The 43500-nt window shown below is 71.6% G+C and carries 34 protein-coding genes and 1 pseudogene (1 of these 35 running past the window's edge); 17 read left to right on the top strand and 18 right to left on the bottom strand.

The genetic code is table 11. The annotated features are described in order from the left end of the window. Positions 1-450: pseudogene (locus AB0B14_RS26595) on the top strand (hypothetical protein); the annotation flags it as partial. A gap of 1 nt (position 451) precedes the next feature. Further along, entirely contained in the window at positions 452-1171 is a 720-nt protein-coding gene (locus AB0B14_RS26590; RefSeq protein ID WP_357066963.1) for a class F sortase, read from the top strand. A 72-nt stretch (positions 1172-1243) separates the two neighbouring features. Here the strand turns inward: AB0B14_RS26590 and AB0B14_RS26585 are convergent, their stop codons facing one another. Continuing rightward, a complete protein-coding gene (locus tag AB0B14_RS26585) occupies positions 1244-6325 on the bottom strand; it encodes an NAD-glutamate dehydrogenase (protein ID WP_357066961.1) in 5082 nt (1693 codons plus the stop codon). Positions 6326-6614: 289 nt separating this feature from the next. On the opposite strand from AB0B14_RS26585, the gene AB0B14_RS26580 reads away from it, so the two are divergent. Further along, positions 6615-8579 carry a penicillin-binding transpeptidase domain-containing protein gene (locus AB0B14_RS26580; RefSeq protein ID WP_357066959.1) on the top strand — a complete coding sequence of 655 codons (1965 nt, stop codon included), beginning with the start codon at positions 6615-6617 and terminating at the stop codon, positions 8577-8579. 274 nt (positions 8580-8853) lie between these two features. On the opposite strand, the gene AB0B14_RS26575 is transcribed toward AB0B14_RS26580, so the two are convergent. From AB0B14_RS26575 to AB0B14_RS26560, 4 genes are all read right to left on the bottom strand, one after another. Next, a complete protein-coding gene (locus AB0B14_RS26575; RefSeq protein WP_357066957.1) occupies positions 8854-10215 on the bottom strand; it encodes an arginase family protein in 1362 nt (453 codons plus the stop codon). Between the two features lie 66 nt (positions 10216-10281). Then, positions 10282-11208 carry a tetratricopeptide repeat protein gene (locus AB0B14_RS26570; protein ID WP_357066955.1) on the bottom strand — a complete coding sequence of 309 codons (927 nt, stop codon included), beginning with the start codon at positions 11206-11208 and terminating at the stop codon, positions 10282-10284. Between the two features lie 150 nt (positions 11209-11358). Next, the gene (locus tag AB0B14_RS26565) at positions 11359-13047 is read right to left on the bottom strand and encodes a methylmalonyl-CoA mutase family protein (protein ID WP_357066953.1); all 1689 of its coding nucleotides are present in this window, start codon (positions 13045-13047) and stop codon (positions 11359-11361) included. A 109-nt stretch (positions 13048-13156) separates the two neighbouring features. Continuing rightward, positions 13157-15025 (bottom strand): PDR/VanB family oxidoreductase, encoded by a 1869-nt coding sequence (locus AB0B14_RS26560; protein ID WP_357524756.1) that lies wholly within the window; start codon positions 15023-15025, stop codon positions 13157-13159. A gap of 194 nt (positions 15026-15219) precedes the next feature. On the opposite strand from AB0B14_RS26560, the gene AB0B14_RS26555 reads away from it, so the two are divergent. Next, positions 15220-16530, top strand: a complete 1311-nt coding sequence (locus AB0B14_RS26555) for a sensor domain-containing protein (protein WP_357066949.1) — start codon at positions 15220-15222, stop codon at positions 16528-16530. Then, complete coding sequence (locus AB0B14_RS26550) at positions 16518-17177, top strand: response regulator transcription factor (RefSeq protein WP_357066947.1); 660 nt, start codon at positions 16518-16520, stop codon at positions 17175-17177. Before AB0B14_RS26555 ends, AB0B14_RS26550 begins: the two co-directional genes overlap by 13 nt. 34 nt (positions 17178-17211) lie before the next feature. Here AB0B14_RS26550 and AB0B14_RS26545 read toward each other — a convergent pair whose 3' ends face one another. The 3 genes from AB0B14_RS26545 to AB0B14_RS26535 all read right to left on the bottom strand — a co-directional run bounded on the left by AB0B14_RS26545 (position 17212) and on the right by AB0B14_RS26535 (position 20257). Continuing rightward, a complete protein-coding gene (locus tag AB0B14_RS26545; RefSeq protein ID WP_357066945.1) occupies positions 17212-17631 on the bottom strand; it encodes an Asp23/Gls24 family envelope stress response protein in 420 nt (139 codons plus the stop codon). A gap of 366 nt (positions 17632-17997) precedes the next feature. Further along, positions 17998-18933, bottom strand: coding sequence for a methylmalonyl Co-A mutase-associated GTPase MeaB (gene meaB / locus AB0B14_RS26540; RefSeq protein WP_357067222.1), 936 nt, complete (start codon positions 18931-18933; stop codon positions 17998-18000). Between the two features lie 124 nt (positions 18934-19057). Then, positions 19058-20257: an acetyl-CoA C-acetyltransferase gene (locus AB0B14_RS26535; RefSeq protein WP_357066943.1), complete on the bottom strand. Its 1200-nt coding sequence runs from the start codon at positions 20255-20257 to the stop codon at positions 19058-19060. 62 nt (positions 20258-20319) lie between these two features. Here AB0B14_RS26535 and mce point away from each other — a divergent pair, with 62 nt between their 5' ends. The 4 genes from mce to AB0B14_RS26515 all read left to right on the top strand — a co-directional run bounded on the left by mce (position 20320) and on the right by AB0B14_RS26515 (position 26498). Further along, on the top strand, positions 20320-20796 hold the full coding sequence (gene mce / locus AB0B14_RS26530; protein WP_357066941.1) for a methylmalonyl-CoA epimerase: 477 nt from the start codon (positions 20320-20322) through the stop codon (positions 20794-20796). A 377-nt stretch (positions 20797-21173) separates the two neighbouring features. Further along, entirely contained in the window at positions 21174-22529 is a 1356-nt protein-coding gene (ccrA, locus tag AB0B14_RS26525; protein WP_357524800.1) for a crotonyl-CoA carboxylase/reductase, read from the top strand. Between the two features lie 336 nt (positions 22530-22865). Further along, complete coding sequence (locus AB0B14_RS26520) at positions 22866-24128, top strand: DivIVA domain-containing protein (protein WP_357066939.1); 1263 nt, start codon at positions 22866-22868, stop codon at positions 24126-24128. 177 nt (positions 24129-24305) lie between these two features. Continuing rightward, positions 24306-26498 carry a hypothetical protein gene (locus tag AB0B14_RS26515; RefSeq protein WP_357524754.1) on the top strand — a complete coding sequence of 731 codons (2193 nt, stop codon included), beginning with the start codon at positions 24306-24308 and terminating at the stop codon, positions 26496-26498. Positions 26499-26724: 226 nt separating this feature from the next. On the opposite strand, the gene AB0B14_RS26510 is transcribed toward AB0B14_RS26515, so the two are convergent. Next, the gene (locus AB0B14_RS26510; RefSeq protein ID WP_357524753.1) at positions 26725-27558 is read right to left on the bottom strand and encodes a hypothetical protein; all 834 of its coding nucleotides are present in this window, start codon (positions 27556-27558) and stop codon (positions 26725-26727) included. 102 nt (positions 27559-27660) lie between these two features. Between AB0B14_RS26510 and AB0B14_RS26505 the strand changes: the two genes are divergently transcribed. Both AB0B14_RS26505 and AB0B14_RS26500 read left to right on the top strand, forming a co-directional pair. Next, positions 27661-27906, top strand: a complete 246-nt coding sequence (locus AB0B14_RS26505; protein WP_357524751.1) for a Scr1 family TA system antitoxin-like transcriptional regulator — start codon at positions 27661-27663, stop codon at positions 27904-27906. Positions 27907-27962: 56 nt separating this feature from the next. Continuing rightward, positions 27963-29156, top strand: a complete 1194-nt coding sequence (locus tag AB0B14_RS26500; RefSeq protein WP_357066931.1) for an AI-2E family transporter — start codon at positions 27963-27965, stop codon at positions 29154-29156. Positions 29157-29159: 3 nt separating this feature from the next. Here the strand turns inward: AB0B14_RS26500 and AB0B14_RS26495 are convergent, their stop codons facing one another. The 7 genes from AB0B14_RS26495 to AB0B14_RS26465 form a co-directional block, all read right to left on the bottom strand. Beyond that, a complete protein-coding gene (locus AB0B14_RS26495) occupies positions 29160-29969 on the bottom strand; it encodes an alpha/beta hydrolase (protein WP_357066929.1) in 810 nt (269 codons plus the stop codon). Positions 29970-30104: 135 nt separating this feature from the next. After that, the gene (locus tag AB0B14_RS26490) at positions 30105-30434 is read right to left on the bottom strand and encodes a hypothetical protein (RefSeq protein WP_357066927.1); all 330 of its coding nucleotides are present in this window, start codon (positions 30432-30434) and stop codon (positions 30105-30107) included. Positions 30435-30471: 37 nt separating this feature from the next. Beyond that, entirely contained in the window at positions 30472-31533 is a 1062-nt protein-coding gene (locus AB0B14_RS26485) for a hypothetical protein (protein WP_357524749.1), read from the bottom strand. After that, positions 31530-32024: a SigE family RNA polymerase sigma factor gene (locus AB0B14_RS26480; protein WP_357066923.1), complete on the bottom strand. Its 495-nt coding sequence runs from the start codon at positions 32022-32024 to the stop codon at positions 31530-31532. The genes AB0B14_RS26485 and AB0B14_RS26480 overlap by 4 nt, the downstream gene beginning before the upstream one ends. Positions 32025-32064: 40 nt before the next feature. Continuing rightward, positions 32065-33855, bottom strand: coding sequence for a 3-hydroxybutyryl-CoA dehydrogenase (locus tag AB0B14_RS26475; protein ID WP_357524747.1), 1791 nt, complete (start codon positions 33853-33855; stop codon positions 32065-32067). A gap of 151 nt (positions 33856-34006) precedes the next feature. After that, the gene (locus tag AB0B14_RS26470) at positions 34007-35080 is read right to left on the bottom strand and encodes an alpha/beta hydrolase (protein WP_357524745.1); all 1074 of its coding nucleotides are present in this window, start codon (positions 35078-35080) and stop codon (positions 34007-34009) included. A gap of 84 nt (positions 35081-35164) precedes the next feature. Further along, entirely contained in the window at positions 35165-35581 is a 417-nt protein-coding gene (locus AB0B14_RS26465; RefSeq protein WP_357524743.1) for an FHA domain-containing protein, read from the bottom strand. Positions 35582-35836: 255 nt separating this feature from the next. Here AB0B14_RS26465 and AB0B14_RS26460 point away from each other — a divergent pair, with 255 nt between their 5' ends. Further along, positions 35837-37333 (top strand): aldehyde dehydrogenase family protein, encoded by a 1497-nt coding sequence (locus tag AB0B14_RS26460; RefSeq protein ID WP_357066915.1) that lies wholly within the window; start codon positions 35837-35839, stop codon positions 37331-37333. Between the two features lie 79 nt (positions 37334-37412). Beyond that, positions 37413-38072 carry a class I SAM-dependent methyltransferase gene (locus AB0B14_RS26455; protein WP_357066913.1) on the top strand — a complete coding sequence of 220 codons (660 nt, stop codon included), beginning with the start codon at positions 37413-37415 and terminating at the stop codon, positions 38070-38072. A gap of 5 nt (positions 38073-38077) precedes the next feature. Here AB0B14_RS26455 and nucS read toward each other — a convergent pair whose 3' ends face one another. Then, entirely contained in the window at positions 38078-38737 is a 660-nt protein-coding gene (nucS, locus tag AB0B14_RS26450; protein ID WP_357066911.1) for an endonuclease NucS, read from the bottom strand. A gap of 71 nt (positions 38738-38808) precedes the next feature. Between nucS and AB0B14_RS26445 the strand changes: the two genes are divergently transcribed. Beyond that, complete coding sequence (locus AB0B14_RS26445) at positions 38809-39426, top strand: DUF4126 domain-containing protein (RefSeq protein ID WP_357066909.1); 618 nt, start codon at positions 38809-38811, stop codon at positions 39424-39426. A gap of 163 nt (positions 39427-39589) precedes the next feature. Continuing rightward, complete coding sequence (locus AB0B14_RS26440; protein WP_357066907.1) at positions 39590-39886, top strand: DUF1540 domain-containing protein; 297 nt, start codon at positions 39590-39592, stop codon at positions 39884-39886. Positions 39887-39901: 15 nt separating this feature from the next. Here AB0B14_RS26440 and AB0B14_RS26435 read toward each other — a convergent pair whose 3' ends face one another. Next, a complete protein-coding gene (locus AB0B14_RS26435) occupies positions 39902-41908 on the bottom strand; it encodes a protein meaA (RefSeq protein ID WP_357066905.1) in 2007 nt (668 codons plus the stop codon). 150 nt (positions 41909-42058) lie between these two features. On the opposite strand from AB0B14_RS26435, the gene AB0B14_RS26430 reads away from it, so the two are divergent. Then, positions 42059-42910: an ABC transporter ATP-binding protein gene (locus AB0B14_RS26430; RefSeq protein ID WP_357066903.1), complete on the top strand. Its 852-nt coding sequence runs from the start codon at positions 42059-42061 to the stop codon at positions 42908-42910. Then, a protein-coding gene (locus tag AB0B14_RS26425; protein ID WP_357066901.1) for an ABC transporter permease crosses the window boundary here: on the top strand, positions 42907-43500 show its 5' portion. It continues 252 nt past the right edge of the window; 594 of the gene's 846 nt are visible here — the first part of the coding sequence; its start codon is at positions 42907-42909; its stop codon lies off the right edge, out of view. Before AB0B14_RS26430 ends, AB0B14_RS26425 begins: the two co-directional genes overlap by 4 nt.

The following is a 43500-nucleotide window of genomic DNA, read 5'->3' as shown; positions in this document are numbered from 1 at the left end:
AGCTGGGAGTCCAAGGACAAGGACGAGTACGGCTCCGACGAAGGCCGCGACGAGCACGGCTCCGACAAGAGCTGGGAGTCCAAGGACAAGGACGAGTACGGCTCCGACGAAGGCCGCGACGAGCACGGCTCCGACAAGAGCTGGGAGTCCAAGGACAAGGACGAGCGCGGCTCGGACGAGGACAGCTGGGAGAAGGAGCGGGAGTTCGTCTACTACGGCGAGGCCAAGATCGACAAGGACGCCAAGCCGGGTCGCTACGAGCTCAAGGGCTCGTGCGGCGAGGGCGAGCTCGTCGTGCTGCCGCACGGCGGTGTCGACGGTGGTGACGGTGGCGCCAGCACCGGTACCGACCGTGGCCTGGCCACCGGCGGGGCGGGCCTGCTCGGCGCTGCCGCGCTGGGCGGGATCGTGCTGATGCGTCGCCGGCGGACCGATGGTTCGCTCGTCTGACGTGACGACGACACGGGCCGGCGGCCGTCACGGGAGACCGTGGCGTGCCGCCGGCGCGGCCGTCGTCGTCACCATGGCCATGATCGGCGCCGGCATGATCGGTGCCGCCCTGAAGACCACGACCCCGGCCCGGCCGCCGCAGCCGCTGGCCCAGGCCGGTCCCACGGTGAGCGGGCCGGCCGGCACCGCCACCGCCATCCCACCGGCGGACGGACAGCCAGCCGACGGACAGCCGGCCGGCCGAGGGGACGTGCCGGCCGGGCTGGCGCGTTCCGTGCCGACCAGCATCGAGATCCCCCGGATCGGCGTCCAGGCGACGATCATGTCGCTCGGCACCAACCCGGACGGCACCGTCCAGGTCCCCCCGTTGGAGCAGGCCGACCAGGCCGGCTGGTACGAGCCGGGCGCGAGCCCCGGCGAGACCGGTAACGCGGTCATCGTGGGGCACGTGGACTCGGCGAAGCTCGGCCCGGCGGTCTTCTTCGACCTCGGCGCTCTCGTTCCCGGCGACACCATGACGGTGCGGCGGGCGGACGGCCGGCCGGCCACGTTCCGGGTCGACTCGGTGGCGTCGTACCCGAAGACGGCCTTCCCCACCGAGTTGGTGTACGGGCCCGCTGACCGGCCCGGCCTGCGGGTGGTCACCTGCGGTGGTCAGTTCGACCAGGCCGCCAAGAGCTACCCGGACAACATCGTCGTGTTCGCCACCCTGGCGGGGTGACCCGCGGCGAACGACAGCGGTCCGGCCGGTCGGGGTGACCCGACCGGCCGGACCGCGTCCGGCGTACCTGACTCAGGCGGCTGCGGAGGTCCGCACCAGGGTGCGGATCTGGCGCAGCAGCACCGACAGGGCGGCGAGGTCCGCCCGCGACTCGTCGAACTCCCCCATCGCCCGCCGGGCGCGGTGGATCGAGGTGGCGTTCGACTGCTCCCACTGCTGCACCCGCTCGTGCGGCGGCAGGTCCTCCGGGGTGGAGCCGAACACCTCCGCGGTGAGCGCGGCCAGCGCGGCGTACAGGTCGTAGCGCAGCGCCATCCGGGCCAACGTCTGCCAGCGGTCCTCCCGGGGCAGCAGGGAGATCTTCGACAGTAGCGAGTCCACCCGGAACAGGTCGGACAGCACGAAGTAGACCGAGGCCACCTCGCTGACGTCCCGCCCGCTGGCGTTCGCGGTCTCCACCACGTCCATCAGGCCGAAGCTGTACATCAGCCGGGTCGCCCGCTCCGCCAGCTCGCGGGGCAGCCCACGATCGGTCATCGCGTCCATGTGGGCGGCGATGCCCTGCCGCTCGTTGCCGTAGAACAGCTCCTCCAGCCCCGGCAACAGCCGGGTGACGCCGTCGCGCAGCCGGGCGATCTCCGCCGGCACGTCGATCGGCGAGCGCCGGTTGGACACCAGCCACCGCACCGCCCGGTCGAGCAACCGGCGGGTGTCCAGGTAGACGCTCGTCTGCAACTCGGGCGCGACCTTGTTGTCCAGCGCCTCGACCGCGTCCCACAGCTCACGCAGCCCGAAGACCTCGCTGACCACCACGTACGCCCGGATCACGTCCGCGGCGCTGGCCGCGGTCTCCTCGACCACCCGGAAGATGAACGAGATGCCACCCCGGTTGATCGCCTCGTTGACCAACACGGTGGTGACGATGTCGCGGCGCAGGCGGTGTCGGCCCATCCGGTCGGCGAACCGCTCGCGCATCGGCGTCGGGAAGTAGTTGACCAGAACCTCGGTCGTCCACTCCTCGTCCGCCAACCCCTCGGTGAGGATCTCCCGTTCCAGGACGATCTTCACGTACGCGAGCAGCACCGCGAACTCCGGCGCGGTCAGCCCGGACTCGCTGCGGACCGCCAGCTCCTCGTCCGGCGGCAGCGCCTCCAGTGCCCGGTCCAACGCGCCGGACCGCTCCAGCTCGTTGATCATCCGACGGTGCACCGGGAGCAGCGAGGCGGCCTGGGCCTGGGCGTTGTTGATCGCCCGAGCCTGGTCGTAGTTGTCCCGCAGCACCAACTCCGCGACCTCGTCGGTCATCCCGGCCAGCAGCTCGTCCCGCTCGGCCGTGGTCAACTCCCCGTCGGCCACCGCCGTGTTCAGCAGGATCTTGATGTTCACCTCGTGGTCGGAGGTGTCCACCCCGGCCGCGTTGTCGATGAAGTCGGAGAAGATCCGGCCGCCGGTCAACGCGTACTCGATCCGGCCGAGCTGGGTCCAGCCCAGGTTGCCGCCCTCGCCCGCGACCCGGCACCGCAGGTTGCGCCCGTCCACCCGGATCGCGTCGTTGGACTTGTCGCCCACCTCGGCGTTGGTCTGGGTGGACGCCTTGACGTAGGTGCCGATGCCGCCGTTCCAGAACAGGTCCACCGGAGCGGTGACGATCGCCTTCATCAGCTCCTGCGGTGACAGGTGCGTGACGTCGCCGTCCAGGCCGATCGCCGCCCGGACCTGCGGCGTGATCGGGATGGACTTCGCGGTACGCGGGAAGATGCCGCCGCCGGCCGAGATCAGCTCCGGGTTGTAGTCCTCCCACGAGGACCGGGGCAGGTCGAACAGCCGCCGCCGCTCCGCGTACGAGGTGGCCGCGTCCGGCTCCGGGTCGAGGAAGATGTGCCGGTGGTCGAAGGCGGCCACCAGGCGGATGTGCTCGGACAGCAGCATCCCGTTACCGAACACGTCGCCGGACATGTCACCGACGCCGACCACCGTGAAGTCCTGGGTCTGGGTGTCCAGGCCCAACTCCCGGAAGTGGCGCTTGACCGACTCCCAGGCGCCCCGGGCGGTGATGCCCATCTTCTTGTGGTCGTAGCCGGCGGAACCGCCGGAGGCGAACGCGTCGCCCAGCCAGAAGTTGTGCGCCGTGGAGATCTCGTTGGCGATGTCGGAGAACGTGGCGGTGCCCTTGTCCGCCGCCACCACCAGGTACGGGTCGTCGCCGTCGTGCCGGACCACGTCCTCGGGCGGCACGATCTGCCCGCTGACGATGTTGTCGGTGACGTCCAGCATCGCGCCGACGAACTCCTGGTAGCAGGCCACCGCCTCGTCCCGGTCACCCGGCTTCTGCTTCAGCACGAAGCCGCCCTTGGCGCCCACCGGCACGATCACGGTGTTCTTCACCATCTGCGCCTTGACCAGACCCAGCACCTCGGTCCGGAAGTCCTCCCGACGGTCCGACCAGCGCAGCCCGCCCCGGGCCACCGGCCCGAACCGCAGGTGTACGCCCTCGAACCGGGGCGAGTAGACGAAGATCTCGAACTTCGGGCGCGGCGCGGGCAGGTCCGGAATGGCCTGCGGGTCGAGCTTGAACGCCACGTACGCCTTCGGCCGCCCGTCGGCGCGCTTCTGGTAGAAGCTGGTCCGCAGGGTCGCCTCGATCAACGTCAGGTACGACCGCAGGATCCGGTCCTGGTCCAGGCTGGCCACGTCGTCCAGCGCACCCCGGATCGTCTCCACCAGCTCACCGCTGCGCTGCTGCCGCTGCTCGGCGCTCAGCTCGCCCGGCGCGAACCGGGTCTCGAACAGCTCCACCAGCAGGCTCGCGAGCTTCGGGTACGCAATGAAGGTCTGCTCCATGTAGTCCTGCGAGAAGACCGTGCCGGCCTGCCGCAGATACTTCGCGTACGCCCGCAGCACCACCACCTGCCGCCAGGTCAGCCCGCCGCGCAGCACCAGCTCGTTGAACCGGTCCACCTCGGCCTCGCCACGCCAGGCCGCCGCGAAGGCGTTCTCCACGTGCGGGCGCACCTCGGCCAGCTCGTGGTGCCCCTCGGGCAGCATGAGGCCGAAGTCGTACAGGTAGACCCGCCCGTCGATCCGGTCCACCTCGTACGGGTGCTCGTCGACCACCCGCACACCGAGGGAGTGCAGCACCGGCAGCACGGCGGAGAGCATCATCGGTTCGCCGTACCGGTAGACCTTGAACCGGACGTCCATGGCCTCGGCCAGGTCCGCACCGGGCACCCGGGTGCCGGGGCGGGGTGCGAGCTGCTTGCGGAACAGGTGCATCTCCAGCTGGCCGGGCTCCTCCAGCAGCTCCAGCTTCGCCAGGTCCTTCATCGCCTCGTACGGCGTGTGCCCGTCCTTGTAGCCCTCCGGGAACGCGTCGGCGTACCTGGTGAACAGGTGTTTGGCCTGCTCGTCGCCGAGCTTGCGTTCCAACACCAGCCGGTAGTCGTCGTCCCAGAGCCGGGTCGCGTCGGCCAACTCCTCGGCCAACAGGTCGGCGTCGATGTCGCCGGGCGGCCGGGTCGGGTCGGTACGCACGATGAAGTGCACCCGGGCCAGCATCGACTCGGTGACGCGGGTGGTGTAGTCCACCCCGACACCGTTGAGCTCACGCAGCAGGATGTCCTGCATCCGGAGGCGGTTCTGGGTGGTGAACCGGTCCCGGGGGAGGTAGATCAGGCAGGAGATGAACCGCCCGTACGCGTCCCGGCGCAGGAAGACCCGCAGCTGCCGGCGACCGGCCATCCGCAGCACGCCGATCACCGCGTGGTAGAGGTCGTCGGTCTTGATCTGGAACAGCTCGTCACGCGGGTAGGTCTCCAGGATCTGGATCAGATCCTTGCCGGAGTGGCTGCGCCGGCTCAGACCGGAGCGGTCCAGCACCTCGGCCACCTTGCGGCGCACCACCGGCAGCTCGCGGACGCTGGTCCGGTACGCGGCGGTGGAGAACAGGCCGAGGAAGCGCCGCTCGCCGATCACCTCGCCGGCCTCGTTGAAGATCTTGAAGCCGATGTAGTCCAGGTACGCCGAGCGGTGCACGGTGGCCCGCGAGTTGGCCTTGGTGATGATGAGCAGGCGCTTCTCCAGCACCTTCTCGTGCGCCTCGGGCGTCATCGACGCCAGCGGTCGGGCCTCGGGCGCGTCGGAGCGCAGGATGCCCAGGCCGGTGCCGAGCACCGCTTCGAGGGCCTTGCCGTCGACCGGGTCCGCCGCGTCACCGCCCGGGGCGTCCACCAGCCGGTACTCGCGGTAGCCGAGGAAGGTGAAGTGGTCGTGGGCGAGCCACCGCAGCAACTCCACCGAGTCGGTGATGTCCTTCTCCGGCACCGGCGGGCGGTTGTCGGAGGTACGCGCGGAGGCCAACTCGTCGGCGAGCGCGAGGGAACGCTGACGCATCTTCGGCCAGTCTTCCACCGCCTCCCGCACGTCGGTGAGCACCCGCTGCAACTCGCGGCGCAGCCGGTCCCGCTCGGCCGCGTCCCGGACCGGGTCGATCTCGATCCGCATCCAGCTCTCGATGATGTCGCCGGAGATCGCGTCGTCCGGCTCCACGTCCGCGGAGACCTCGGTGAGGCGGCCCAACGGCTCACGCCGGACCACCACCAGCGGGTGCACCAGCAGGTGCACGTCCAGGTGGTACGAGTTGAGCAGCGCGGTCACCGAGTCCACCAGGAACGGCATGTCGTCGGTGACGATCTCGACGACCGTGTGGTGCTGGTCGGCGTGCGGTTCGTGGATCCGCAGCTTCAACTCGCCCGGCACCCGCTGTTGGGCGAGGTCCCGGTGTGCCCGGGCCGCGTCGAGCATCTCTTCCGCCGTGAAGCCGACCAGCTCCTCGTCCGGTGCGAACCGCCAGAAACGGCCGACAAGTGTCGCCGCGTCGTGGTCGTCCCCGGCGAGCGCGACAGCCTGGGCCACCAGGCGCTCCGCGTTGGGAACGGGTTCGTCGAGCTCGGCGTCCTCCACGTCGTCGGCCAACGCCTCGGTGGGCAGGCCCAGATCGTAGATGGTGTCGATGCTCGACCCGGTCAGCCCGGTGACTCCCGTGTCGAGCCGGCCGTAGCCGTCCCCGTCGGTCGCCGAATCGAAGCTGTCGTCGTCCCGGCCGGAGTCATCCTGCCGGAGGTCGGGTTCCGGTTTGATCGCCGGACGCCGGTCCATCGGTGCCACTCCCCTCGACCCACCGCGTTGTGGGTCACTCTGCCGCTCAGCCTAGGCCCTGCCGTTGTGCGCCTTCGTCGGCGGACCATTGGCCAGACGTCCGGATCGGGACTTTGTCCTTTCACCCGTTGCGGGTCCGAGGTTGGCCGGCTGCGGGATACCCCGCCACGCGATGTTCATCACACTGGCTCGGCCCGTCTTTGAGCGCGCCCACCGTCGTGGGGGACGTTGGGGACGCCCTCGGCGTACTACCGTGCGAAGGCGCTCCGAGATCGGAAGGACCAGCTTCATGCCCTCGTCGTACCCTCGGCCCCACCGGCCGAACCCCGCCCGCCGCGCGCTCGCCGGCCTCACCGCGGCGCTGCTCGCGGCCGGCGTTCTGGCTGGCTGCTCGGGTGACGACGGGCCGGAGCGCACCGTGGACGCCTTCCTCTCCGGCTGGCGCAGCGGCGATCTTCAGGCGGTCGGCCTGATCGACCCGACCGGCGGCAAACTGCCCTCGGCTGAGGTGAGTCGCGAGATCAAGGAACTCTCCGGTGAGCTGGCGGCCACCCCGCCCACGCTGACGCGACGCGGCGAGCCGAAGGTCACGGCGGACATCGCCACCACAACCGTGCAGGTGGAGTGGAACCTCCCCGGCCAGACCCGGTGGACGTACGACCGGGAGGTGCGTCTCGCTCAGGGCGACGACGACCAGTGGCAGGTGATCTGGGAGCCGAAGGTGGTGCAGGAGCAGCTCAGCAAGGGTGACCGGCTGGCGTTGCGCCGCGACGCCAGCGCCCGTGCCGGGGTGCTGGACGCCGCCGGGCAACCGATCGTGGCTCCCCGCCCGGTGGTGCGGGTCGGGGTGCAGCCCGACGGGGTGACCGACATCAAGAAGCTCGTGAAGGATCTCGACGCGGCGTTCAAGGCGATCCGCCCGGCACTGGTCCCCGCTGTCGACCTGGCCGACCTGCCCGAGCGCGTCGCGAAGGCCGAGCCGGGAGCGTTCGTCGAGGTGGTGTCGCTTCGCGAGGAGGCGTACCGCCAGATCAAGACCCGGATCTACGACCTGCCCGGCACCAAGTTCACCTCCGACAAGGTCGACCTGGCACCGACCCGGGAATTCGCCCGTGCGCTGCTCGGCACGGTCGACCCGGCGCAGGCCGACGACCTCGCCGCACACCCCGACCGGTACGTCGTCGGCGACCTGGTCGGGCACGGCGGGTTGCAGGGCCGTTACGACGAGCGGCTGCGCGGCGGCCCCGGGCTGACCGTGGTGGTCGAGCGTCCCACCGAGGGCGGCAAACTCGAACCCACCGGCACCGAGTTGTTCCGCCGTGAGCCGCAGCCCGGTCAGGCGCTCAAGACCACGCTGGACGTCGCCGTCCAGAACGCCGCCGACGGGGCACTGCGCGCCGAGCCACTGCGATCCGCGCTGGTGGCGCTCCGGATCAGCGACGGTGCGGTGCTCGCCGCCGCGAACGGCCCCGGTCCGGCCGGGGAGAATCTGGCCTTCGACGCTCAGGTGCCGCCCGGCTCCACGTTCAAGATGGTCAGCACGCTGGGCCTACTGGACCGGGGCGCGGTCACCCTGGACGGGCCGGTGGCCTGCCCGAAGACCTTCACCGTGGACGGTCGGTCCTTCAAGAACTCCGACAACTTCGAGCTCGGCTCCGTGCCGTTCCGCACCGACTTCGCCAAGTCCTGCAACACCGCGTTCGCCTCGCTGGCACCGAAGCTCGGCGGCGACGGGCTGGCCGCCGCCGGCCGCTCGGTGGGCCTGGAAGGTCAATGGGACGTCGGCACCGACGCCTTTACCGGCAAGGTGTCCACCGGCGGCAGTCCCGCCGAGCAGGCCGCGGCATCGTTCGGGCAGGGCACCACGCTGGTCAGCCCGCTGGCCATGGCCGGTGCCACCGCGGCGGTCGCCCGAGGCCGCTTCGAGCAGCCGAAACTGCTGATCGACCCGGCGCCGGCCAAGCCGGCCCCGCCGGGCGAACAACTCAAGCCCGAATCGGTCGCCGCGCTGCGCGCGATGATGCGCGAGGTGGTCACCACCGGCACCGCGAGCGCGCTGAAGGACGTGCCAGGCGAGGTCTACGGCAAGACCGGCACCGCCGAATACGACGACAACCCGGCACACACCCACGCCTGGTTCGTTGGCTGGCGGGGCGACGTGGCGTTCGCCGTCTTCGTGGAGAAGGGCGGCGCCAGCACGGCGTCCGCCGTCCCGATCGCCGAGCGCTTCCTCCGCGCCCTCCCCAGGTCCTGACACCAACGCCGCACAGGCGCGCCCACCCCCGACCCGCGCCCCGCCCACGCGGCACCACCGCGCGCACGGCCCAGGGCGGCACCGCCGCGCAGGGCCAGGGCGGCACCGCCGCGCACGGCCGGCGGCGACCCCGCGCACGGCCCACGCGGCGACGCCGCGCACCGCGCAGGCGTTGATCCAGTCGGTATTGCTGAAGCCGCGGTATCCGAGTCACCCGGAGCCCGCGACATCATGAAACCCGAGTCGATCTTGGCCCGGCGGGGCGGCATTCGGGTCAGGCAGTGTCGGCTTTGTGGTGGTCCGGGGTGTTTTCTACCGGCGGGACGGGTCGGCGGAGCAGACCTGGGCCGGCCGAGGCGGGTGGGCCGACCGGCTCCCGCTCGGCCGCAGCCGGAATATGGGCCGCGCCCTCGGCAGAGTCACCGCCGAATCGGCCGGAAGCAGCCACCGGACCGTCGGAATGGTCGATGCCGGCCGGGTCGACGGCGGCGGCTCCCGCGTCGGAGGACTCGGCTTCCGTGAGCGGCGTGGCATCGACGGCCGACTCCCACGAGGGGGCATCGGCGAGGGACGCCGCCACGCCGATCACGCCAGCGACCCCACCGACCCGCTCGGCACGGTCCAGCCCACCAACCCGCTCGGCGGGGGCCGGGGAGCGGCCGTTACCCCGCCGCGGGCCGGGGGTCGGCCGGGACGACAGCAGCCGGGGCGGCACCGCCTCCGGGGCGGTGACCGGGGCCAGGCCGGCGACCACGGTGTTGACGATCTCGGCCGCGTACGAGCCGTCGGGGTCGTAGTCGGGGTCGAAGACTGTCAACTCCACCCCGAGGCAGTGCGGGGTGTCGACAAGCCCGGCGAGCAGGATCTCCAACTCGGCGAAGGCGATCCCACCCGGGTCGGGGGCGTCCACGGCGGGCATCACCGCGGGGTCGAGCACGTCCACGTCGATGTGCACCCAGTAGCCCGCGCAGTCGGCGAGTTGCTCGTGCGCCCACTGGGCCGTCCGGGCGGCGCCCTCGGCGCGCAGGGCCGGCACCGGCCGGGTGGTGATCCCGGCGGCCTGGAGGTCGAGCCGGTACTCGTCCTGGGCGCGGATGCCGAGCACCACCACGTCGATGTCGCGGAAGTAGGGCCGTCGCCCCTCGATCGCGGCCAGGTCGGCCTGCCCCCGGCCGGTGACGAGGGCGAGATCCTCCCCGGCGGCCGCGCCCACGTACGAGGCGTTGCCGGGGTGCCGGAAGTCGGAGTGCCCGTCGACGAAGACCAGCCCGATCCGCCCGCCGACGGCCTCGCCGAGGCGGTGCATGGCCAGCGCCGATCCCAGCAGCACCGAGCAGTCGCCGCCCAGCACCACGGGGAATTCGCCCCGGTCGATGATCGAGCCGATCCGTTCGGCGAGGGCCAGCGAGTAGTCGGCGATCTCCCGGGCGTGGCACACCCCGTCGCCGGGGCGCCAGTCGCCCGGGTCGTACCGGGCCGGGGTGACGCAGCCGGCGTCGCGGGCGCGTAGCCGGGCCAGCAGTTCGTGGTCGCGCAGTGCGCCGGGCGCCTTGGCGCAACCGGGGACCGACGTGGTCGTCGGTGGCCGCAGACCGAGATTTGTCGGCGCGTCGAGGACGGCGATCCGGCGCATCATGAGCTCCCGTCCTCGTTGGTCGGGCGGGCCGGCCGGAACGCCGGCCCGCGCTGGCGTGCTACGAACTCAGAACAGGGCGCTGGCCAGTGCCCGGCGTGCCGAGGCGACGGCCGGATCGTCCGGGCCGGCGATGGAGAACAGCGAGACCAGGTGCTGGCGGGCGGTCTCCCGGTCCTCACCGGCGGTGCGCCGGACCAGACCGACGAGCCGGGCGTACGCCTGCTCGGCCAGGCCGCTGAGCACCTCGATGTCGGCGGCCAGCAGTTGGGCGGCCACGTCGTCGGGGGCGTTCTCGGCGGCGGCCAGCGCGGCGGCCGGGTCCGCGCCGGCGACCCGGCGGGCCACGCCGACCTGGGCCAGCCCCGCCGTGGCCGCGGCGTCCGCCGGGGCGTCGGCCAGAATCTTCCGGTACGCCTGCTCGGCGGCGTCCAGATCGCCGCTCATCAGGGCGTCGTCCGCCTCGTCGAGGCGGGGGTCCTCCGGCTCGGCCACGGTCACGCCGCCGGCCTTGAGCACGGCCTGGATCCACTGCCGCAGTTGCGCCTCGGGCACCACCCCGGAGAAGGCGTCGACTGGCTGGCCGCCGACGACCGCGTAGACCATGGGGATGCCCTGGACCCGGAACATCTGGGCGATGCGCGGGTTTTCCTGCACGTCGACTCGTGCCAGCACCCAGGTGCCGCCGCCCTCGGCGTTGAGTTGCTCCAGGACCGGGGCGAACTCGTCGCTCTCCGGGAAGCCGGCCGCGCCGAAGAACACGACGACGGGCACGGCCATCGACCGTTCGAGCACCTCGGACTGGATTGTCGCCTCGGTGACGTCGACGATGGCGGTGCTACCGCCGGCGGCGGCGGGCGCGCCGGGGGTGCCGTTGGACGGGCCGCCCTGTGGGGGCGTGCCGGGGCGCGTACTTGCTGGTGCGGGGCCACGCAGCGTGCTGAGGTCGACCGCGCCGCGGGTGAAGATCGACGAGGTGATCCGTGGGTCGCTCATGGTTACCTAGTCTCGCACGTGAGCCCCCGATCTCAGGTCACCCACAACCCCGACGTTGCAACTCTCACCCTGCCCCGACCACCCCGCCCGCACCCCCGCCCCGCACCCCACGCCCACCCTCGCGGGAGCCGTGGGAGCGGGGGTGGGGGGTCAGAAGCGGGCGGGTTCGCGGTGGGTGCCCCACTCGGCGCGTAGGGCGTCGCAGATCTCGCCGAGAGTCGCCTCGGCGCGGACGGCGTCGAGCATCGCGGGGATCATGTTCTCGTCGGTGCGGCTGGCGTCGACCATCCGGGCCACCGCCGCGCGGACCGCCGACTCGTCCCTCGCGCCCTTGCGCTCGGCGAGCACCCGGCGCTGCTCCAGCTCCACCTCGTGCGAGATGCGCAGGATCTCCAGTTCCTTGGCGACCGTACCGGTGTGGCAGTTGACCCCGACGATCTTCTTGTCGCCCTTCTCCAGGGCCTGCTGGTAGACGAAGGCCGACTCGGCGATGTGCCCGGTGAACCAGCCGTCCTCGATGCCGCGCAGGATGCCTGAGGTCATCGGGCCGATCTGGTGTGGCCCGTCCCCACCGAGCTGCCGGATCCGGGCGAAGATCTCCTCCGCCTCGGCCTCGATCTTGTCGGTCAGCGCCTCGACGTACCAGGAGCCGCCGAGCGGGTCGGCCACGTTGACCACGCCGGTCTCCTCCATCAGCACCTGCTGCGTACGCAGGGCGATCTCGGCGGACTCGTCGGTGGGCAGTGCCAGGGTCTCGTCCAGTGCGTTGGTGTGCAGCGAGTTCGTGCCGCCGAGCACCGCGGCGAGAGCCTCGACGGCGGTGCGTACCACGTTGTTGACCGGCTGCTGCGCGGTCAGCGACACCCCGGCGGTCTGCGTGTGGAACCGCAGCCAGAGGGCTTTCTCGCTGGTGGCGCCGTAGACGTCGCGCAGCCAGCGGGCCCAGATCCGGCGGGCGGCGCGGAACTTGGCGATCTCCTCGAAGAAGTCCAGGTGCGAGTCGAAGAAGAAGCTCAGCCCCGGCGCGAAGACGTTCACGTCCAGCCCGCGCGAGAGGCCCAGCTCCACGTACCCGAAGCCGTCGGCCAGGGTGTACGCCAACTCCTGCGCGGCGGTCGAGCCGGCCTCGCGGATGTGGTAGCCGGAGACCGACAGCGGCTTGTAACGCGGGATCTCGGCCGCGCAGTATTCCATCAGGTCGCCGATCAGGCGCAGGTGCGGCTCCGGGTCGAAGAGCCACTCCTTCTGCGCGATGTACTCCTTGAAGATGTCGGTCTGCAGCGTGCCGTCCAGCTTGGACAGGTCGGCGCCCTGCCGTTCGGCGGCGACGAGGTACATGCAGAACACCGGCACGGCCGGGCCGGAGATGGTCATCGAGGTGGTGACGTCGGCCAGGTCGATGCCGTCGAAGAGCGCCTGCATGTCGGTGGCGGTGTCGATGGCGACGCCACAGTGGCCGACCTCGCCGAGCGCCTGCGGGTCGTCGGAGTCGCGGCCCATCAGCGTCGGCATGTCGAACGCGACCGAGAGGCCGCCACCGCCGGCGCCGAGGATCATCTTGTAACGCTCGTTGGTCTGCTGGGCGTTACCGAAGCCGGCGAACTGCCGGATCGTCCAGGTCCGCCCCCGGTATCCGGTCGGATACAAACCCCGGGTGTACGGGTACTCGCCCGGCCAGCCGATCCGCTCGAAGCCCGGATACGCGCTGCCCTCGGGCGGCCCGTAGACCGGCTCCACCGGCATCCCGGAGAGCGTGGTGAAGTCCGCGTCGCGCTTGCGCGCGGCGTCGTACCGGGCCTGCCAGCGCGCCCGTCCGGCGTCGATCTCGTCGGCGTCCATGAGCAGGGCTCCTCCTCGGGTCCTCGACTGCACGTCGAGTGTAGGACCCTCACCTGAACGATCGCTAAGTCCCGTCGTACCGGCCGGTAACGTGAGCTGGCGGATGGCGTCAGAGGTCCAGCACCAGCCGCGGGGTGCGCGACCGGGAGACACACGGGTAGACGACGTCCCGGCCATCCCTGCGCCGCGCCGCCGGGATGTCGTCGCGGTGCTCGGGCTGCCCGTCGACGACGACGACACCGCAACTGCCGCACAGCCCGTTCTCGCACGAGGCGGGAACCTCGGGTACGACCTCGCGGATCAGGTCGAGCAGGCTGCGGCTCGCCGGCACCTGGAGCAGCTGCCCGGTGCGGGCCAGTTCGGCTTCGAAGGGCTGGTTGTCGGCGTCGGCACGAGACGTGGCGGTGAACCGTTCGACGTGCCGCCGAGCGGGCGGGGTGAGCCGCTCGACCGCGGCGGTCAGCTCGGCCGGACCGCAGCAGTAGACGGCCGTGTCGGCGGATGCCACGCCCAGCAGTCGGGGCAGGTCGGGCCTGCCGTCGGTGTCCGTGGCCACGATCTGCACCCGCTCGGCGCCGAGCGCGGACACCTCGTCCCGGAAGGCCATCCGCCCGGTCGAGCGTCCCACGTAGAGCAGCCGCCACGGGCGGCCCTCGGCTCGCACCCTTCGTACCATCGGCAGGATCGGGGTGATCCCGATCCCGCCGGCGACGAAGAGGTACGCCGACGCCGGCACCAGGGGAAAGTGGTTCCGCGGGCCACCGACGACGACCCGCTGCCCGGGTCGGAGCCGGTGCGCCTCGGCCGAGCCACCCCGACCGGCCGGATCCCGCCGTACCGCGATCCGGTACCTGCTCCGATCCGCCGGATCGCCGCAGAGCGAATACTGGCGGACCACACCGGAGGGCAGCTTGAGGTCGATGTGCGCCCCCGGCTCCCACCCAGGCAGCGCCTGGCCCAGCTCGCCGACCAGCGTCACCTCGACCACGTCGTGGGCGACCGACCGGATGTCGCGGACAACGGCGACCACACCCGCCGGTTTCCGGACCGGCCGGGGGCGCTGCGCGCCACGGCGGCGGCCGTATCGGGTCGGGCCGCCCGGTTTGTAGACCGACAGCAGCGTCGCGACCAGTCCGACCGCCGGACCCAGCGGCGTCAGCAGCGCCAACGGCAGCCCGGCCTCGGCCCGGATCTCGGCCACCGGCCGGCCCGCCTCGACCAGCTCGTGCGCGCGCAGCGCCAGGTCCTGGAGGACCGCACTGCCGACCAGCATGATCCCCAGCATCAGTACCAGCTTCGTCGCGACCCACCGACGCCGCCAGAGCCCCCACGGCGTGCCCGCCGCAAGTGCCACCCCGGTCAGCAGGGCGAGTTGGTGAGCCGGGCCGAGAAACGTCTCGTCGACAAGCAACATCATGGTGTACGCCGAGCGCAGATAGCCGAGGTCGTGCGCACCGGCAGCGGCGATGGCCATGGTCGCCATCACGGTGATCACTCCGAACCAGCCGACCGCGCTCGCGATGTGCGTCGCCAGCAGCGCCTTGCGGACCCGGGGCGAGATGAGCCGTTGCTGCTCGCGGGTCGCCCGCAGGTGCCGGTTGGCCGCCGGCAGGAAAATCAGGACCACCGCGGCCACCATAGCGCCCAGGCTCATCCAGTCGAACGCCATGGCCAGTGGCTGCCGGTCCCCCGGGTTGGCGACCATGCCAGGCAGCCTGAACACCACCGTGTTCGCGACGAGCGCGGTCAGGGTGACCCGACCCCACTGCCTCCCCTGCCGGGTCATGGTGGCGAGGAACAACAGCATCGAGCCCAGCTCCACCGGCCAGAAGACCCGGTGGGCCGGAGCACCGTCGAGCAACTCGACGACCAGACTCAGCAGCATCAACACCACTGCCACGGCGGTGCCCGAATATGCCGCGACGAGCAGACGGGGAACCCGCCGCCCCGACTCCGGGAATGTCGCTGACTGCTTCATGTGATCTCCGTCCGGGAGGAATGGGCAGGTTGGCACCGAACAAGCCTGTCGAGAAGGGCCTGTCCTGACTGCCGGGCCACCATGCGAGATCGAGGTGGTGGTAGCACCCCCGCGCACTGGCAGGTTGCCCTCCTGTCCGGAGCGCCCAGCTCGCCATACGCTGGCCCACTGAGCAGCAACGACCCGGGAGAGTGATGATCGAGCAGGCCACGGCGTGGCGATCACGGCTGGGCCGGGAGGCGAGGGCGCTGGTCTCCACCGACACCTGGCGGCGAACCCTGCACCTGCTGGTGGTGACCCCGTGGGCGGTGCTGATGACCGCGCTCAGCGCCATCGGGCTCGTGCTCTCCGCGGCACTCCTGCCCGTCCTGCTGCTCGGCGTGCCGACCTTCCTCGGCTACGGGACCGCGCTGCGCTGCTGTGCCCGCCTCGAAGCGCGGTGGTGCCACCTGGTGCTCGGCGAACGGATCCCGATGGCGTTGCGCGCACCCGCCGGGACCGGTTGGGCGCAGCGGGCCGGCCACCTCGTGCTCGACTCGACCCTGTGGAGGGCCGTGGCGTACCACCTGCTCCGCCTGCCGCTGGCCCTCAGCACGGCCCTAGTGACCCTGATCGCCTGGGGCGGCGGGGCCTGGCTGCTGATCGCCGCCACCCATCCGCCGGCCTGGCCGTTCGCCGACACCCCGCTACCCCGCGACAGCACCGGCCACGCCCTCCTGCACGGGCCGCTTCGACCGGTCACCGCGGCGCTACTGGTCACCGGCGGGGTGGCCCTGCTGATCGCCGCCCCGACGGTGGTCCGGGCGCTCGCCCTGGTGCACGTCTCGCTCGCGAGGACCCTGCTCGGCTGGGCGTCGACCCGTCAGCTCCGGGCCCGGGTGCGGGAGGTCGAGCAGCGCCGCGCCGAGGTCGTCCGGGCCGCCGAGGCCGAACGCCGGCGCATCGAGCGCGACCTGCACGACGGCGCCCAGCAGCGCCTCATCCACCTGGTGCTGACCCTCGGCATGGTCCGCCACCAGTTCGCCGACGACCCGGTCCGCGCCGCGCCGCTGCTCGCCACCGCCCATCAGGAGGCCAAGCAGGCAATCGTCGAGCTGCGCGACCTCACCCGCGGGCTGCACCCGCCGGTGCTCGCCGACCGGGGCCTGGACGCCGCGCTGTCCGCCCTGGCCGCCCGGTCGCCGGTGCCGGTCACGATCGACGTACGCCTCGACCGTCGGCCGCCGCGACTCATCGAGTCCATCGCCTACTTCATGGTGGCCGAGGCGCTGTCCAACACGGCCAAGCACGCCCAGGCCACTCGGGCTCAGATCCACCTGGCGGCACGTCGTGACGCGCTGCTGGTCCGGGTGACCGACGACGGCGTCGGCGGTGCCGACATTTCGGGCGGTTCGGGGCTGGCCGGGCTCGCCGAGCGTGCCCACGGCATCGACGGCGACCTGACCGTACACAGCCCAGCCGGCGGGCCGACGGTGCTCACCATGGAGCTGCCATGCGGGTGGTGATCGCCGAGGACGCGGCGCTGCTGCGCCAGGGCCTCACCCTGCTGCTCACGAGCAACGGACATGAGGTCGTCGAGGCGGTCGCCGACGCGGAGCAACTACTCCGGGCCGTTGCCGAGCACCGCCCCGACCTCGCCCTCCTCGACGTGCGCATGCCGCCCACCCACACCGACGAGGGGCTCCGCGCCGCGCTCGTCATCCGGCGTCAGCAGCCCGACACCGCGGTGCTGGTGCTCTCCCAGTACGTCGAGGAGCGCTACGCCGCCGACCTGCTCGGCGGCGACCTGCACGGAGTCGGCTACCTGCTGAAGGACCGGGTCGGCGAGGTCGGCGAGTTCCTCGACGCGCTGACCCGGGTGGGTGCCGGCGGCACCGTCTTCGACCCCGAGGTCGTCCGCCAGATCCTCTCCCGTACCCGCCGGGACACCCCGCTGCGCAGGCTCGCCCCCCGCGAGTTGGAGGTGCTCCACCTGATGGCCGAGGGCAGGTCGAACGCCGGCATCGCGGCGGAGTTGGTGATCACGGAACGGTCCGTCGAGAAGCACATCAACAGCATCTTCAGCAAACTGCAACTGCCGGTGACGAGCGGCGACAACCGGCGCGTGATCGCGGTGCTGCGCTTTCTCGACAGCGGCGGACAGCGGCCGTGACCTCGCCCGCCCCGACGGCCGCCGCACCGACGCCTCAGGCTCCGGCTGCCACTCCCGGCTGGTTCAGCTCGATGTCGTCCACCGTGACGTTGACCTGGGTGACCGTCAGACCGTACTTCTCCACCGCCTCGATCACCGTGGCCCGCACCGCCTCGGTCACGTCGGCCACGACGTGACCGGCGTCGATCACCAGGACCACGTTGATGACTGCCGAACTGCCCTTCACGTCGGCCGAGACACCCCGGCGAGCGTCGCCCACCTCGTCCAGGCCGACCTTGTCCAGCACGCTGTTGAAGAACCGGGCCACGTCACCACCAAGATCGGCGACACCGGGCACCGAACGAGCGGCAGCCCCGGCGATCTTCTCCACGACCTCGTCGGAAACCGACGTGACACCCCGGGTCGCGCCCGTCGCGGGCTGCGCTGCGCCGGCGTTCTCCACCGCGTCCGTCATGATCACATCTCCCCTGGTCCCGGTGCGTTGTGGACCGACCGATTCGTCAGCCCACTCGCGTGGCCGGCCGTGCGGTGGCCACGCGCCGCGAGCCTACTAAAAACGGAGCCGCTTTCGCTTCCGGGCAACCGAAGCGCAGTGCCGCCACGGCCTACCGGCACGGGTCGCACGCTGGCGGTCCGCGGGCCGTTCAGGCCGACGACTGGGCGGTCCACAGCGGATTCCTGCCCTCCGCGGGTGAGGTCCGTCTTGCTGCGCAGATCGGTACGTAATCGAGGACGGCCGGAGCGGCATCGACGAGGGCCACTTCGGGTACCACACAGGGCCACCGCCGATCGTCGGCGTCGGCCCCGCCGCGTCGCCAGGTCAGCGGGCGAGCTGGGCGAGCAACTCGTCCGCCGCCGTGTACGGGTCGATCGCACCCTCGGCGACCCTGGTGGCGAGCGTGCTCAGCTCCGTACCGTCGCGCAGGGAGCCGATCCGGGCGCGCAGGGTGCCGAGCGCGATCGCCTCGACCTCGGCGGCGGCCCGCGCCTCCTGGCGGCGGCGCAGCTCGCCGTGCTCGACCAGCCAGCCCCGGTGCTTGTCGATCGCCGCCGCGATCTCGTCGATGCCCTCGCCGCGCGCGGCGACCGCGCGGACCACCTGCGGCCGCCACTGCCCCGGGCCACGCTCGCCGAGGGCGATCATGCCCTGGATGTCACGGACGGTGGCGTCGACGCCGTCCCGGTCGGCCTTGTTGACCACGAACACGTCGGCGATCTCCAGGATGCCGGCCTTGACCGCCTGGATCGCGTCACCCATGCCGGGGGCGAGCAACACCAGCGTGGTGTCGGCCAGTGAGGCGACCTCCACCTCGGCCTGCCCGACGCCCACGGTCTCCACCAGCACCACGTCGCAGCCGGCGCCCTCCAGCACCCGGACCGCCTGCGGCGTCGCCGCGGCCAACCCGCCGAGGTGACCCCGGCTGGACATGGACCGGATGTAGACGCCCGGATCAGTGGCATGGTCCTGCATCCGCACCCGGTCGCCGAGGATCGCTCCACCGGTGAACGGACTGGACGGGTCCACCGCCAACACGCCGACCCGATGCCCCTGCGCCCGCAGCGCGCGGACCAACTCGTTCGTGGTGGTCGACTTGCCCACCCCGGGCGAACCGGTCAGACCGACGACCTGGGCCTGCCCGGCGTACGGCGCCAACGCGGCGGCGATCTCCGGCAGCAGCGCGTCGCCGTTCTCCACGAGGGTGATCAGCCGGGCCACCGCGCGAGGATCACCCGCGCGGGCCCGCTCGACAAGCATCGGTACGTCCCGACTGCGGCGCACCGACGTGGTGCCCCCGGACGGGACGTACGCGGCCGCCTCGCTCACCGCACCATCTTTGTTCGCGACTGCGGGGCTCGCAAAACCGGCTCACTCCTCGCGCTCACTGGCCCACCGCAGCATTCCCCGGCACGTGGATGATCAGCGCGTCGCCCTGGCCACCGCCACCGCAGAGGGCCGCCGCGCCGGTGCCGCCACCGCGCCGCTTCAGCTCCAGGGCGAGGGTGAGGACGAGACGCGCGCCGGACATGCCGATCGGGTGCCCCAGCGCGATGGCGCCGCCGTTGACGTTGACCCGGTCCGAGCTGATGCCGAGGTCCCGGCTGGACTGCACGCCGACCTGCGCGAACGCCTCGTTGATCTCGATGAGGTCCAGGTCGGCGACGCTCAGCCCACCCTTCTTCAGCGCGTGGTTGATCGCGTTCGACGGCTGCGAGTGCAGGGAGTTGTCCGGGCCCGCCACGTTGCCGTGCGCGCCGATCTCGGCCAGCCAGGTCAGCCCCAGCTCCGTGGCCTTGGCCTTGCTCATCACCAACACCGCCGCGGCACCGTCGGAGATCGGCGACGAACTGCCGGCGGTGATGGTGCCGTCCTTGGCGAAGGCGGGGCGCAGCTTGGCCAGCGACTCGACTGTGGTGTCCGGGCGGATGCCCTCGTCCTCGCTGATCACCAGCGGGTCGCCCTTGCGCTGCGGGATCACCACCGGGGCGATCTCCTCGGCGAAGTGGCCGTTCTTCTGGGCCACGGCGGCCCGCTGGTGACTGGCCGCGGCGAAGGCGTCCTGCTCCTCGCGGGAGATGCCGAGCCTGGTGCCGAGCCGCTCGGTGGACTCGCCCATCGAGCAGCAGTCCCACGCGTCGCTGAGCCCGTCGTGCGCCATGTGGTCCTTGACCACCACGTCGCCGTACTTGTAACCGGTGCGCTGGCCCATCAGCAGGTGCGGGGCATTCGTCATCGACTCCATGCCGCCGGCCACGACGATGTCGAACTCGCCGGCCCGGATCAGCTGGTCGGCCAGGGCGATCGCGTCCAGACCGGAGAGGCAGACCTTGTTGATGGTCAGCGCCGGCACGGACATCGGCACACCGGCCTCGACCGCGGCCTGCCGCGCCGGGATCTGGCCGGTGCCGGCCTGCAGCACCTGCCCCATGATCACGTACTGGACCTGGTCGGGGCTGACCCCGGCACGCTCCAGCGCGGCCTTGATGGCGATCCCGCCGAGCTTCGTGGCCGGGAGGTCCTTGAGGTTGCCCAGCAGCCGCCCCATCGGGGTCCGCGCGCCGCTGACGATCACCGAAGCCATGCCTGCCTCCGAGGGGGGTGCCGTGCTGTACGCCTTAACGATTGTTCGGCCAGACTAGCGCCATGACTGAGAACTCCTCCGCCGAGCCCGGTGCCGACTCCGTCACAGACATCGGGCTTCGCAAGATTGACCACGTCGGGATCGCCGTGGCCGACCTGGACGCCGCGATCGACTTCTACCAGCGGACGTTCGGCATGCGCTGCGTGCACGTCGAGACCAACGCCGAGCAGGGCGTGCGGGAAGCGATGCTGGCCGTCGGGCCGACCACCGAGGGCGGCTGCGTGCAACTGCTCGCCCCACTCACCCCGGAGTCGACGATCGCCAAGTTCCTGGACCGCAACGGGCCGGGAGTCCAGCAGGTCGCGTACACCGTGGTGGACATCGACGCGGCCTGCGCCGCGCTGCGTGCGCGTGGGATGCGGCTGCTCTACGACGCACCGCGGCGCGGCACCGCGGACAGCCGGATCAACTTCGTCCACCCCAAGGACGCCGGCGGCGTCCTCGTCGAACTCGTCGAACCCGCCCCCACCCTCCACTGACCCCCGGCGCCGCGTCGGCGTCGGCCCACGCGACGTCGGCAAGATCCGCACAACTTTGGGGATGTCGCTGCCTCCAGCGCCCGTGCGGCAGCAACATCCCCGAAGTTGTCGCCTCCGCGCCCCGCGCGGCGCGCGACTCGGGAGGGCCGCGGCGCACGTCAGTGCGCGGTTGGCGGGGTGGCCGGGCACCTTCACGCATCGGCGGATGCAGTTTTTCACAGAGGACTTCCCGGCCTAGCTACCGTTCAGTAACGTCCGCCCCCACCGGAGCACGACCGGTGTTGGATGTGTCGAATGCCGACATGGCGGTCGTGCCCACCGGCGCCGACGATGGCAGCACCCGGGCCCGGGCGGGTGCGGACGAACCGGAGGTCACCGTGCAGGACATCCTCGATGTGATCATGGCGGCGGAGGAGTCGAACGATCCGGACCGCGAACTCGCCGGCGTCGCCGGGCTGCCCGTACCGGAGAGTTACCGAGGCGTCGTGGTCCGCGCCGAGGAGGCCCGGATGTTCGACGGCATGCCCACCCGGGACAAGGACCCGCGCAAGGCGCTGCACGTGCAGGAGGTGCCGACGCCGGAGTTGGCACCGGGCGAGGCGTTGGTCGCGGTGATGGCGAGCGCGATCAACTACAACACGGTGTGGACCAGCATCTTCGAGCCGCTGCCCACCTTCACGTTCCTCCGGCGCTACGGCCGGGTCTCCGAGCTGACCCGTCGGCACGACCTGCCGTACCACGTGGTCGGCTCGGACGCGGCGGGCGTGGTGCTGCGTACCGGGCCCGGGGTGACCCGGTGGGCACCCGGCGACGAGGTGGTGGCGCACTGCCTCTCCGTCGAGCTGGAGGACGCCGCCGGGCACGACGACACCATGCTGGACCCACAGCAGCGGATCTGGGGCTTCGAGACCAACTTCGGCGGGCTCGCCGAGCTGACCGTGGTCAAGGCCAACCAGCTGATGCCCAAGCCGCGTCACCTGAGCTGGGAGGAGGCGGCCAGCCCGGGACTGGTCAACTCCACCGCGTACCGGCAGCTCGTCTCGCACCACGGGGCCAACCTGAAGCAGGGCGACGTGGTGCTGATCTGGGGCGCGTCCGGCGGCCTCGGCGGGTACGCCACCCAGCTGGCACTCAACGGCGGAGCGATCCCGGTCTGCGTCGTCTCCTCGCCGGAGAAGGCGGAGCTGTGCCGCCGGATGGGCGCGGACCTGGTCATCGACCGCGCGGCGGAGGGTTTCCGCTTCTGGAAGGACGAGGTGACCCAGGACCCGGACGAGTGGAAGCGTTTCGGCGAGCGGATCCGCGAGCTGACCGCCGGCGAGGACCCGGACATCGTCTTCGAACACCCGGGTCGGGAGACGTTCGGCGCCAGCGTCTACGTGGCCCGGCGCGGTGGGACCGTCGTCACCTGCGCCTCCACGAGCGGTTTCCAGCACCAGTACGACAATCGCTACCTCTGGATGCACCTCAAGCGGATCGTCGGCAGCCACTTCGCCAACTACCACGAGGCGTGGCAGGCCAACCGCCTGGTCGCGCTCGGCAAGGTGCACCCGACGGTGTCCCGCACCTACTCCCTGGAGCAGACCGGTCAGGCCGCGTACGAGGTGCACCGCAACGCCCACCAGGGCAAGGTCGGCGTGCGCTGCCTCGCACCGAGCGACGGGCTGGGCGTACGCGACGGGGAGTTGCGGGCCCGGCACGAGGACGCGATCAACCGGTTCCGGGGGCACTGAGCGCGGCGGTGCCGGGCCTGCGGGGGCACTGCCCGGCACCGCCGGCCTCCGGGGCTCTGAGCCCGGCCGCCGGCCGGACGGGTGAGCCCTCGATGACCATTGCGGTGATCGGACATTGTTCTTCCGCTCCCATTAGCGGAAAACCCGCCCGGATCGAACAAAGGGCCTCGGGGCCCTTTTTCACGTCACGCTGCGTGGCGTCCGACCCGCCCGGGACCTGCCAAGATCGCCGATTGGTCCCGCCCCGCCGATGGTGGCAGTTGACCATGTAAAGAGGCCACGAAAGCTGCGCACCGCTCTTGCGAAGCACCCTGGGGCGTCTGCCAGTATGTCCCAATGCCCCAGCAGCAGTCCTCCCCTCTCGCGTTCTTCGATAACGCGAACTCGCAGCCAGACTTCACCGTCGGCCTGCGCGGTTACAACACTCACCAGGTCGATGACTTCCTCGGCCGGATGACCGCCGCGCTGACCCAGTCCGAGCAGGCCCGTGCCGAGGCCGAGCAGCGGATGAACGACGCCCAGCGTCGGCTCCGCCAAGCCGAACAGCGCATGAGTGCGCTGGAGCAGAAGCTCACCGACACGAACAAGCAGCTCGAAGAGAACAGCCGGCCCACTCTCTCCGGGCTCGGCACCCGCGTCGAGCAGATCCTCCGGCTCGCCGAGGAGCAGGCCAACGACCACCGCAACGAGGCCAAGCGCGAGTCGGAGGGCATCCTCTCCGCCGCCCGCCTGGAGGCCCGCGAGATCACCGACAAGGCGCGTGCCGAGGCCGCGGCCATGAAGGCCAGCGCCGAGCGCGAGGCGGGCAACCTGCGCACGGCCGCCGAGCGCGAGGCCGCCGAGGTCCGGGTGCAGGCCCGCCGCGAGGCTGACACGCTGCGCGCCGACGCCGACCGCGAGACCAAGCAGCTGCGTACGGTCACCGCGCACGAGGTCGCCGAGCTGAAGTCGACAGTCGAGCGGGAGGTGGCCACCCTCCGGGCCACCGCCGAGCGGGAGATCACCCAGCAGCGGGCCAAGGCCGCCCGCGAGGCCGAGGAGAAGCGCGCCGAGGCCACCAAGCTGCTCACCGACGCGCGGGACAAGCGCGACAAGGACCTCCAGGCCCTGGAGCTGCAGCTGGCCGAGCGACGCGAGAAGGCGGAGCGCGAGGAGTCCGAGCGGCACGCCGCCCAGGTCGCGCAGACCCAGAAGATGGTCAGCGAGGCCGAGCAGCGCGCCCGCGCCGCCCAGGAGCGCGCGAAGGAGATCGAGCAGCGCGCCGAGGCCCGCCGGGTCGAGTCGGAGCGCAACGCCGCCGAGACGATCGACAAGGCCAAGGCGCACTCCGAGAAGACGCTCAACGAGGCCAAGGCCGAGTCGCAGCGCCTGCTCACCGAGGCGCGCACCGAGGCGGAGCTGACCACACAGGCCGCCCGCCGCGAGGTCGAGGACCTCACCCGGCAGAAGGACGCGGTCACCTCGCAGCTGGGCCAGATGCTCTCCGGGCTCGCCGGCATCGTGCCGGGGATGCCGGCGGCGGCTGCTCCGGCGGCCAAGCCGGAGGCCAAGAAGACCGAGGGCGGTCAGGAGCGGGTGCCGGCGGAAACCGCCGGCTGACGCGCGGCGTCAGGTCGGGGCATCGACGGCGCGAGGTGACACCGGGTAACCGGTGCAACCTCGCGCCGTATGCGTTTCCCAGTTCGTGGTATCCCGTGCTCGCAACGGAGTGAAGTAGCTCGCACAAGGCGCGTCCGTATCGCCCCAGCAGGCCCTGTTGCGTGTGAGGATGGGGGCATGTCGCACGGCGAGGAACTGTTCGCTCTCGGCGGGGACGTGACGACGGAGCCCAGCTTCGAGTCCGCTCTGCGGGGGTACGAGAAGAAACAGGTTGATCGGTATGTCGCGCGTGCCGAGCACGAGATCGCGACCCTCGCGTCCGAACGGGAACAGGCGTATACACAGATCCACAAGCTCGCCGGTCAGGTCGAGGTGCTCCAGCGTGACCTGACCCAGGTGCGCAAGCAGATGAACGTGGTCGACCGGGCCTCGTTCAAGCATCTCGGTCCGCTTGTCGACTCGATCGTCACGCAGTCCGAGGAGCTGGCCGAGAAGATCGTGGCCGACGCGAACGTGGAGATCGAGGCCCGTCGTGCCGCGGCCGAGCACATCATCGAGGAGGCCCGCGAGCAGTCCGCGCGGGCACTGAAGGACTTCGAGATCGCCCTCGCCGCCCGGCGCTCGGAGGAGGAGCGGCACAGCGCCGCCCGCCGGGCCGAGGCGGAGGCCACCCTGCGGTCCGCCAAGGACGAGGCGGCGCAGTTGCGCAAGGCGGCGCAGGACGCGCTGGCGAAGGCACAGCAGGAGGCCACCCAACTCCGGGACACCGCCAAGGAGATCCACACCCGGGCCCAGCAGGAGTCGACCAAGCTGCGCGAGTCGGCCCGCGAGACGTTGGCCAACGCCCGGCAGGAGGCCAGCGACCTGCGCGACGCCGCCAAGGAGGTGCACGCCAAGGCCCTCCAGGAGGCCAAGCGGCTCACCGACACCGCGACCGAGGCCGGTCGGGCCACGCACGCCAAGGCGCAGCAGGAGGCCAAGCAGATCATCGACGACGCGTCGATGGCGGGCCGGGCCACCCGCGCCAAGGCGCAGCAGGAGGCGGAGCGGCTGACCACGCAGGCCTCCGAGGCGGCCAAGCGCAGCCGCGCCGAGACCGAGGCGTACGTGCAGCGGATGCGCGCGGAGACCGAGGCGTACGTGCAGCAGACCCGTGCGCAGACCCAGCAGGAGCTGGGCGCGTGGCGGGCCGGCGTGGAGCAGGAGGTCAACTCGCGTCGCGAGGCGGCCGACCGGGAGTTGGCGCAGCGACGGTCCACTGCCGAGCAGGAGTTCGCCAAGCGCCGCGACGAGCTGGACCGGCAGCACGAGTCCCGCCAGCAGGAGCTGGAGACCGGGTTCGCCAGCCGTCAGCAGGAGCTGGAGGCGGGTTTCACCACCCGCCGCGACGAGTTGGAAACCGAGTACACGAGCCGCAAGAACGAGCTGGAAACCGAGTACACGAGCCGCCGGGACCTGCTGGAGACCGAGTACTCCACCCGTAAGAACGAGATCGAGCAGGGCGCGGCCGGGGTTCGCCAGGCCGCCGAGCAGGACGCGGCGGCGCTCCGCCAGCGGTCCGAGGCGGAGGCCGCCGAGCTGCTGAGCCGGGCCGAGACCGAGGCCGGCGACAAGCGCCGCAAGGCCGACGAGCATGTCGCGGCGTCGCGTCGGCAGTTCGAGGAGTACGCGGCCACGACGCAGCAGCACCTGGCCACCACCCAGCAGCACCTGGCGGCCACCCAGCAGGAGTCGGCGGCGGGCCGGCAGCAGTTGGCCCAGGTGATGTTGGAGATCGCCCAGGCCCAGCAGCAACTCGCCGACCTGCGGCAGGAGACCTGGAAGTCCCGACAGGAGTCCGACGAGCTCCAGCGGCAGATGGCCGAGGTGCGGTTGCAGAGCGTCGCCGGCCCGATCGACGGCCCGACCGCTGGCGATGGGGTGAGCAGGAGCGCGGCCGACAATGGTGCCGAGGGCACGACCGTCTCCGGCACGGCGACCACCGACGACGGCACGTCGCCCGGGTCGGGTGCCGCCAACGCGGGCACGTCGCCCGAGTCGGGTGCGGCCAACGACGGCACGTCGCCCGGATCGGGTGCGGACAACGGCCGCAAGACCGAGCCCGCCGACACCCGGCAGCCGGTGAACGCCGCAGCCGAGGGGCAGTCCACGACCCGGCCGGTGGCCGAGCCGGTGACCACCGTCGACGGAGGCGCGGCCAGCGCCGGGGTGGACGGGGAGCCGACCGTGGCCGCCGTTCCGGGCGAGGGCGGCCGGGGCGCCAAGCCGACCAAGATCACCAGCACCGGTGAGAACGGCAAGCGACCCAGCAAGCCGACCACCGACGAGCGCAGCGCCAAGCCCAGCAAGGTCACCATCGAGAAGGACTGACGGGTACGCCGCCAGCCGCGTTCCCCGCACGAGTATCGAGATCTTGGACAGTTTCCGTTCTCGCGGAACGGAAACTGTCCAAGATCTATGTGTGCGTCGAGTGAGGCTGGGGTTGGGTGGGGGCCCAGCCGGCTGCGACGAGGGCCCGTCGGACGGTGTCGGCGACCTCGTCGGGGCGGGCCCGGACCAGCCAGGCCGGAAAGCGCAGGATCCGGTCGCCGCTGGTCTAGACGTCGTTCTGCCGACGCATGTCGTCCGCCCATTGCCGGACGTCCAGGTGGTGCGCGCCGTCGATCTCGACCTGCACCCGCCATTGCCGCCAGTACGCGTCCAGCCAGCGGTTGCGGCCCGCCGCGTCGACCCGATGTTGTTGAAGATCGGGTACGGGCAGCCGATGCCGGCGGCAGAGACGCAGGAAGTCGATCTCGGAGAGCGCCTGCGCACCGCCGGCGATGTCATCGACGGTCTGTTGGATCAGGTGCCGGCGGGGCGCTCGGGGGAGCACGTCGAGCACCGCCTGCAACTCCTCGGGCAGCACCCGCCGCTGCTGACAACCGGCCGCCAGCACCCGCTGCGCCTCCTCCGCACCAACCGCCCATCCCGCCGCGTCGACGAGAGCTCTGGCCGTCGTGGTGCGCGGAGGACGGGCGAGTTGCCGGTGCGAGTCCGGCAGCACCGACGTGCGATGCACCAGCACCGCGGGCATGTCGATCGGGAGGCGACGCAGCGAGGTCCGCGCGGCACGGCGGGCGGCTGGCACCAGCACGTGCAGTGGCTCACGGCGCAGACCTCGTACCCCGGCTTCGGTGGCAGCGGTTTCCCCGGCCAGCATCGCACCTGGCCCGGCTGCGAGCACCGCGACCCACAGTTGCTGGTCGCGGTTCAGGCGACCGTTGCCAGTCAGCAGAATCCCGCGACAGATCGATCGCCACCGGCCGGAGCGGATCCGCCCACGCACCGTCCCCTCGCTGAGCAGGCTGGAGACCTGCGCGGTCGTCAGCACGCCGGCCTGCTCGAAGGCGAGCCAGTCGAGTGCGTCGGCGTCGTCGGCGGGAAGCATCCGAACAGCTTTCACCGCCGGGACGTCACCCCACCACCAGATCTTGGACAGTTCCCGTTAGGCAGTAACGGAAACTGTCCAAGATCTGCGGGTCGGTGCGGGGTGTTCGGCGTCCGCGCGGCGGGGTGGCCGATCCTGTACGTCAGTCTTTCCGGACCGTTCGATCTGGCCCGAGGTGGCGGCGGTGGTTGGGTGGGGCACATGGAGCACCGGATTGACGGCCTCATGGTCGATGGCGACCATGAGGTGGCTACGCTGCTGGCGCGCTGGGCGATGATCAGAAACGGTGCGTTGTCCCGCCGCCAGTCGACCGAACTGCTGAAGGAAGTTGTGACCCCATGGAGCTGACCGGTGCACGCTGGCGCACGTCCCGCCGTCCCACCCTCTGAGCCGGGAGGTCCCTGGTGCCGCAGCACGACCCGTCCGGCGACAACCCGGACCTGACTCCCGGTCCCCTGCCAGCGGAGACGCCGCCCTCGGCGGAGACACCACCGCCGGTACCGGTCCCCGCTCCGGGCACCGACCCGGATGAGGCACCCGCGGTCCCGTCCGGCAGGTTCGGCACGCCGGGGCGCCCGCTGCGCCGCAACAGTTTCCTGATCGGCTTCACCGGTGGGCTGGGCGTGCTGTTGGCGTACACCCTCTATCTGGGGATTCGCAATGCCGGCGGCATCCTGGTGCTGGTGGTGATCGCGCTCTTCCTGGCGGTCGGCCTCAACCCGGCGGTGGTCCGGCTACGCCGCTGGGGCCTGCCGCACGGCCTGGCGGTGGCGGCGGTCGCGCTCACCGTGGTGCTGCTGCTCTGCGGCGGCGTGTGGGCGCTGGTCCCGCCGATCGTGACGCAGTCGGGGCAGTTCATCGACCAGATCCCGAGCCTGCTCGCGGAGTTGCGGCGCAGTCCGACGGTCAATGACCTGATGGAACGGTACGACGTGGTGGAGCGCGTGCAGGGCGCGGCGAACGCGGACACCGTCGGCCGGGCGCTCGGCGGGGTGTTGGGCGGCGCTCAACTGATCTTCGGCACGGTGTTCCGGACGCTGACCGTGCTGGTGCTGACGATCTACTTCCTGGCCTACTTCAACAAGCTGCGCTCCCTGGGCTACTCGTTGGTGCCTCGGTCGCGGCGGGAGCGGGTGCAGCTGATCGGCGACGAGATCCTGGCCAAGGTCGGGGCGTACATGGTCGGCGCGTTGAGCATCGCGGTGCTGGCCGGCGCGACCACCTTCGTCTTCGCGCTGATCGTCGATCTGCCGTACCCGTTCGCACTCGCCGTGGTGGTCGCGGTGACCGACCTGATCCCGCAGATCGGCGCCACCCTCGGCGCGGTGATCGTGAGTCTGGTGGGCTTCGCCACCGACCTGCGGGCCGGCATCGCCTGCGCGGTTTTCTTCCTCATCTACCAGCAGGTGGAGAACTACCTGATCTACCCGAAGGTGATGCGGCGCTCGGTGGAGGTCAACGAGGTGGCCGCCCTGCTGGCCGCGCTGCTCGGGGTGGCGCTGCTGGGCGTGGTGGGCGCGCTGATCGCCATCCCCACGGTGGCCGCGCTGCAACTGATCCTGCGCGAGGTGGTGCTGCCCCGCCAGGAGACCCGCTGAGCGTCAGTCGGCCTTGCCGGCGGCGGGGCCGGGGACGGGCGTGTCGGCGAACGAGGCCACCGTCCGGTCGGCGTACGCGCTGACGTCGCCGGACTCCATCGGGCCGTCCCAGGTCGTCGGCAGCGGCACCTCGACGGCCGGGTTGACCCGCCGGACGATCTCGTCGAGCACCGTCTCCGCGTCGCCCACCCAGAGGTGCTTGGCGCCCGGCACACCGACCACCTCGGCCTGCGGCACCGCGGCGAACCGCTCCCGCGCCTCGGCCGGACGCAGGTAGTCGTCGAACTCCGGCACCAGCGCCGTCAGCGGCCGACCCGAGGTGGCCCAGGTGGCCAGGTCCGCAGGTGTCGAGAAGCGCAGCGGCGGGGAGAGCAGGATGGCCCCGGCGATCGCCGGGTCGCAGCCGTACCTCAGGGTCAGGTCGGTGCCGAACGACCACCCGACGAGCCAGATGTTGGGCAGCTCGGCGAACTCCGCGTACTCGATGGCGGCGGCCACGTCGTACCGCTCCCCCACCGCGCCGTCGAACGCTCCCTCGCTGGTGCCGCGCAGGCTGCTGGTGCCCCGGGTGTTGAACCGCAGCACGGCCAGGTCGGCGAGGGCGGGCAGCCGCCAGGCCGCCTTACGGAAGACGTGGCTGTCCATCATTCCGCCGTGGGTGGGCAGCGGATGCAGGCAGACCAGGGTGGCCACCGGCGGCCGGTCGGCCGGCAGGGCCAGCTCACCGACCAGCCGCAGACCGTCGGCGGTGTGCAGCTCGATGTCCTCCCGGCGGCCGGGCAGGATCGACGACGCGCGAATCGCTGTGCTCACCGCTCAAGTCTGTCGCGAAGTCAGCGCCGCCGCCCGCCCAGGCACAAACAGCGTGATCCAGGTCGCTAAGCCGCGCCGTGCGACACCCCGGCCGGACCGCCAGGCCGTGGCCGTGAAGGCCCCCGGCTGAGCCGCTCAGTAGCGGGGGGTGCCCCGGCCGCGTTGCACCGCCGGCCCGCGCCGGTCCCGGGCTCGCCAGCAGCCACTGTGCCAGTGCCGCCGGTCGGTCAGGTCACCCAGGCCGTCGGCCGGCCAGGCCACCAGGTGCGCCACTCCGGGTGGGATCTCCTGGTTACAGCCGGGGCAGCGGTACGTCTTGACGGACGCCCCGGCGCCGATCCCGCGTACCTGCCAGGCACCGTCGGACCACTGCTGCACCGAGGCGACACCCTGCCGGACCCGGTCGGCGTCCAGGTTGGCGTTCTCGTCCCGGCGAGGGCGATTGCGACGGGGGCTCACAGTCACCAAGCGTACGGTCCGTCTGGTGCGGCGGCCCGGCCGGTCACCAGGACGCGGGCTCGTCCAGTGGCTCGCTGACCTGCGCCCCGCCCAGCACCGTGGCCGCGTCCTCCTCGTCGTACCCCTGTGCCGGCCAGCCGAAGTTGGCGGTCAGGTGGGCCCTGGGAAAGCCGAGCAGCTCAAGTTCTCCGACCTGGGTATCGATATGGGCCGGTTTGCCGCCGACAGTCCGGTTCCCCTCGGTGCGGGTCCCGGCGATGCCGATGGCGTACTGCAACTCGACCTGGATCGCGCCCGGGTTGCTCCCGGAGACCATCATCTGCACGCCGAACGCCGCCGGGAACGGTGCCACGGTCACCTCGCACCTCGTGAGCCGTGTGCCCGCCGGCAGCGTGGTGAGCCGCAGCGGGCCACCGCAACGGTGCGCCTGGTCGAGCCGCAGCGCGGCGGCCACGTCGAACAGGTCCCGCTCGTCCGGCCCGCTGCCGCTGGCCCGGGCGTACACCCCGGGGGCGGGTTGCCAGTGTCGCAGCCACGCCAGCACGCCGTAGGGCCCCTCGGCGTGCGACACCGACCCGTCGTAGACGCCGTCCTTGACCAGCTCCGGGACCAGGGCCGGCAGCCCCTGGGCGCGCATGGGCAGGGCGTCCGCGGAGGCGGCCAGCTCCACGGTGACGGTGCGTCCGCCGACGTCGAGCCGCGCCAGCTCCACGCCGCTCTGCACCGACCAGGAGAGATATCGGGGCCCGTCCGGGGCGAACCCGAAGTGCAGCACGTTCGGGTCCGTGCCGACCAGGTCGGGTCGGGCGGCCGCACCCGGCACGCCGTCGAGCCGGGGCGGCGTCACGGCCTGCACCGCGTCAGTCGGCGGGCCCAGCCCTGGAATGACGACGTCCAGGCCGGAGCCGGAGAGACTCACCGGGCCGAGGGCCACGCCCGCGCCGAGCACGGCCACCACCCCCAGCACCGAGGCGGCGGTGGTGCGTCGGCGGCGGATCCGGGCCCGGCCACGGGACACCGCGACGGCCAGCAGCCGGTCGGTGTCCACAGTGCCCTCGGCGCGCTCGCGCAGCGTCTGGTCGATCCGCTGGTCGAGGTCTGTCACGGTCGGCTCCCGTTCGTGGCCGGGGCACCGCAGCGCTCCCGGAGGTTGGCGAGCGCCCGCATCGCGTGGGTGCGGACGGTGACCGGTGAGCAGTCCAGGATCTGGGCGATGGTCTGGTCGTCGAGGTCCTCGTAGTAGCGCAGCACCAGCACCGCCCGCTGACGGTCGGGCAGGCCGAGGATCAGCCGCCACATCTCGTCGCGGTCGGCCGCCTCGCCGCCGAGGTCGCCACGGTGCGCCCGCTCGGCGAAGGACTCGACGACCAGCTCACGGCTCGATCGACGGCGCCACCAGGAGTTGTTGGCGTTGACAAGCATGCGACGCACGTACACGTCGGGCCGGTCGGCGCGGACGATCCTGCGCCACTGCACGTACGCCTGGGACAGCACCTCCTGGGTGAGGTCCTCGGCCCGGTGCTCGTCACCGGTCAGCAGCCGGGCGAGCCGGACCAGCGCCGGTCCCCGGCTGCTGACGTACTCCTCGAAGGTCACACCCTGCAGACGCCCTGGGCACCCCGTGGCGTTTACCCGCTCAGTGGTGCGAGTGGTCGCGGAAACCGCGACGGGCCTTGCGACCCAGGTAGCCGGCGGTGACCAGATGCTCCAGCAGCGGCGCGGGCGCGAAGCCCGGCTCGCGCAACTCCAGGTACAGCTCGCGCTGGATCGCCAGCGCGACGTCCAGCCCGACCACGTCGAGCAGCTCGAACGGGCCCATCGGGTAGCCGCAGCCCAGCTTCATGGCGTGGTCGATGTCGTCGGCCGTCGAGTAGCTGGCCTCCAGCATCTTCACCGCGTCGTTGAGGTAGGGGAAGAGCAGCGCGTTGACGATGAACCCGGACCGGTCCGCGCAGACCACGCCGGTCTTGCCGAGCGTGGCGCAGACGGCGCGGGCGGTGGCGGTGGCCTCCGGGGAGGTGCGGATCGTGCGGACCACCTCGACCAGGGGCATGACCGGGGCCGGGTTGAAGAAGTGCAGCCCCACCACGTCGGCCGGTCGGTGGCTGGCCATCGCCACGTCGATCACCGGCAGCGAGGAGGTCGTGGTGGCCAACACCACGCCCGGCTTGCAGATCTCGTCGAGGCTCGCGAAGAGCGCCTGCTTCACGCTCAACTCCTCGACGACCGCCTCGACCACCAGGTCGACGTCGGCGAGGTGGTCGAGCGTGGCCGACCAGCTGATCCGGCCGAGCGCGGCGTCCCGGTCGGCCTCGGCGAGCTTGCCGCGCACCACGCCCTTGTGCAGCGAGGTCTGCACCGCCTCGCGGAGCGTCGCGGACTTCTCCAGGCCACGGGCCACCGACACGACCTCGTAGCCGGCCCTCGCGAAGACCTCGACGATCCCGGTGGCCATCGTCCCGGAACCGACCACGCCAACCTTGGCGATCGCGCGCGCCCCGTCGGCGGCCGCCGCGTCCGTGGCCAGCGGCGTCGCCTCGTCCGGTACGACCACCGGCGAGCCGGGCCGCTCGTAGGTGTAGAAACCCCGACCGGACTTCCGGCCGAGCAGTCCCGCGGTCACCATCTGCTTGAGCAGCGGCACCGGGGCGTGCCGGCGGTCCCGCCCGCCGCGCCGGTACATGGTGTCCAGGATCTCGTACGCGGTGTCCAGGCCGATCAGGTCCATCAACGCGAGCGGGCCCATCGGCAGGCCGCAGCCGAGCTTCATCGCGGCGTCGATGTCCTCCCGGGCGGCGTAGTGCGACTCGACCATGGCGACCGCGTGGTTGAGGTAGCCGAAGAGCAGCGCGTTGGCGATGAAGCCGGCCCGGTCGTTGATGGTGACGTCGACCTTGCCGAGGCGGGCGCAGAGCGCCTCGACATCGGCGACCACCTCGGGTGCGGTGACGACCGTGCGGACCACCTCGACCAGCTTCATCACCGGCGCGGGGTTGAAGAAGTGGATCCCGATCACCTGGTTGGGCCGGGTGGTGGCCACCGAGATCTCGGTGACGCTCAGCGACGAGGTGTTGGTGGCGAGGATGGCCTCCGGCCGGCAGACCCGGTCCAACTCCGCGAAGATCCGCTGCTTGAGGTCCAGGTGCTCGGGCACCGCCTCGATGACCAGGTCGACGGAGTGCAGCGCGTCCAGCCCGACCGCGAAGTGCACCCGCTCGTGCAGGGCGTCTCGGTCGGCCACGGCGAGCTTGCCCTTGGCGACCGCCCGGTCGGTGGAGCGGGTCAGGGTGGCTCGGCCACGCTCCAGCGCCGGCTCGGAGATCTCCACCGCCACCACGTCGACACCGTTGCGGGCGAAGACCTCGACGATGCCGGCACCCATGGTGCCCAGCCCCACCACACCCACGGTGCTGAACTCGCGCGCCACGACCGGCCTCCCCAGACACTCCGCACGGCCCCTGAACGGCCGCTAAGGCTATGCGCGCGAGTCTGCCACGTGACGATTGGTTGTCGCGACGCCGTGGCCTATTTCACCGCCGGCGACGTGACGTCTCACCGCCGGCGACACGACACGGACCCTAGGCGGCGGGACCGGTGGTCAGGGCCAGCAGCTCCGCCACGAACTCCGCCGGGCGCTCCAGGTGCGGGCTGTGCCCGCAACCGGGCAACACCACCTCGTGGTACGCGCCGCCGGCCGCCGCGTACCGCTCCAGCACCGACCGGGTCTGGCCGATCATCGGCTGCGGCGGGCAGACCTCCTCGCCGGGCCAGCCGGGCACGAGACCCAACGAACCCAGGTACGCCAGGTCGAACAGTGAGGTGTCCGAGACGATGACGTCGGCGTCGCCGCGTACCCAGGTGATCGGAGGCTTCTCGGCGACGGCCACCAGCTCGTCGGCGAGCCGGAAGTGGGTCGGCGCGAGGGCGTTGAGCACCCCGCGCGTGCCCGGCGCGGTGCCCGGCCAGTTCTCCGACGGCTCCGCCGTGCCCGGGTAGTTGTCGTCGCCGGTGGCGGTGGAGAGCACGGTGTCCAGCAGCAGGTCCTCGTCGGCGCCCAGCGCGGCGGGATCGGCCACATAGGTGGCTCGCAGGACGGCGCGCGGGCTGGCCGGAGTGTCCGCGCTCCGGTCGCCGGCGGCGAGCAGGGCGACGAAGTCCGGATTTGCCGTGCCGGCGCCGGTGCCGGCGAAGTCGGGGGTGGTCGGCGTGCCGGTCAGGTCGCGGGTGCCACCGAAGCCGTACGGGGAGACCGGTGCCGCGAGCAGGAGCGCGCCCACCCGGTGTGGATTGTCGACGAGCAGTCGCATCGCCACTCCCCCACCGAGGGAGTGCCCGACCACCACCGGGCGGGTGTCGCCGGCGCCGAAGAGCGTCGGGTCGTCCAGCAGCGCGGCCACGTCGTCGGAGAAGTCCCGCAGGCCGCGAGTGGCGTCCACCGGGGCCGTCGCGGAGTCGCCGTACCCCCGCAGGTCGGGGGCGACCACCCGCAGCGTCGGCGGCAGCCGACGGACCAGCGGCTCCCAGAACAGCGCGGACGAGCAGTTGCCGTGGATCAGCAGCACCGGGGTGCCGTCCGGCGGGCCGGCCACCCGGACCGCCTGGGTGATGCCGTTCGCCGTCACGATCCGTTGCTCGGTTTCCATCCGCGGCATGCTGCCACGCCCGCCGGTGCCGGTCCAGGTGCCGAGCAGCCACCCCGGGTGCGGCCCAGGTGTGGGCCGCACCCGGGTCGCCGGTCAGCGCCGGGCGCCGGGCGGCGTGGCCAACGGCAGCGGAAGGGTCGGCCGGACGTCCCGCCGGGACGGCCCGAAGCTGAGCCCCACCGGGTCGGTGTGTGCCACCCCCGGGTCGAACAGGCGCAGCTCGGTACGGCCGAGTCGGATCACGTCACCGTCGCAGAGCCGTTCCACCTCGGTGATCCGACGGTCGTTGAGCCAGGTGCCGTTGGTCGAGCCAAGGTCCCGCAGCGACGGGCCCTCCGGGGCCAACCACACCTCCGCGTGGCGGCGGCTCAGATGCGGGTCGCTGATGACGACGTGACCGGTCGGCGCCCGGCCGACCACCTGCGGTTCGACTCGAAGTCGGAAGCTCGCCCCGCGCATCGGCCCACCCGCCACCGTCAACAGCGGCATAAGTTCTGGAAGTTCCTCCATGGACAGTCAGCCCTCCACCCCACACCGTCACTCCGCGCGTCAGCCTGCCACCAGACGGTAATCATCGACACCGACCGGCCGGTCAGCTCCTCGTCACCTCCCGGCCACCCGCCGTTCGACGATTCGGCCGGACCGCGTTCGTCATCGATGGCCTGACCTGCACTGACAAACGATCAGGCGAAACGGCACGACGCCGGGTCGGCCGGTTACGATCCGGACCTACCAGTGAGTAATCCTCGGGTCTAGACTTCCGCCATGACGGCTGTGCATGTCCCGGGTCTTCCGATCATCGAGGCGGGTCGACTGGTCTCCACCAGCCCGGCCACCGGCGCCGAGGCCGGCCGCTTCCCGGTCGCGACCGAGGCCGACGTGCGGCGGGCCGTCGAGGGCGCCCGCGTCGCCGGCGGATGGTGGGCCGGGCTCGGCTTCGCCGACCGCCGCGAACGGATGCTGCGGTGGCGTGCCCTGCTGGCCACACGCATCGAGGAGCTGGCCGAGCTGGTGCACGTCGAGGGTGGCAAGCCGATCGCCGACGCCATCGTCGAGGTCGTCACCGCGATCGAGCACATCGACTGGGCCGCCCGCAACGCCAACCGCGTGCTCGGCCCGCGCCGGGTGCGGTCCCGGCTCATCCTCGCCGAGTTCTCCGCGCACCTCGAATACCAGCCGTACGGCGTGGTCGGCGTGATCGGCCCGTGGAACTACCCGGTCTTCACACCGATCGGTTCCGCCGCGTACGCGCTGGCCGCCGGCAACGGTGTGGTGCTCAAGCCGAGCGAGTACACGCCCGCCGCCGGCCAGTGGCTGGTGGACAGCTTCGCCGAGGTGGTGCCCGAGCAGCCGGTGTTCGCCGCCGTGCACGGGCTGGGCGACGTGGGCGCCGCGCTGTGCCACTCCGGGGTCGACAAGCTGGCCTTCACCGGCTCGACCGCCACCGCCCGCAGGGTGATGGCCGCCTGCGCCGAGACGTTGACCCCGGTGCTGATCGAGGGCGGCGGCAAGGACGCCATGATCGTCGACAGCGACGCCGACCTGGACGCCGCCGCCGAGGCGTGCGTCTGGGGCGGCATGACCAACGCGGGCCAGACCTGCATCGGCATCGAGCGGGTCTACGCCGTCGACTCGGTCTTCGACGCCTTCGTCGACAAGGTGGTCACCCGCGCCGGCCGGCTGACCGTCGGCCCGGAGGGCACCGACATCGGCCCGATCACCATGCCCCGGCAGATCGACGTGATCCGCCGGCACATCGACGCCGCGATCACCTCGGGCGGGCGCGCCGTGCTCGGCGGTCCGAGCGCGGTGCAGCCGCCGTACGTCCACCCGACCGTGCTGGTGGACGTCCCGGAGGATTCGGCCGCCGTCCGCGAGGAGACCTTCGGCCCCACGCTGACCATCAGCCGGGTCCGCGACGCCGACGAGGCCGTCACCCGCGCCAACGCCCTGCCGTACGGCCTGGGAGGTTCGGTCTTCGGCCGGCGCCGCGCGGTGTCCATCGCGCGGCGGCTGCGCTCCGGAATGGCCTCGATCAACTCTTCACTGACCTTCGCCGGCATGTCCACCCTGCCGTTCGGCGGGGTCGGCGACTCCGGCTTCGGGCGGATCCACGGGGAGGACGGGCTGCGCGAGTTCGGCCGGGCCAAGGCGGTCACCCGGCGTCGGGCCCGATCGCTGTTGCCGTCGATGACCTTCGAACGCACCCCGACCGACGTGGCACGACTCGTCAAGGCCATCAAGGTGATGTACGGGAGATGAGTGTCGGATAACCGATCTCGGCGAAGATCAGCGTATCCACATGTTTATAGGCGGTGTCTGCGGCGGTACATTGCGTTAAATGGGCCCCAATCGATTGCGCTACCGCCTTGTCGACAGCGAGCAGTCGTGGAGTGCGCGGCGGCGCCAGCACCGCTCGGACTGGCTGGCGCGCACCTTCCCCGAGATCGGCGACATGCACGTGGTCGATCTCGGTGGCCGGCTCGGCACCTGGCACCGCGCGACCGTCCGGCCGGCCCGGGTGACAGTCGTCAACCTGGAGCAGCCGCCCGCCGCCGTGCCGGACTGGGCCCACGTCGAGCAGGCCGACGCCTGCGACCTGCCCCCGCGCATCGTCAAGGGCGGCTACGACCTGGTCTTCTCCAACTCGGTGCTGGAGCATGTGGGCGGGCACGAGCGCCGGCTGCGCTTCTCCGCCGCCGCCCGGGCGATGGCCGACCGGCACTGGGTGCAGACGCCCTACCGCTACTTCCCCATCGAGCCACACTGGATCGCGCCCGGGATGCAGTTCCTGCCGGTGCGACTGCGCACCGCGCTGGCCCGACGTTGGCCGTTGGGGCACAAGCCGACCCGCAGCCACGACGCGGCCATCCACCAGGTGCTCTGGACCGAGCTACTGGACCGTTCGCAGATGCGCCACTACTTCCCCGACTCGACGATGCTTGTCGAGCGGGCGTTCGGCCTGCCCAAGTCGTTGATCGCGGTGCGTAACGGCGGGTGAGCCGATCAGAAGAGCGTCAGCTCGTCCTTCTCGATGCCCCGCAGCCGGTCGTAGTTCACGACCACGCACCGGATGCCCCGATCGGCGGCGAGCACCCGGGCCTGCGGCTTGATCTCCTGGGCGGCGAAGACCCCGGCCACCGGGCTGAGCAGCGGGTCACGGTTCATCAACTCGAGGTAGCGGGTCAACTGCTCCACGCCGTCGATGTCGCCCCGCCGCTTGACCTCGACGGCGACCGCGCCGGCGTTGGCGTCCCGGCACAACAGGTCGACCGGGCCGATCGCCGTCATGTACTCGCGGCGGACCAGCGTGAACCCCTCACCCAACGCGCTCGGGTTGGCGGCCAACAACTCCTGTAGGTGCGCCTCCACCCCGTCCTTGCGCAGGCCCGGGTCCACACCCAGCTCGTACGAGGTGTCCTGGAAGATCTCCTCCAGGGTGATCCGCAGCTCCTCGCCGGCCTTGTTGACCACCCGCCACACGCCGGGCGCCTCCTCCAGCCGACAGGGCGGGCTCATCCAGTTCAACGGCTTGTAGGCCCGGTCGTCGGCATGGATCGACACCGACCCGTCCGCCTTCACCATCAGCAACCGGGTGGCCGGCGGCAGGTGAGCCGAGAGCCGTCCGACGTAGTCCACCGAGCACTTCGCAATGACCAACCGCACCCGACGAGGGTAGCCGAGGACCCACCGGTCGCCACCGAGCGGCACTGGCGCGTCGATGCGATGCTGAGTTCGTGTTCGAAGTCCTCACCGGCACCGGCCTCGCCGCCTCAGCGGGGTTGAACGCCTACATTCCCCTGCTCGCCCTCGGTCTGCTCGGTCGCTACACCGACCTGATCGACCTTCCCAGCGGCTGGACCTGGCTCGGCAACGGCTGGGTCATCGTCATCCTGGCCGTGTTGCTCGCCGTGGAGATGGTGGCCGACAAGGTGCCGGTGGTCGACCACGTCAACGACGTGGTGCAGACCGTGGTCCGACCCACCGCCGGCGGCCTGGCCTTCGGCGCCGGCTCCTCGTCGGAGACGGTGACGGTCAGCGACCCGGGGAGTTTCTTCTCGTCCCACCAGTGGGTGCCGGTCGCCACCGGCGTGCTGCTGGCCCTGGGCGTGCACCTGCTCAAGTCCGCGGCCCGTCCGGTCATCAACGCCACCACCGCCGGGTTCGGTGCGCCGGTGGCCAGCACCGCCGAGGACGCCACCAGCGTGGTGGTCTCCCTGGTGGCGATCATCCTGCCGGTGCTGGTGCTGGCGTTCCTGCTCGGCCTGGTGGTCTTCGTCTACTGGTTCCTCCGACGGCGCTCCGAGCGCCGCCGGGAACGCGAGGCGGCCCGCGCCGCCGGCTTCCGCGTCTGACGCTCGATCGACTCGGGTTCCTGCAAACCGGGCCATCCCCGCGGCGGGACACCCCGCCTTCCGGAAACCCGAGTCGATCACCCTGGCCGGCGGGCAGGTGAATCGAGGGATGGCCGACTCGACAAAAGCCTAGGATCGGGGCAAAGACCTAGAGGAGGTTGGCATGACCGCAGCGTTGGAGATGCCCCGGGTCCAGGAGTGTGTGGTCGCCGCGTGCGCGTACAACCAGTCGGGTGACTGTCACGCCTTCGCGATCACGATCGGCAGCATGGACCACGCGCACTGCCACACCTTCGTCGAGTCGCCCATCCGCGGTGGCGTGGACGGCCTGACCGCCCAGGTGGGCGCCTGCCAGCGGTCCGACTGCCGGCACAACGAGCAGTTGGAGTGCCACGCGTCCTCGATCAGGGTCGGCCCGGACAACGACCTGGCCGACTGCATGACCTACGCCGGCCGCTGACCACCCACAGCGGGGTCAGGCCAGGTCGTTGGCGCGTCGGATGACAGTCACCAGGTCGTCGATGATGCCGGTGAGGGCGAAGTCCTTCGGGGTGAACACCCGGGCCACCCCGGCCGCCCGCAGGGTGTCGGCGTCACCGGCGGGGATGATGCCGCCCACGACCACCGGCAGGTCGGCCCGGCCGGCGGCGCGCAGCCCGTCCAGCACGGCGGGCACGGCGGCCAGGTGCGATCCGGAGAGCACGGACAGCCCGACCAGGTCGACGTCCTCCTCGACGGCGGCGGCGACGATCTGCCCCGCGGTCAGCCGGATGCCCTGGTAGACGACCTCGAAACCGGCGTCGCGGGCGCGTACCGCGATCTGCTCCGCGCCGTTGGAGTGCCCGTCCAGCCCGGGCTTGCCGACCAGCAGCCGCAGCCGGCCGCTGCCCAACTCCCGAGCGGTGGCGGTGACCCGCCCGCGGACGGCGGCCAGGCCCGGGTCGCCACCGCTGCCGGCGGCACCGGCCAGGCCGGTCGGCGCCCGGTACTCGCCGAAGACCTGCCGCAGCGCCCCGGCCCACTCGCCGGTGGTCACCCCGACCCGCACGCACTCCAGGGTGGCGGGCATCAGATTGGCGGTGGTCGCGGCGTCCGCGCGGAGCCGGGTCAGGGCCGCGTCGACGGCGTCCGCGTCCCGGTCGGCACGCCACCGGTGTACGCCGGCAGCGGCGGCCGCCTCGACCGCGGGGTCCACCCGCTCGACGGCCTGCGCGCCGGCGGCGGTCAGCGGGGAGGGCTCGGTCTCGGCGTACCTGTTGACCCCGACGACCACGTCGGCCCCGGACTCCATCCGACGGCGGCGCTCGGCCAGCGAGGCGACCAACGCGCTCTTGAGGTAGCCGGACTCCACGGCGGCGACCACGCCGCCCGACTCCAACACCTTGTCCAGCTCGACCCGCGCCCCGGTGACGATCTCGTCGACAAGCGCGGTCATCACGTGCGAGCCGGCGAAGAGGTCGGGGTATTCGAGCAGGTCCGACTCGTACGCCAGCACCTGCTGCATCCGCAGCGACCACTGCTGGTCCCACGGGCGGGGCAGGCCGAGCGCCTCGTTCCAGGCGGGCAGTTGCACGGCGCGGGCCCGCGCGTCGCGGGACATCGTCACCCCGAGCATCTCCAGCACGATGCGCTGGATGTTGTTCTCCGGCTGCGCCTCGGTGAGGCCCAGCGAGTTGACCTGCACGCCGTAGCGGAACCGCCGTTGTCTGGCCTCGGTGACCGCGTACCGGTCCCGGGTGATCTCGTCCCAGAGCACGCCGAACGCGCGCATCTTGGCGATCTCCTCGACGAAGCGCACCCCGGCGTTGACGAAGAACGACACCCGCTGCACCACGTCGCCCATCCGCTCGGCCGGGACCTGACCGGAGTCGCGGACCGCGTCGAGCACGGCGACCGCGGTGGCCAGCGCGAACCCGACCTCCTGCACGGGCGTCGCGCCGGCCTCCTGGAGGTGGTACGAGCAGATGTTGACCGGGTTCCACCGGGGCATCTCCCGCAGCGCGTACGCCACCACGTCGGCGGTCAGCCGCAGCGACGCCGCTGGCGGGAAAATGTACGTCCCCCGGGACAGATACTCCTTGACGATGTCGTTCTGCGTGGTGCCGGCGCAGCGGGCCAGGTCGGCGCCCTGTTCCCGCCCCACGGTGCCGTACAGGGCGAGCATCCACATCGCCGGGGCGTTGATGGTCATCGAGGTGTTCATGTCGGCGAGCGGGAGACCGTCGAAGAGCGCCCGCATGTCGCCGAGGTGGGCCACTGGCACGCCGACCCGACCGACCTCACCGGCGGCCAACTCGTGGTCCGGGTCGTACCCGGTCTGGGTGGGCAGGTCGAAGGCGACCGAGAGGCCGGTCTGCCCCTTCGCCAGGTTGCGGCGGAAGAGGGCGTTGGTCGCGGTGGCCGACGAGTGGCCGGCGTAGGTGCGCATCACCCACGGGCGGTCCCGCTCGGGCAGCCGCCCCGAATATGCCGTCTCATCCATGGCCGGAGTTTAAGTTACCCCCCGGTAAAACGGGTTGTGGAAAACCACACACGTCCATGTCGGGGACGTCCGGGTGGGAAACGGCCGCGGTGGCGCGCACCGCCACCCCCGGGGCACCGGGCCGGCCTGGTCAGGCGCACACTTGACGACATGGATGACGAGCTGGCCATCTCCGTCCGGGGGCTGCGCAAGGCGTACGGCGACAACGTCGCGGTGGCGGGCGTGGACCTCGACGTCCACCGCGGTGAGGTGTTCGCGTTGCTCGGGCCGAACGGCGCCGGCAAGACCACCACGGTGGAGATCCTGGAGGGTTACCGACGCCGCGATGCCGGCGAGGTCACCGTGCTGGGCACCGACCCGGCGCACCCGGACGCCGACTGGCGCTCCCGCGTCGGCATCGTGCTCCAGGGCACCGGCGAGTTCGACGAGCTGACCGTGGCCGAGGTGATCCGGCACTTCTCCGGCTTCTATCCCGACGCGGACGACCCGGACAAGGTGATCGAGCGGGTCGGGCTGGCCGACAAGGCGAGAGCCCGTACGCACAGCCTCTCCGGTGGGCAGCGGCGTCGCCTGGACGTGGCGCTGGGCATCATCGGTCGCCCCGAGCTGCTCTTCCTCGACGAGCCGACCACCGGTTTCGACCCGGAGGCCCGCCGCGAGTTCTGGGAGCTGATCCGCGACCTCGCCGCCGCCGGCACCACCATCGTGTTGACCACCCACTACCTGGACGAGGCGGAGGCGCTCGCCGACCGGGTCGGCGTGATCGCCGGCGGCCGGCTGGTCGCGGTGGCCGCCCCCGCCCAGCTGGGCAACCGGCAGGAGGCGCTGGCGACGGTTTCCTGGCGTACCCCGGACGGGGCGCTGGAGAGCACGCAGAGCGCGACGCCGACGGCCCTCGTGGCCGATCTGGCCGCGCGCCACGGCGGCGAGGTGCCGGGGCTCACGGTGACCCGGCCGACCCTGGAGGACGTCTACCTGAAGATGATCGGACACGCGCGATGACGACCACGACGAAACCGGCCTCCGCGGTCGCCGCTCCTCGGGGCCAGCGGCCGAACGCTGGCGCGCTCGCCCTGCGCCAGGGCCGACTGGAGATCACCCAGTTCCTGCGCAGCCGGGAGTCCGTGGTCTTCACGATGGGTTTCCCCATCATCATGATCCTGATCTTCGCGTCGATCTTCGGCGGCACGATCGGCGGCGGGGTCAAGTTCACCCAATACTTCATCACCGGCATGATCGCGACCGGCCTGATGACTGTCAGCTTCCAGAACCTCGGCATCTGGATCCCGATCGAACGGGACCGGGGTGTGCTCAAGCGCTACCGGGGCACCCCGATGCCCAAGTGGGTCTGGTTCGCCGGCAAGGTGATCATGGTGGTGGCGATCGGCATCGCCGAGACCGCGCTGCTGCTGGCCGTCGCGGTGGCGCTGTTCGACCTCGACCTGCCCGGCACCGCCGGGAAGTGGTTGACCTTCGGTTGGGTCGCCGTGCTCGGGGTGACCGCCTGCACCCTGTGCGGCATCGCCATCTCGTCGCTGGCCCGCACCGCCCGCAGCGGCTCGGCGGTGGTCACTCCGGTCGCCCTGGTGCTC

It is taken from the genome of Micromonospora sp. NPDC049171 (genome assembly GCF_040648275.1).
In the GTDB taxonomy this organism is placed as follows: Bacteria; Actinomycetota; Actinomycetes; order Mycobacteriales; family Micromonosporaceae; genus Micromonospora.
This window is presented reverse-complemented; position numbering and strand designations above follow the sequence as displayed.

Excerpts from the sequence above, each read along its gene's own strand:
- AB0B14_RS26585 (WP_357066961.1), bottom strand. The coding sequence starts at position 6,325 with ATGGACCGGCGTCCGGCGATCAAACCGGAACCCGACCTCCGGCAGGAT.
- AB0B14_RS26580 (WP_357066959.1), top strand. The coding sequence starts at position 6,615 with ATGCCCTCGTCGTACCCTCGGCCCCACCGGCCGAACCCCGCCCGCCGC.
- AB0B14_RS26575 (WP_357066957.1), bottom strand. The coding sequence starts at position 10,215 with ATGATGCGCCGGATCGCCGTCCTCGACGCGCCGACAAATCTCGGTCTG.
- AB0B14_RS26570 (WP_357066955.1), bottom strand. The coding sequence starts at position 11,208 with ATGAGCGACCCACGGATCACCTCGTCGATCTTCACCCGCGGCGCGGTC.
- AB0B14_RS26565 (WP_357066953.1), bottom strand. The coding sequence starts at position 13,047 with ATGGACGCCGACGAGATCGACGCCGGACGGGCGCGCTGGCAGGCCCGG.
- AB0B14_RS26560 (WP_357524756.1), bottom strand. The coding sequence starts at position 15,025 with ATGAAGCAGTCAGCGACATTCCCGGAGTCGGGGCGGCGGGTTCCCCGT.
- AB0B14_RS26555 (WP_357066949.1), top strand. The coding sequence starts at position 15,220 with ATGATCGAGCAGGCCACGGCGTGGCGATCACGGCTGGGCCGGGAGGCG.
- AB0B14_RS26550 (WP_357066947.1), top strand. The coding sequence starts at position 16,518 with ATGCGGGTGGTGATCGCCGAGGACGCGGCGCTGCTGCGCCAGGGCCTC.
- AB0B14_RS26545 (WP_357066945.1), bottom strand. The coding sequence starts at position 17,631 with ATGACGGACGCGGTGGAGAACGCCGGCGCAGCGCAGCCCGCGACGGGC.
- meaB (WP_357067222.1), bottom strand. The coding sequence starts at position 18,933 with ATGCTTGTCGAGCGGGCCCGCGCGGGTGATCCTCGCGCGGTGGCCCGG.
- AB0B14_RS26535 (WP_357066943.1), bottom strand. The coding sequence starts at position 20,257 with ATGGCTTCGGTGATCGTCAGCGGCGCGCGGACCCCGATGGGGCGGCTG.
- mce (WP_357066941.1), top strand. The coding sequence starts at position 20,320 with ATGACTGAGAACTCCTCCGCCGAGCCCGGTGCCGACTCCGTCACAGAC.
- AB0B14_RS26520 (WP_357066939.1), top strand. The coding sequence starts at position 22,866 with ATGCCCCAGCAGCAGTCCTCCCCTCTCGCGTTCTTCGATAACGCGAAC.
- AB0B14_RS26515 (WP_357524754.1), top strand. The coding sequence starts at position 24,306 with ATGTCGCACGGCGAGGAACTGTTCGCTCTCGGCGGGGACGTGACGACG.
- AB0B14_RS26510 (WP_357524753.1), bottom strand. The coding sequence starts at position 27,558 with ATGCTTCCCGCCGACGACGCCGACGCACTCGACTGGCTCGCCTTCGAG.
- AB0B14_RS26470 (WP_357524745.1), bottom strand. The coding sequence starts at position 35,080 with ATGCCGCGGATGGAAACCGAGCAACGGATCGTGACGGCGAACGGCATC.
- AB0B14_RS26465 (WP_357524743.1), bottom strand. The coding sequence starts at position 35,581 with ATGGAGGAACTTCCAGAACTTATGCCGCTGTTGACGGTGGCGGGTGGG.
- AB0B14_RS26460 (WP_357066915.1), top strand. The coding sequence starts at position 35,837 with ATGACGGCTGTGCATGTCCCGGGTCTTCCGATCATCGAGGCGGGTCGA.
- AB0B14_RS26455 (WP_357066913.1), top strand. The coding sequence starts at position 37,413 with ATGGGCCCCAATCGATTGCGCTACCGCCTTGTCGACAGCGAGCAGTCG.
- AB0B14_RS26440 (WP_357066907.1), top strand. The coding sequence starts at position 39,590 with ATGACCGCAGCGTTGGAGATGCCCCGGGTCCAGGAGTGTGTGGTCGCC.
- AB0B14_RS26435 (WP_357066905.1), bottom strand. The coding sequence starts at position 41,908 with ATGGATGAGACGGCATATTCGGGGCGGCTGCCCGAGCGGGACCGCCCG.
- AB0B14_RS26430 (WP_357066903.1), top strand. The coding sequence starts at position 42,059 with ATGGATGACGAGCTGGCCATCTCCGTCCGGGGGCTGCGCAAGGCGTAC.